Genomic DNA, 57,139 nt, shown 5'->3' on the forward strand with positions numbered 1-57,139 from the left:
GAGCAGCTTCGCGATCGCGGTGCCGATCTTGCCGAGGTAGAAGCGGTCTGCACCGAGCGTTCCCAGCAGCCAGCCCAGCAGCCACGTGACGACGAACGACTTGTCCGATTCGCCCTGTGCCGCACCGTATCCGCCGATCGGCGCGAACTGCTGCTGCTCTCCGCCGTACGGGCTCGCGGCGAACTGCTCGGAGGGCGCTCCGTACTGCTGCGGCTGCGAGCCGTAGTGTCCCTGGTCCCCGTACTGGCCCTGCTGCGGGTCGTACTGGCCGGCACCGTACTGACCGGTTCCGTACTGGCCCTGGTCCCCGTACTGCTGCGCACCGTACTGGCCCTCCCCGTACTGCGGCGCGCCGTACTGGCCGGCGCCGTAGGAGTCCGTGGGCTGGGAGCCGTACTGCCCCTGCGGGGGGCCGTACGGCGGCTGTGCCTGCGGGTCGGGCCCTGATCCGTACTGCTGCGTGCCGGATTCGTAGGCAGACATGGGCAGGCCCGTGTTCGGGTTGTACTGGGGTTCGCCGCTGTCGGCGGACCCGGGAGGGCCGTAGGGCGGTTGTGACATGGGGTCTTCCTCTTCGACTGTGAGGCGGCCCGTTCCATGTGTGGTGTGCGGTCCGCCCGGCGTGGGATCGGCACAAGTCTGTCATGTCCGGCGCACATCGCCAGGTTCATCGTGTTGCAGGATCGCCATGCACCCGCGCCCGAGGCGGTCGATAGACTCCCAGCCATGAGCAACGAACCGATCTTCAAGGATGCACACGACGTGTCGACCGCCCCTGTTGTCGCACTTGGGCTGCTGGGCGGCTACCTCACCGCTCGGGAGACGACGATCCGCCCGCTGGGCGGTGCTGTGCTCGCCGCCGCAGGCGCCTATGCGGGCCGCACATGGTTCACGAAGAAGGGTGCGGCGACGACTGTCGGTCTGTCCGCCGCCTACCTGCTGGGCTTCGGGCTGTCGCACCCGCTGGCGAAGAAGATCGGTCCGTGGCCCGCGGTGCTGTCTGTCACCGCTGCGGCGGCCGCGGCCTCGTACCTGCTGGTGGATCGGGACTGACGCGTGGCGGGACACGGAAACCTCTGGACCGAGGCGCTGGCACGCAACCCGGAGCATTCGAAGAACTACGCGGAGCGGTGGCGTCGCATCGCGGATTCCGGGCAGGACATCTACGGGGAGGCCCGCCTCATCGATGCGATGGCCGAGCGGGGGGCGCGGATCCTCGACGCGGGCTGCGGCACCGGGCGGATCGGCGGCTGGCTCTCGGAGCGCGGCCACACCGTCGTCGGTGTGGATCTGGATCCTTACCTCATCGAGGTGGCACAGGCGGACTACCCCGACGCCACGTGGCACGCGAGGGACCTGGGGGAGATGGACCTGCGCCAGCCCTATGGTGATCGCATCCGCTTCGACCTCGTCGTCATGGCGGGCAACGTCATGGCGTTCGTGGCGGAGGACGAGCGGCGCACCGTGCTGGAGCGCATCGCCGACCACATGTACCCGGACAGCCGGTTCGTCTGCGGGTTCGGCGCCGGTCGCGGCTACTCGTTCGACGAATTCTTCGCCGACGCGGAGGCCGCCGGGCTCACCCTCGACCTGCGTCTGGGCACGTGGGACGTGAAGCCTCCGTCGGAGGACTTCGTCGTCGCCGTCTTCACCCCCCGGTGATCCTCAGCCCTGGACGGCCTTCCGCTCACCGGCCCTGGAAGTCATTCCGCCTTCCGTGAGGCGGAACAGGCCCCTGAGGCGGAACAGGGCGCGGTGCACTTTCACCGCACCGCGCCCCACCGCTCCCGCTTCTCGCGCAGGAAGTCGACGATGGCGTCGGCGCGGGCATTCACCTCGTCGTGGTCGCCGATGCACGCGACGGCGGCGACCGTGCGGCCGCCTGCCTTCACGGCGGTCGCGATGCCCTCGATCTCCACTTCGGACACGTCGGGCGTGACGACGAGCCCGTCGCTCTCGATCGTCGGCAGGTCCTCGAGGAACCGCTCCACCAGCGGCTGATCCTGTTCGCGTGCGGTGCTGAGCCTGCTCCACAGGTCGCGCCGCTCCATCCCCGCCAGCAGCACCCACCCGCTGGAGCACCTCAGCAGCGACCTCTTCACGTAGTTCTCCGCGAGGTACGCGTACGTCGGGCTCGTCGAGGCATGGTCGACGTAGTAGAGGTCCGCACCCACGAGGATCCCCAGCACCGTCGTCATGCCCGTCTGCTCGTGGATCTCCACGAGGTCGTTGTGCGTGACGACGTCTGAGGCCGGTGTGCCCGCCAGGCGTGTGAGGAAGTGCGGGGCCGGGCCCAGCGTGTAGAGCCTGTCGCGCTCCTCGAGGTACCCGGTCGCGACGAGCCCGTTGGCCAGTCCCTGCACGGAGCTGAGCGGCGCGTCGAGGATCCGCGCGATCTCCGTGAGGCTCGCGCCGTGGGGGCGCCGGGCTGCCAGGTCGAGGATCTCTGCGACGCGGTCGATCATCCGGTGCCGCGGTCGCGGCTTCGCACCCGAGGGTGGAACGGGAGCCTGCACGAAGCCTCCAGGGGTCAGGGTCTTTCGCACAGTGTAGAAGCGTGCCAGTCGACACCGCAATTAGGTAGACGAATCCAGAGCTGCGTACTACGGTGTGAGGCGAGTCGCACGGGACACTCCTGTGTGCGACCACGACGACGATTGAGGAGACACCCGGATGAGCGGACATCTCGTCCCGCAGCTCGTCACCGAGGGCGAACAGGCCCGCGCGCTCAGGTTGGAGGTCCGTGCATTCCTCCGGGAGGAGATCGCGGCGGGCTCCTTCACCCCGTGGGTCGACACGTGGCTGACCCGCTGGGACAACGACTTCACGAAGAAGCTCGCGGCGCGCGGCTGGGTCGGCATGACGATCCCCACGGAGTACGGCGGCCACGGCCGCACGTTCCTCGAGCGGTTCGCCGTGACGGAGGAGCTGCTGGCGGTGGGTGCACCGGTCGCGGCCCAGTGGATCGCGGACCGTCAGATCGCGCCTTCACTGCTGCGGTTCGGCACAGAGGAGCAGAAGCAGGCGTTCCTGCCGAAGATCACGAAGGGCGAGCTGTGCTTCGGCATCGGCATGTCCGAACCGGAATCCGGGTCCGACCTGGCAAGCGTCCAGACGAAGGCGCGGAAGGTGGACGGAGGCTGGCGGGTCACCGGCCGCAAGACGTGGACCTCCGGCGGGCACGTCGCTGACGGGTTCTTCGCCCTGGCCCGCACGGAACCGCTGGACACCTCGAACCGCCACGCGGGCCTGTCCCAGTTCATCGTGGACCTGCGCGCCGACGGGGTGAGCATCGACCCGATCATCGCGATGAACGGCAGCCACCACTTCAACGAGGTCACCCTCGACAACGTGTTCATCCCCGATGACCGAGTGCTGGGCACCCCGGGCGACGGCTGGCACCAGGTCACCTCGGAGCTCGCGTTCGAGCGCAGCGGCCCCGAACGCTTCCTGTCGACCTTCGTGCCGTTCGAGGAGGCCCTCGCCCACCTGCGCGCCACCAGTGCCGGCACCACCGGGACCGCACCCACGCAGCGGACGGGCGGTGCCCTGGGCCGTCACATCGCCCGCCTCACGGCGCTCCACCATATGTCGCTGTCCGTCGCCTCCAGCCTGCAGGCCGGTGAGAACGCGGACACCGCCGCGGCGCTCGTCAAGGTGCTGGGTACGACGGAGGAGGGCGACATCGCGGAGACCGTCGACCGGCTCGCCGGCGACTGCGCCGCAGACAACCCGAGGCTGCAGGACCTGGTCGACGGTGCACTCGCCCAGCGTCCCGGCTTCACGCTGCGCGGCGGGACGAACGAGGTGCTCCGCGGCGTGGTCGCCCGGAGCCTGGGCCTGCGGTGAGAGAGGACGACGCCATGACAGACGCACAGACCGCATCACAGACCGAGGCCGCATCGAGGATCGCCGACGCCGCGGAGGTCGCCGCCGAACTCCGCACACTCACCGCGGACATCTTCCGCGACGCGCAGGACGACCAGCCGGACACCGTCGACCGCCCCCTGGACCTCCAGGTGTGGGCGACGCTCGAGGAGACGGGCCTCGCCCGCCTCACCGGTCCCGAATCCGCAGGTGGCAGCGAGGCCGGTTGGCTCGAGACCGCCGCCGTGCTGGGGGAGGCCGCTGCTGCCGGGACGCCGCTGCCGCTGCTCGAGCACGACCTGCTGGCAGGCTGGCTGCGCGACACCGCGGGTCTGCCCGCCGAGGCCCCGGCCGGCACGGACTCAACCGGCACGTGGGCTTCGGGAGGCACCCCCACCTCGGGCGCAGGCGCACCGGCGACCGGCCCTGCCCTTTCCACCGCCGCCGAGGTCGTGGCCCCGGCCCGCGCGGTGACCGTCCCGTGGGTGCCGGCTGCGGCCTCGGTCGTGGTCCTCGACTCCTCGGGGAGCACACCGCAGGTGTACGAGATCGCGGTGGCCGACCTCGCGGTCGAGGAGCGTGAGGCGGTGGGCGGCGAGCCGCAGGCGGTCGTCGTGCTGCCGACCGCCGTCGACGGCGCGGTCGACGTGTCCGCGGAGGTCGCCCAGGAGTTCCACTATCGCGGCGCGCTGGGACGTGCCGTGCAGATCGCGGGTGCGGCGGAGGCGATCTCGCAGCTGTGCGTCGAGCACGTGACGACTCGGGTGCAGTTCGGCAGGCCGATCGGGAAGTTCCAGGCGGTGCAGCAGCTGGTCACGGACGTGGCGAGCGAAGCGGCGCTCACCCGCACCATCGTCGACCGCGCCGTGCTCACCGTGGCCGAACGCGGCATGCAGGACCCGGGCGCGCGCTTCCTCGTCGCCGCCGCGAAGGCGTGTGCGGGAGGTGCGGCGGAAGTCGTCGTCCGCAACGCCCACCAGATCCACGGCGCGATCGGGACCACCCTGGAGCACCCGATCCAGCGGCTCACCCGCCCCATCGTGGGATGGCGCCGCGAATTCGGGTCCACTGCGGAATGGGAAGCGCGACTGGAGGCCTACGTTGTGGAGGAAGGTGCAGACCTGTGGGAACTGATCACGACATGAACCGCCCGCTGGACGAGGCTCAGCCGGAGGGGGCTCAGCCGGAGGGGGCCAGGCCGCTCGACGGGATCACGGTCATCGACCTGTCCCGGGTGCTCGCGGGACCGCTGTGCGGGCAGATGCTCGCGGACCACGGCGCGGACGTCATCAAGGTGGAGCCGCCGAACGGTGATGACACGCGGACGTGGGGCCCACCGTTCCTGCCCGACGGATCCGGCGCGTACTTCTCCGGCCTCAACCGCAGCAAGCACAACGTGTCGCTGGACCTGCGCACGGACGCCGGCATCGAGGTGCTCGAGACGCTGCTGGCCGACGCGGACGTCCTCGTCGAGAACTTCAAGGCCGGCACGCTCGCGAAGTGGGGGCTCACCGACGACGTGATCGCGGAGCGGTACCCCCGTCTGGTGCACTGCCGGATCACCGGCTTCGGCACGGACGGCCCGCTGGGAGGCGCGCCCGGCTACGACGCGGTCCTGCAGGCGTACGGCGCCCTCATGAGCGTCAACGGGGAAGCCGCAGGTCCACCCACGCGTGTGGGTGTGCCGATCGTCGACATGATGACCGGCTACCTGTCGTTCTCCGGGATCCTCCTGGCACTGCGGGAGAGGGACCGCTCGGGGCGGGGGCAGCTCGTCGACGCGACGCTGCTGGACTCCGCCATCGCGATGCTCCACCCGCATTCCGCGAACCTGTTGAACGGCGGGACGGAACCGGTCCGGATGGGGTCGGCGCACAGCAATGTCGCCCCCTACGACGTGTACGACGTGGCGGACGGCCAGTTCTTCCTCGCCGTGGGCAACGACCGGCAGTTCCGCAGCTTCGCGGGACTCATCGGCCTGCCGGAGCTCGCCGACGACCCGCGGTTCCTCACGAATGCGGACCGGGTGCAGAACTACCCGGAACTCAAGGAGATCCTCGCGGACAAGCTCAAGGCCCTCGATCGGGAGACCCTGGGGAAGGACCTTCTGTCGCTCGGTGTGCCGGGCGGCCCCGTGCACCTCGTCTCGCAGGCGCTGGACGACCCGCAGGTCCGTCACCGCGGCATGGTGATCGAGGACGGCGACTACCGGGGGATCGGCAACCCGGTGAAGCTGGGGCGGACGCCTGCCGGGTTCCGGTGGGCGCCTCGGGCGAAGGGAGCGGACACCCGCGCGGTCCTCGAGAGGCACGGCTTCGACGAGGAGCGGATCGAGCGGCTCACGGAGACGGGCGCCGCAATCACCGCCGACACGGCGGACGACTGACCTCGCAAGGACAGAGACCCACATCGAGCAGCGGCGGCGTCTTCGCCGCGGACTAGGAGTCACCATGACAGCACAGACCCCCGAGACCAGTGGCACCGCAGGTACCACCGGCGCGGCCGGCAGCGGCACCACCAACGATGCGCTCCTCGTCGAGCGCGACGGCCACGTGGAGACGTGGACGCTCAACCGTCCCGACTCGCGGAACCCGATCTCCGACGACGACATGGTCGCGGCGATCGTCGACGCCGTCGACGCGGCGAACGCGAATCCCGAGGTGCGGGTCGTCATCCTCACCGGCGCAGGGAAGGCGTTCTCCGCCGGTGGCGACGTGAAGAAGATGCGGGACCGCGCCGGGATGTTCGGTGGCAAGCCCCACCAGATCCGCAACGGCTACCGCTACGGCATCCAGCAGATCCCCCTGGCACTGCAACGGCTCGACGTGCCGCTCATCGCGGCCGTCAACGGCCCGGCGGTGGGTGCCGGGTGCGATCTCACGGCGATGGCGGACATGCGGATCGCGTCGGAGACCGCATGGTTCGCGGAGTCGTTCGTGAAGCTGGGCATCATCCCCGGTGACGGCGGTGCGTGGTTCCTGCCGCGCCTGGTGGGCCCCGCACGCGCGGCGGAGATGACGCTCACCGGAGACCGGGTCGACGCGAAGACGGCACTCGAGTGGGGCCTGGTGTCGCGTGTCGTCGCGCCCGAGGACCTCATGGCGGAAGCGCGCGCGCTCGCCGACCGTGTCGCGGTCAACCCGCCGCACGCCGTGCGCATGGCGAAGAAGCTGCTGCGCGAATCCGACGGGTCGAGCCTGTCGTCGCTGCTGGAGCTGTCCGCCGCGATGCAGCCGCTGGCCCACCACGCCCCGGATCACGAAGAGGCGATCGAGGCGTTCCTCGACAAGCGGGACCCGCACTTCACCGGCGAGTGACCGCGGCGAGGCGTTCCGTCCGGGCAGCCTCCACGTCGCCCGGACGCAATGCGTTCCATGGCAGGGTGCGCCGCCAAGACGGAATGTTCAGCCCGGACGGACTGCGTTCCCACGACGTTCGCAGCGGCGGGCCCGGGGCCGGGGCCTGAGCCGAGGCCCGAGGCCCGAGCCGGGGGCTGGGCCGGGGCCTGGTGAGGCTCCGACCCGGTGGCCTGCCGTTTCCCACTGCCCAGTACTCTCTGAGGTGCACGACGGAGAGGGCGCAACCCCTGCTGTCGGTTCATGACTGCGGAACAGGGGAATCGGAATGACTGATACGACGATCATGACGCTCATCATCGTCGCGTACCTGGTGATCGTCGCCGTGATCGGGCTTGCGGGCACCAAACTCATCACGGGTTCGGACGACTTCATGCTGGCCGGGCGGCGACTGGGCCCGTTCATGGTGATCGCGGGTCTGACCGCCACGCACATCGGCGGCGGCGCCGTCATGGGTGTGAGCGAGGACAGCTACGTGTTCGGTGTGAGCGGTGTCGCCTACAGTGCCGGCACCGCGCTGGGGCTCATCCTCCTCGGAGTTCTGTCGGCGAAGAAGCTGCGGAGCCTGTCGCTGCGCACGATCACCGACTACCTCGCGCTCCGCTACAACTCGAAGCTGGTGCGCGGTCTGGCGTCCGGGCTCTCCATCGTCGCGGTGACCGGCATCGTGGCCGCGCAGGTGAACGCAGCCGGCGGGGCGCTGGCGATCCTGGGGATCGATCCGACTGTCGGAGCCGTGGTCGCGGTGACGCTGTTCATCGCCTACACGGTGTTCGCGGGGATGTGGGGAGTGGCCCTCACGGACGCGGTCCAGGTCCTCATCGTCGTCATCGGTGTGCCGATCGCCGCTATCGCCGGACTGCGGGCCGCCGGTGGGTTCGAGGGGCTGCGGACGTTCGTGGAGTCCAGCAGCGACATCGTGACCGCCGACTACTTCTCCCCGGTGGGCATGGGCGTCATGGCGATGCTCGGGATCATCACCCCCGTCGTCATGTACGACCTCATCGGCCAGGACTTCTACCAGCGGCTCTTCTCCGCGCGGAGCGCTGCGATCGCCCGCGGCTCCGCCATCGTGGCGGGTCTGCTGCTCCTGGTCTTCGCGATCTTCCCGGTGATCGGCGGCATGAGTGCGCGTGCACTCTTCAGCGACCTGGAGAACTCGTCGTCCGCGCTGCCGACCCTCATCACCGAGGTCCTCCCCATCGGCCTCGCCGCCGTCATCGTCGCCGCGATCCTGGCCGCCGTCATGTCGACGGCGGACTCTCTGCTGATCGCGGGCAGCACCCACATCACCAATGACTTCTACCGGGAGATCATGGGCCGCGACCCGGACGGCGACAGCAAGCGGACCCTCGTCGTCGCCCGCGTGTGGACGCTGATCCTGGGCGTGGCCGCACTGGTGTTCGCGCTCAGCGTGCCGGGGATCATCACCGTGCTGGCGCTCGCCTACACGATGTACGCGTCCGGTGTCTTCGTGCCGGTGATCGGCGGTCTGCTGTGGCCGCGCGCCACCCGGGCCGGAGCGCTCGCGGCGATCATCGCGGGATCCGTAGGCGGGCTCGCAGGGGTCTTCGGGCTGGTCGACTACGGCAGTGTCCCCGAGGTCGTGGTGGGCGGTGGCGTGTCGCTCATCGCCTTCGTGGTGGTGTCGCTGCTCACGAAGCCCGCCGACGAGAAGGTCGGCGAGGAGCTGCGTCAGGAGCTGGCCGCCGAGGCCTGAAGCGACCCTTTCTCTCCCGGAGCTGGCTGCCGCCGCCTCAGATCTTGCCCGAGGCGTCACCTCGAGCCGTCGGCACCTTCTCGCCCGGTTCCCGTTCGCCTTCGTTGATCGAGTGAGTTCGAATCGGCCATCGTGAGGCCAACAAAGGGCCGAATTCAACTCACTCGTTTGCCCCTGACCTCGGACGTTTGCCCCTGGCCTCGAGTCACTCGAGAAGGCCGACATGTCCGGCATGTCGGACACTTGCGCACCCTTGACCTCTTCTCCGACGGCGCGCGGCACTGGACGATGGTGAGCAACGCACCCGCTCACGCGATCCGCACCGCGCGATCCACATCGGAGGAGCCGCCATGTCCCAGCCGAATCCCGCCTCGTCGCACACCGCGCAAACCGCAGACACTACCCGCACGCAAACCGCACACGCCGCGCCCACCACTCGCACCACGCACTCCCACACCACTCATGACCCGTCCCGCTCGATCCGCGCCCCGCGCGGCACGGAGATCACGGCGAAGTCGTGGCAGACCGAGGCACCCAAGCGCATGCTCATGAACAACCTCGATCCGGAGGTGGCGGAGCGGCCGGAGGACCTGGTCGTCTATGGCGGCACCGGTCGCGCGGCCCGGTCGTGGGAGGCATACGACGCGATCGTCCGCACGCTCGACGAGCTCGAGGACGACGAGACGCTCCTCGTCCAGTCCGGCAAGCCGGTGGGTGTCCTGCGGACCCATGAGTGGGCGCCGCGCGTCCTCATCGCGAACTCGAACCTCGTGGGCGACTGGGCGAACTGGGAGCACTTCCGGAAGCTCGAGGCGGAGGGCCTCATGATGTACGGCCAGATGACCGCCGGGTCCTGGATCTACATCGCGACGCAGGGGATCCTGCAGGGGACCTACGAGACGTTCGGTGCGATCGCCCGCAAGCGGTTCGGCGGCACACTGGCTGGCACCCTCACCGTCACGGCCGGCTGCGGCGGGATGGGCGGCGCGCAGCCCCTGTCCGTCACGCTCAACGGTGGCGCGTGCCTCATCATCGACGTCGACCGCACGCGGTTGGAGCGCCGCCGGGCGAAGCGCTACCTCGACGAGGTGGAGACGGACCTCGGCACCGCACTCGCGAAGGTGGTCGCCGCGAAGCAGGAGAAGCGCGCCCTGTCCGTGGGGCTGGTGGGCAACGCCGCCGAGGTCCTGCCCACCCTGCTCGACCGCCCCGAGGCCGCAGACGTCGACATCGTCACCGACCAGACGTCTGCACACGACCCCCTGTCCTACCTCCCGCTGGGTGTGGGTCTCGAGGAGTGGCACGAGGAGGCGGAGCAGGATGAGGAGAAGTTCACGCTGCGGGCGCAGGAGTCGATGGCGAAGCACGTCCGCGCGATGGTCGAGTTCCAGGACCGCGGTGCGGAGGTCTTCGACTACGGCAACTCGATCCGCGACGAGGCGCGCAAGGCGGGCTACGACCGCGCGTTCGAGTTCCCGGGGTTCGTCCCCGCCTACATCCGGCCGCTGTTCTGCGAGGGGCTGGGGCCGTTCCGCTGGGTGGCGCTGTCCGGTGATCCGCAGGACATCGCGGTGACGGACGCCGCGCTCAAGGAGCTGTTCCCGGAGAACGAGCACTTGCACACCTGGCTGGACGCGGCGCACGAGTTCGTCGAGTTCGAAGGGCTGCCGGCCCGCATCTGCTGGCTGGGCTACAAGGAGCGTCACCAGGCGGGCCTCCTCTTCAACAGGCTCGTGGCCGAAGGCAAGGTGTCCGCACCCATCGTGATCGGACGCGATCACCTGGATTCCGGATCGGTGGCCTCGCCCTACCGGGAGACGGAGGGGATGGCCGACGGCACGGACGCGGTGGCCGACTGGCCTCTGCTCAACGCCCTGGTGAACACGTCGTCGGGTGCGACGTGGGTGTCGATCCACCACGGCGGCGGAGTGGGCATGGGGCGGTCGATCCATGCGGGGCAGGTGTCGGTGGCAGACGGAACGGACCTCGCCGCGCAGAAGCTCGAGCGGCTGCTCACGAACGACCCGGGCATGGGTGTGCTGCGGCACGTGGACGCGGGCTACGACCGTGCCCACGACGTCGCTGCGGAGCGTGGCATCTGGGTTCCCAGCGACGAGGAGCTCGACCACCGGGCGTGACGCGGGGATGACCAGTTGTGCCGAAGGGCCGCCGCCGCATGTCGCATGCGGGGGCGGCCCTTCAGTTGGACCGGCCCTTCATCTGGAAAGGGACGCGGGCGGCACATGTGAACGAGGCGCCAGTGCGAAGCCGGCGGGCGCCTCGGGCTCAGGAGCTCAGCTTTCGCCGCCCCGGTCGGGGGCGGTCAGTCGAGAGGAACCGCTCCGACGGAGGCGCCCGGCACCTGCTCGTCGCAGTCGAAGGCCGTCTGTACGCTGCCTCGGGTCGCGTTCTGCACGGCGTTGAACTCTTCGTCGCCCCGCAGCTCGATGACGAGTGAGATGCCGAGCAGCGCCACGATCAGGGTGAAGGGCAGCGCGGAGAGCATCGCGGCCTGTTGGAGGGCGGCGAGACCACCGACCAGCAGGAGCACGACGGCGGTCAGCCCGGTGACCAGACCCCAGACGAGGAGCACCGTTCGTCGGGGATTCAGCGAACCCTGTGAGGACAGCATGCTGAGCACGAACGTGTTCGCGTCCGCCCCGGAGACGAAGTAGAGGACGACGAGGATGATCGCGATGATCGACGTGATCGTCACGAGCGGCAGATGCTCCAGGGTGGCGAAGAACGCGGAGTTGATGTCCTCGAGCGCTGCCGCTCCGATCTCACCGCCGCCGTTCATGTCGATGTTGATGGCGGTGCCACCGAAGATCGTGAACCAGAGGAAGAAGACGAGGCTGGGGACTCCGACGATTCCCGCGACGAACTCGCGGACCGTGCGGCCCTTCGAGATCTTCGCGAGGAACACCCCGACGAAGGCTCCCCAGCTCAGCCACCACGCCATCATGAAGTAGGTCCACCACTGCATCCACTGGACGTCTTCCGGTGTGCTCGGAGTGATGAGGCTGACGGTGAAGAACTCGCTGAGGTACTGGCCCACCGACCGGAAGAACAGGTTCGACAGGAAGTTCGTGGGGCCGACGATGAGGACGTAGACGCCCAGTCCTGCGGACAGCAGCATCGTGGTCTGGCTGAGGTATTTGATGCCGCGGTGCACGCCGGACAGGGCGGACAGCGTGAAGAGCACCGTGATGACGGCGATGATGACGATCTGTCCGACGAGTGAGGACGGGATGCCGAAGACGCCGTCCAGCCCCTCCGCGATCTGCGCCGCGCCGAGCCCCAGTGAGGTCGTCGTGCCGAAGAGGGTGGCGATGACGGCGAAGATGTCGATGACCTTCCCCAGCCAGCCGTCGACACGCGCGCCGAAGATCGGGCGGAGCATCGGCGAGACGAGGCCCGGGCGGTTCCGGCGGTGCGTCGAGTAGGCGATCGCGAGGCCGAAGACACCGAACACGCCCCACGCGTGGGGGCCCCAGTCGAAGTAGGAGAACTGCATGGCGGTGACTGCCGCGTCCATCGTTCCTGCTTCCGCACGTCCGTGCGGGGGTGCGGCGAAGTGGGAGATGGGCTCTGCGACCGCGTAGCTGATGAGGCCGATGCCCATCACGGCGGAGAGGACCATCGCGAGCCATGCCCACGTGCTGTACTCCGGGCGTGATGCGTCGGGTCCCAGGCGGATCGTGCCGTAGCGGCTGAGTGCCAGGTAGATGAGCAGCGCGATACAGCCGAGCGGGACGAGGAGGTACAGCCAGCCCACGCTGCGCGCGGTCGCGTCCATCGCGGACGTCATCGCATCGTTGAGAGAGGTGGAGGAGACCGATGCCCAGAGGACGAAGAGCGCGATGATCGAGAGCGCTCCCCAGAACACGGCGTCGACCGGGCGGGGCCGCACGGATGGCGGGAGTGCCGGGGCTGCCGGTGTGGCTGTGGTGCCTGGGGCTGCCTGGGCGGCCTCAGCCGAGGGGGCGGGCTCAGCCAGAGTGGCTGACCCTGCCGGGGCGGCCGGAGGGGGTTCAGGAGGGTCGCTGGTCGTACTGCTGTCAGAAAGGTCCATGGTTCCTTAGATCTGCTGAGGGGGAGGTCCGCGCAGGCAGGGGGCGACCCGGTTCACTGCGTGCTGGCGGACGTTCAGAGCCGTTTCGGTGTGCACGGCGCGGTACACACTAGCCCCGAACGCAGGTGGGGACCCTGCCGTAATCGTCCCTCCGGCCGTTATGGGACGGAGCACACAGAAGAACCGCCCCCGCGTGTGGACGCGGAGGCGGTTCTTCGACAGAGGCTGACAGCCTGTTCGAGTCACATCATCTCGGTGATGTTCCCTGCGGTGATGGCGGCGGAGCAGCCACCGGAGATCATGCCGAGGACGATGAGGACGATCGTGACGATGCGGGTGACCTTCTTGTGCTGCTCGAATCCTTCAAGCGAGCGCCCGTCCTTGTCACGGGTGTTGCCGGTGAGGACCAGGATGAGGTCGATGAGTGCCCAGATCCCGAAGCCGCCGGCGGTGATGAGCTTGAGGATGCCCGTGCCGATCTTGCCCAGGTAGAAGCGGTCGATTCCGAGGGTGCCCAGGAACTGTGCGAGGGCCCAGGTGACGAGGTAGGACTTCTGATTCATGACTCCAGAGTACTGCGGGGCAGCTCATCGACGGAGTTTTCGCATGTGTCAGTTCAGCCACCCCTGCACGGGTGGCCCGACCGCGTCGTGGGTGCGATCGGGCCGCCCGCGGTCACACCTTCCGGCGGCGGGCGGCGACGAGTGCGGCGATGCCGGCGCCCAGCAGTGTCACGCCTGCGCCCAGACCGGCGAGCGTCGCACCGGTGCGGGGGAGCGCGCCGTCACCGGAGCCACCGTCGCCGGAGCCACCGTCGCCCGAACCGCCGCGTCCGTCGTCGCCGTCCCCGTCCCGGCCGTCGTCCCCCGGCGCGTCGGACGGGCTGTCGGTCGGCTGGTCCGTGGGCTCGCCAGTGGGCTCACCCGTCGGCGCGTCGGACGGGCTGTCCGTCGGGTCGCCTGTCGGGTCCTCGGTGGGGGCTGCGGACGGGTCGTCGGTCGGGTCGGGGGAGGGGGCCTCGGCGACGGTGATGGTGCGGGTCGCGGTTCCCTCGTTCCCGGCGGTGTCCGTCGCGCGGTAGGTGAGGTCGTAGGTGCCGGCGGTGTCCGTGTCGACAGTGCCGTCGACCGTGATGCCCTCGTCGGTCAGCTCACCGCAGGTGTCAGAGGCGTCCACCCCGGCCAGCGGGTCGAAGTCCTCTCCGACGGCGACCGTCGCATCACCGGGGGTCTCGATCTCCGGGGCGGTGCGGTCCTTGACCAGTTCGACCTTGTCGATCTCCTCACCGGTGTCCACGCGCACTGTCGTCGTCGTGATCGAGCACTCGCCCACCGCGACGTTCGCGGTCGTGGGGGTGAGGGACTGGTCTCGCACCGCCGCCCACGGAGTCGTGTCCTCCGGCTCCAGGTCGTAGTACTTGCTGCCCGACGACGAGTTCGCCGTGATGTAGAGCAGCTCGTTGCCCTCCGGGTGTACCTGGTCGTGGCCCTCCGGCGCCTGCGTCGTCTCCTCGCTCGCGACGTCGACGCCGTCCATGAGGTGCGTGCGCGCATAAGAGTGGTCGTGGCCGGCCAGCACCATGTCGATGCCGTCGATCTCCGCGAGGATGGGCGCGAACGCCTCCCGGATCTCCTGCCCGTCCGTGTGCGCATGCTTCGCCGCGCTGTAGATCGAGCGGTGGAAGGTGAGGATCGTCCACGTCGTCTCCTCGCCCTGTTCGGCGATCGTCTGCTCGATGAACTCCCGGTGCGACTCGAAGTCGCGGTTCTCCGTCGAGATGTTGAGGTGCAGGACCCCGTTCTGCGTGAACCAGTAGTTGCCGCCGGTCGGGTCGCCCTCCCACTGGTTCGGCAGGTTGAAGTGCTGGCTGAACAGGGCCTGCGGCTCCGACCGGTTGAAGTCGTGGTTGCCCAGCGTCTGCGCGGACGTCTGCGTGCGCATCTGCTCCGGCGCGAGGTAGCCGCGGTACTCGTCCGGGTTGCCGGAGTACGTCTGGATCTGATCGCCCGCGGACAGGAGGAAGTGCGCGTCGGGAAACAGCTCGTCCGTCCGGTCGAGCGTCGTCTGCCACCCGGCGCCGTCGTTCTCGATGCTGTCGGAAGACCCGATCTGCGCGTCGCCGATGAACGTGAACTCGTGCTCGATGTCCTCGTCGTGGTTGCGGAACCGGATGACGTCGGACCAGCCACCCTCGTCGCTGCCCACACGGTACGAGTACGTCGTGTCCGGTTCCAGCCCGGTCACCGTCGCGTGCACGTAGTCGTTCGTGCCGTCGTCGGATGCGCCGTGCGCCGTCTGCTCGAACGCCTGCGCGTCCTCCGGCAGGGTGTCGTGCTCACCGGCCGCGATCTGCACCGATTCGTCGACCCCGGAGTCCGTGAACCACGACAGGTTGCGCTCGCTCGCGTCCGAACCCACGCCCAGCAGGATCGACGACTGGCCTGCAGACTCCGGCGCCTCGTCGCCGATGCCGTTCGCAGGGGCCGTGTCGTCGGCAGGCTCCGTGTCGTCCGCAAGGTCGTGCGGCGCGGTGGTGCCGCTCTCCACGTGGGTGACGGGGGAGACGGTGTCCGAGGGCGAGGTCGTGGCCGCTGCGGCGACGGCCGGGCTCAGCAGGGTGAGAGCGGCAGTGGCGGCGACGAGCCTGGTCAAGCGAGTCATGGGAGTCCTTCGATGGGCGCGGTTCGGGTCGTCCACGACGCTAGGGTCTGAGGATTCACTGACGGTGACCTCCGAGTGAACTGAAAGGTGTTGGTAGATGTCGAGATGGAAGGAGCTGCGCGGGTGTCCGACATGTCGGACACTGGGGTGGGAGACGCCCACCCGCGGGAGCCCTCAGGACCGCATACTGGCGGGAGGACGGGCCCGGCCCACACCCACCCGGCCGCACGCCCACCCGCCGAGCCCCGCCCCACCATCCGGAGGAGTCACCGATGACGACCCGCATCACCGGCATCGCAGAGCTGGTCACCAACGATCCTGCCCACGCACATCACGCGGACCCCGGCGACCGCCTGGGCGTCGTCCGCGACGCAGTCCTCGTCGTGGACGACGGGCACGTCGTCTTCGCGGGAACGGCCGCCGAGGCCCCACTCGCCTCTCCATCCGACGTCACCGTCGACGCTTCCGGCCGATCCGTCGTCCCGGGGTTCGTCGACAGCCACAACCACCTCGTGTTCGCCGGCGACCGCACGGAGGAGTTCGCCGCCCGCATGTCCGGGCAGCCCTATTCCGCCGGTGGGATCCGCACGACGATGACCGCGACGCGCGCGGCGACGGACGCGCAGCTGGAGGAGAACCTCGTCCGCCTGGTCGGACAGGCCCGCAGACAGGGCACGACGACGCTGGAGATCAAGACCGGCTACGGGCTCACGGTCGAGGACGAGCTGCGGGCGCTCGAGATCATCGCCCGCCATACGGACGAGGCGACCCTGCTGGCCGCCCACATCGTCCCGCCGGAATACACGGACGACCCGGACGGCTACGTCGACCTCATCGTCGAGGAGATGATCCCGCAGGCCACCGCCGCCCGGTGGATCGACGTCTTCTGCGACCGGGGTGCGTTCACGCCGGAGCAGACGGAGCGGATCCTCGTCGCGGGGAAGGCTGCGGGGCTGCGGCCTCGGGTGCATGCGAACCAGCTGGAGCAGGGCGAGGGGCTGCAGCTGGCTGCCCGCACAGGCTGCGCGTCCGCGGACCACGCGACGCACGCAACAGACGAGGACCTCGGCGTACTTGCGGAGTCCGGCACCGTCGCAACCCTGCTGCCCGGCGCGGAGTTCTCCACCCGCGCCACCTACCCGGACGCCCGCCGCTTCGTCGCCGCAGGTGTGGAGCTGGCGCTCGCCACCGACTGCAACCCGGGCTCCAGCTTCACGAACTCGATGCCGTTCTGCCTGGCTGTGGCGGTGCGCGACATGTTCTTCACGCCCGCCCAGGCGCTCTACGCGGCGACCGCCGGTGGTGCGCGCGCTCTGCAGCGGACGGATGTCGGCCACCTGAGCGCGGGGGCGCGCGCGGACTTCGCGATCCTCGACGCGCCCTCCTACGTCCAGCTCATGTACCGGCCGGGCGTCCCCCTGGTCGAACGCGTGTTCCTCGCCGGTGAGGAGCTCACGTGAGGCGGCGCCTCTACCGCTCGCGCTCCCACGCCGTCCGTTCCCACACCGTCCGTTTTCCAGTGGTCCGTTCCGTCCCGAACCCTTCCCACCCGGCCAGTTCCTTCCACCGTTTCGCCCGGCCCTTCCCGTTCCGCACTGTCATCCGTCACGATGGGGGTACGGGCGGCATCGTCGGCCACCACCGACTCCCATCGTTCCGCAGCAAGGAGGCTTCATGACCGACACTCCCACCGGCCGCCCGCACGCCGAGCCCACCCCCACGACCGGCCCCGCACACACCGCCGGCCCCGCCGCCACCACCGCAACCGGCACCGGCCCGCACGTCCGAGAGGTCGCCCTCGACCCGGACCGTCTGAGCTTCGCGGACGTCGTCGCCGTCGCCCGTCACGGCGCTCCCGTCACCGTTCCCGAGGCCGTCCGCACCTCCGTCGCCGCCTCCCGCGCCGCAGTGGACGCCCTCGCGCACGCGGATCGCCCGGTCTACGGGGTCTCGACCGGGTTCGGTGCGCTCGCCCAGCGGCACATCCCGCACGACCTGCGGACTCAGCTGCAGAAATCGCTGATCCGGTCCCATGCCGCCGGTGTCGGCACCCCCGTCGAGCCCGAGGTCGTCCGCGCCCTCATGCTCCTGCGCGCCCGCACGCTCGCGACGGGCCGCACGGGTGTCCGCCCGGAGACCTTCGAGACGTACGTCGCCCTGCTGAACGCGGGGATCACACCGGTGGTCCACGAGTACGGGTCGCTGGGCTGTTCCGGCGACCTCGCGCCGCTGTCCGCGTGCGCCCTCGTCCTCATGGGCGAGGGTGAGGTCCACGGACCCGCAGCGGACGACGGTTCCCCGTCTGCTCTGATCCCCGCAGCCCAGGCGCTCGCGGACGCCGGCATCGCCCCCGTGGAGCTGCGGGAGAAGGAGGGGCTGGCGCTCGTCAACGGCACGGACGGGATGCTCGGCATGCTCATCCTCGCCCTCCACGACATCGACGTCGTCCTCACGACGGTCGACGTCACAGCGGGCATGAGCGTCGAAGGGCTGCTGGGGACGGACCGCGTGTTCCAGCCGGACCTCCACCACCCGCTGCGCCCGCACCCGGGGCAGGCGGAGTCGGCGGCGAACATCCTCACCACCCTCGCGGAGTCGGGGATCGTCGCGAGCCACCGCGACTCCACCCACCTCGTCCAGGACGCGTACTCACTGCGGTGCGCCCCGCAGGTCAACGGGGCGGCCCGCGACGCGGTGTCGTTCGCCGCGCAGACCGCCGCCCGTGAACTGCGCGCCGCGATCGACAACCCGGTCGTCCTGCCCGACGGGACAGTGTCCTCGAACGGCAACTTCCACGGCGCTCCCGTCGCGTACGCACTGGACTTCCTCGCGATCGTGCTGGCGGACGTCGCGTCGATGGCCGAACGTCGCACGGACCGCTTCATGGACCGGTCCCGCAATCAGGACCTCAACCCGTTCCTCGCGGACGACCCCGGGGTGGATTCGGGACTCATGATCGCCCACTACACGCAGGCCGGTGCGGTGTCGGAGATGAAGCGGCTCGCCTCGCCCGCGAGCGTCGATTCGATCCCGTCGTCCGCGATGCAGGAGGACCACGTGTCGATGGGGTGGGCGGCCGCCCGCAAGCTGCGGCGGGCCGTCGACGCGTTCGCGAACGTCGTCGGCATCGAGCTGTACGCCGCCGCCCGAGGTGTCGAGCTGCGCGACGCGGCACCCTCACCTGTGAGCGTCGCCGTGCTCGACCGGCTGCGTGTCACGGTGCCCGGACCCGGGCCGGACCGCTTCTTGAGCCCCGAGCTCGAGGAGACGATCGGTCTGGTGCGCAGCGGTGAGATCCTCGCCGCCGCGGACTCCGCGGCCCACCTCGTCCGTGTTCTGCCCGAATTCGACTCTCCCCGCACTGATCCGACCCCCTGATTCGCCCTGTATCGAAGGAGGAGCCCCATGACGGATGTCGTGTCCCTGCTGGGACAGATCGAGGACACCGGCCGCGACCCCCGAGGTCCCGGCTACGTGCGCCCGGGCTACAGCCGGGTGGAACGCGAACTGCGCGACTGGTTCATCGCCGAGGCGGAATCGCGCGGCTTCGACGTGGAGATCGACCACAACGGCATCACCTGGGCCTGGGTGACCGCGCCGGGAGAGAACGCGGTCGTGACCGGTTCGCACCTGGACTCGGTGCCCGGCGGAGGTGAGTTCGACGGCCCCCTGGGGGTGGCCTCGGCGTTGGCGGCGGTCGACCAGCTGCGGGAGTCCGGCCGGCTCGCCCGGGCCCGCAGGCCGCTCGCGATCGCGGTGTTCCCGGAGGAGGAGGGGTCCCGGTTCGGCCTGTCCTGCCTGGGATCGCGGCTGCTGACGGGGGCGGTCGGGCCCAAGCGGGCGCTCGCGCTGACCGACGAGCGGGGCGACACGTTCGCGGACGTCCTCCGCTCCCACGGCCTGGACCCCGAACGGGTGGGGCGTGACGACGAGCGGCTGGGCCGCATCGGCTCGTTCCTCGAGCTCCACGTGGAGCAGGGTGTGGGGCTCGTCCGCACGGATCAGCCGGTGGCGATCGGGTCCTCGATCATCGGCCACGGACGGTGGCACATCCGCTATGAGGGAGAGGGCAATCACGCGGGCACGACACCCATGGCCCAGCGGGCGGACCCCGTCGTCGCGGCGGCGCGGATCATCGGTGACATCCCGACGATCGTCGGCCGCTACGACGGTGCCGTCGCGACGGTGGGACGGACGCGCGTGCATCCGGGCGGGACGAACGTCATCGCCTCGGCGATGGATCTGTGGCTGGACATCCGACACCCCGATGACGAGGTCGTCCAGGACGTGATCGAGGAGATCGCCCGCCGCGCACGGGACCGCGCGTCCGGGGCCGGATACCGCGGCCACGACGTCCAGGTCACCGTCGATCAGGAGTCATACTCGCCGACGACCCACTTCGGTGCGGACCTCACCCAGCGGCTCTCCGCGCTGCTGCCGGACGCACCGCTGCAGGCCTCCGGCGCGGGCCACGACGCGGGGATCCTCGCCGCACACGTGCCGTCCGCGATGCTCTACGTCCGCAACCCCACCGGCGTCTCCCACGCCCCGGAGGAGGCCTGCGAGGACGACGACGCCCGCGCAGGCGTGATTGCGCTGGCGGACGCCCTCGCGATGGAGCTGGGCGTCGAGGGCGACGGAGAGGGTGGCGCTGGGCCCGGTGGCGCTGGGCGTGCTGACGGGCAGGGTGACGAGGAGCACCGCGCGTGACCCGGACGTTCTGGTGTGAGCGGGCCTGGGTGGACGGCGCGGTCCGTGACGGCGCGCTGCTGCGGACGGATGACAGCGGCACCCTCACCGAGGTGCGCACGGGGGTGTCGGTTGGCGAGGCCTCGGCAGACGCAGGCGTCCAGCGCGTGGCCGGGATCGTGTTCCCCGGTGGGGTGAACGCGCACTCCCACGCCTTCCACCGGTTGCTGCGCGGCCGCACGCACGCGGACGGCGGCACCTTCTGGACGTGGCGCAACGTCATGTACGACATGGCGGCACGGCTCACGCCGGAGTCCTACCGTCTGGTTGCCCGGGCAGTGTTCGCAGAGATGCTGGTCGGCGGGTGGACGAGCGTGGGCGAGTTCCACTACGTCCACCACGCACCGGACGGCAGGCCGTACGGAACGCCGGACTGGCAGCTCAACGGAGAGCCGGGCGAGCAGCCCTACGGGGAGCCGGGCGGGCAACCGTACGGAGAGCCGGGCGGGCGGTCTTACGGGGAGCCGGGCGGGCAACCGGACGCCCCCTTGAGGGGGGAGGAGGACGGCCAGGCGGCGGACCAGCCGCATGCGATGGAGCTGGCGCTCGCCGCCGCCGCGGAGGACGTCGGCATCCGCGTGCGGCTCCTCGACACCTGCTACCTCACCGGCGCGATCGGTGAGGAGCTGTCGGAGGAGCAGGCGAGGTTCGGAGACGGCGACATCGACGGCTACCTCGCCCGCCACGCCTCGCTGGCGGAGGCGCTCGACAGGCGCGCCGCGCGCGGGACCAGTTACCGGTCCGGAGGACCACCGACTTCGGGTGTCCTCCGCGCCGGTAACCGGTCCCTGGGTGGCGGGCCGCCCCGCGACCCGTTCGAGGCTGACGGGCAGGGCCTCGTGAGCCTTGGTGCTGCGATCCATTCCGTGCGCGCTGTCCCCGCTGACGCGATCGCACGGTTCACGGATCTGGAACGCCCGGTGCACATCCACCTGTCGGAGCAGCCGGCTGAGAACGAGGCGTGCCGCGCGGCGTATGGGCGTACTCCCACGGGAGTCCTCCAAGACGCTGGCGTCCTGGGGCCGCACCTGTCGCCGATCCACGCCACGCACCTCACGGACGACGACATCGCCGCTCTGGGTGCGGCGGGCACGACCATCGTCATGTGCCCCACGACGGAAGCGGACCTGGCCGACGGGATCGGCCCGGGGCTCGAACTCGCGGACGCCGGCGCGACGATCGCCCTGGGTTCCGACCAGCACGTCGTCCTCGACGCACTGCGGGAACTGCAGGCTCTCGAAGCGGGGGAGCGCCTGCGATCGGGTGTGCGCGGCCGGTTCACTCCCGCGCAGCTCATCGAAGCGGCGACGACAGGCGGAGCCCGCAGCCTCGACCTTCCCGTCGGGGCGCTCGAGGTGGGGCGCGCGTGCGACTTCATCGCCGTCGACCCTCTGAGCCCCCGGACCTACGGTTCGGTGGGGGAGCAGGTGGTGCTGGCCGGGACCTCGGCGGATGTGCACACGGTCGTGACGGCCGGGCGCGTGCGGGTGCGCGACGGGATCCACGAGCAGCTGGGTGATCTCAGCGCGCTGTACCGCGAGGCGTACGCGGCGGTCGGGCACACGATTGGTGACGCCGGTAGCGGCGTGGATACGGCCAGTGGTCCGGATTCGGGCGGTGGCACGGATACTGAGGCTGCGGATTCGGGCGGTGGCGCCGAGGCTGAGGGCGGCGTTGAGGCAGAGGCGTCGGCGTGAGTGCAGAGGTCCCCGCGCTGCGGCGGGCGGTCGCGATCCTGCGGCAGCTTTCGGCGTCGAACAGGGCCGTGAGCGCGGGGGCGCTGGTGCGGATGCTCGGGCTGCCGCGGTCCAGCGTGTACGACCTGTTGGGAGTGCTCGAGGAGCTGGGCATGGTGCACCGGGCGGAGTCCGGTTACGTGCTGGGCCCGGGCGTGCACGAGCTGGGCGCGTCGTATCTGCGGACGAACCCCCTGCAGAACCTTGCGGCGCCGCTGATCCGGGACCTCGCGGAGGCGACGCGGGGCACGGCGCAGCTGGCGGTGCTGCGCGGGTGGGAGACGGTGTACCTGCTCAAGGAGCGGTCGGTGGAATCGGTCGCGGTCATCACGGCGGCGGGAGTGCGGATGCCCGGCTACCTCACGGCGACGGGGCGGGCGATCATGGCGCACCTGCCCAAGGCGGAGCTGTTGGCGGCGCTCCAGGGTGAGACGGAGTTCGTGAACAGGACCGGCCGGGGCCCGCGCACGTACTCGCAGCTGAGCGCGGAGCTGTCGCTGACCAGGCGGCGCGGGCACGCGGTGGAGGACGGCGAGGTCACCCCTGGCGTGCGCACGGTCGCGGCGCCGGTGTTCGACGTGCTGGACCGGCCGATCGCGGCGATCGGGGTGAGCATCGCCGGTGGGGCCAGTGATGTGAGTGCCGCGGGTGTCCCTGATGTCGGCTCGGGCGGGGGCACGAGGGATGTGGGAATGAGCGACGCCGGTACGGTCGGGGCCGGCGTGGGCGGTGCAGATGTTCCTGACGCGGGACGGGTCGTGGAGCAGGTGCGGGAAACCGCAGTGGCGCTCACCTCACGCCTGCGCTGAGGTCGGAACGCTGCCCGCGACCCGGCATGGCATCGTCTGCGCCCCACCGGGTCTCCTACGACTTCACCGCAGTACGAATCCGGGCACCAGCGGATCATCGGAATCGACCGTGAACGAGGATGTGCCTGTCGCGTAGGCCATGCCGGTGATCTCCGGGATGATCGCGTCGTGGCCGTCCGCGCGCACGTGGCCCACGCTGCGAGCGGTGAATTCCGACCCCACGATCGATCCGTGCCGCAGCTCCTGCCCCTCCTGCAACTGGCCTGCCGCCATGAGGGTAGCCAGACGCGTCGCGCCTCCGGACCCGCATGGAGATCGGTTCACCTGGCCGTCCGCGAACACGGTGATGTTGCGCTGGTGCACGGCCTCGCCGCCCACCGGGGAGAGATCCTTGTAGAGGCGCGGGGAGTGCTGTGAGCAACTAATTGTGTCGGCAGGGAGTGTGCCGATCTCGGGGCGCGATTCTGCTTCTGAGTGCTCACTGTACTGACCCGTACGGTGCTGAAAACGATTCAGTCAATGAGGGAATCGCGCAGTCAACCTCGCAGGGCATGAGAGGGCCGCATCAGCTGCGCCTCTCCACCAGGTCAGACTTCTTTGGGGCCTAGCCATTGCCTGGTCAGGCCTCTTCGCCGGGAATCACGTCGTCGTCGGAGCCGCCGCGGTTCCGGCCTCCGCGGCCAGAGCCACCGAACTCGCCGGAGCCAGGCGCACCGGTTCCACCGAAGCCGCTCCCCGGACCGCCAGGACCACTGGACGTCTGGATCGCCAGCTTCCCGAGCCGCCAGCCGAGCATCATGACCGCCGCCCCGATGACGATGAGCAGGACACCCAGCGCCCACAGGAGCCCCGTGAGTGCGGCGGTCGGATTGAAGAGCGCGAGGAACCCGTAGGCCACCGCGAGCACGCCCGCGATGAGGGTCAGCCACCAGCCCCTGATCCCCATGCGCCGAACGCTCAGCGACAGTGCGACCGCGAGTCCGCCCACCAGCAGTGAGGCGAAGGCGACGAGGAAGACGATCGCCGCGCCCGCCGCCTCCGGGATGAACAGCAGCAGGATGCCCAACGCGGCAGGCACCAGCGTCCCCAGGATGCTCCCCTGCTTCCGGATGACGGACAGCACTGCGGACAGGACTGCGGACACCAGGAGCCAGACGGCGAACACGAACACGAACGCGGTCGCGGACTGGAACGGCCACACGAGGAACAGCACGCCCGCGAGCGTCGCGAAACCGCCCTGGATCATGAAGGACACCTGCAGCCGCTTGAGCATGCGCGTGAGGGTGTCCGGATCTCCGGCGGCGAAGAAGCCGCCTAGGGGCATCTGTGTCATGGTGTCTCCCTTTCCAGGAGTCGACGTCCGGCCGGGTACTCGCTCAACACCGACGGCAGGCGTCCTGATTCCCCCGACAGGTAAGTCGCAAGGATCCGTCCCGGGACAGCAGCGACGGGGCGGCCAGCCCGGTGGGGAGAGCCCCCGACGGCGGGAATTCCCGTGGGCGTGTCAGCGGCGCGGCTTCTCACGGTGGCGGCGACGGGGTCGGCCTCTGCGACCGGTTGGACGATCGGCGAGGTGGAAGAGCCCGCAGCGAGGTCGACCGCCCTCACCCGTCGCAGCGTCTGCGCGGCCACCGCATCGGGGGAGTCGAAGAGCGTCACCTCGTCGATCCCGCGACGCGCCAGTGCGTGTCGGATCCGATCCGCGACGAGCCCGTAGTGGGTGCACCCGAGCACCACGGAGGCGACGTCCGCAGGGGTGCGGGAGGCGGCCTCGGCGATGGCGGCCTCGATGCGGGCGGGTGAGCCGACCTCGACGGCCTCCGCCAGGCCCGAGGCCGCGACTCGGGTGACCGGCAGGTCCGCGGCGAAGGCGTCGATGAGGCGGCGCTGGTAGTCGCTCGCGGTCGTCGCGTCCGTGGCCCACACCGCGAACGGGCGGCCCGTCGCCGCGGCCGGCTTGATCGCGGGCACCGTCCCGATGATGGGGATGCGGGGTTCGAACTCGGCGCGCAGGGCGCTCAGCGTGTGGACGCTCGCGGTGTTGCAGGCGACGACGATCGCGTCGGGCTCCCACTGCGCCAGAGCGCGGCCGGAGCGCAGCACCGCGTCGGTGAGCTGCTGTGCGGAGAGCGCACCGTACGGCATGTTCCGCGGATCCATCGCGAGCACCAGGTCCGCGGACGGCTCGCGGGCCAGCAGCGCATCGGCGAAACCGACGAGCCCCAGACCGGAGTCGAGGAACCCGATGCGCAGGGGTGCGGCGGCAGCGGGCGGGGTCACGGCGTGTCCTGGGCGGTCGTGCCGGGCGACGACGTGGAGTCATCGTCCGAGGTGGGCCTGCCGGACGGGGTGGTGCCGTCGGTGGAGGGCCTTGCTGAGGCGGAGGGCTTTGCTGAGGCAGAGGCTTCGACGGGGGAGGCGGGAGCGTCGGTGGAGGACTTTGCGGACGTGGAGGCCTCGGCGGTGGGGGTGGGGGTGAGCAGGTGGGCGCGGCGGGCGGCTCGGCGCTGGCGGCGGGTCCGGCGGTCCAGGAAGGCGCGGATGTCTCGCAGCTGCGGTGTGGTGAGTCCGTCGCTGAAGCGGGGCGCGACCATGAGGAGGCGGTCGGGGTACGCGTCCGCGAAGTGCTCGTGCGTGACGGGGGCGGCGAGGTCGTCGTCGATCCAGATGGCTCGGCGGTCGGTGTCCTCGTCGAGCCACTCGCGCATGTGGAGCGCCTTCCACCAGACCTGCGGGTCGCCGGCGAACCTGTTGAACGAATCGTCCGGCATGGGCACGACGTCGAACGTGTGCCGGAACCCGAGTGCCGGCTCCAGCTCCTCCGTGCAGCGGTGCGACCACGTCGACAGCCAGACGATGTCGACATTGTGGGTCTCCACCAGGCGGTCGAGCGCGCGGACGATCCGGGGCCGGAAGTGGAGTTCGAACGCCCACGCCCGCGCCTTCTTCCGCCGCTCCCTCAGGAACCGCAGACCGGTGACCGGATAGGAGTTGAGGACACCGTCGACGTCGAGGAACAGGGTCGCGTGGCCCTGGGTCCTCGCGATCGCGCCCGTCTCACTCACACCCCGAAGCCTACCGGCCCGTTCTGGAACAGGTCTGTGACGCGTGCGGCGCTGGGGGTGTGACGTGCGGCGCGGTCCAGTGGCATCAAAGTGGTGAGTGGGGACAGGCGTCAGGCCAGGGCAGGCCAGGGCAGGGCAGGGCAGGGCAGGCCAGGGCAGGCGCGGCCCAGTGGCTTCAGCGCGACAAGTCCGCCTCAGAAGAGGATCGCCGGCGGGAAGACCCAAAGCGCGACCAGTGCGACACCGGCGATGATCATCGCCCACGGGGGCCGCACCGGCTGCATGCCGTGGGCGGCGATGACGCTGCGTCGCTCCTGTTCGAGGCGCGCGTTCGGCCACAGGAGCGTGACCCGGACGACGATGTACGCCGTGAGGATTCCGGCGACGACCCACGCGAGCTGGGCCCAGCCCGGCAGCTCGAAGAGGATCCGGATCGCGAGGAAGCCCACGACCGCTGTGACGAGCGCCCCGAGCAGCCCGTTGCGTGTGATGCCTCGGGCGGCACGCGCGGACGCGAGCGAATGGCTGGCGGTTGCAGGCTGTGCACGATCCGTGGCGGCCGGGCGCAGCGCCCACGCGCAGGAGATCACCCAGCCCACGAGGACGAGCGCTCCGATGAGCGGCATGACGAGTTCCTGGTACATGGTCACTCCTTCGTCTCTGCGGGGAAGGCTGGGTTCGGGGCTGCGGCGAGGTAGTCGAACGCGTCGTCGACCCACGTCTCCGTGTCGCTGAGGACGATGACGGCGCGGCCGTCGGGCGTGTATCCCGCGAAGGAGCGGTAGCCCCCGGTGCCGCCGTTGTGCCAGGTGACGGCCGTTTTGTCGGCCGTGGAGGTGTGCCATGCGTAGCCGATCGTGTCCCCGTCGCCCAGGTCAGTGCGGGGTTCGACGGCGTCGGCTCCCGGCGCGCTGCCGTCCATGACGGCGCCCATCCAGATCGCCAGGTCGTGCGTGGTCGATCGGATGGAGCCTGCCGGTGCCTCCGCGCCCAGTGTCCACGGCCCCGTCCGCATGCCCTTGTTCGAGAACCCGGTCGGCGCGCCCGAGGGGAGATCCGCGTTCGTCTGCGGCACGATCGTCTCCTCCATGCCCAGGGGTTCCAGCAGGCGCTCGTGCACCAGCTGCGGGTACGGGACGCCCGCGGCCTCGGCGACGGCATGGCCCAGCAGGGCGAAACCGGTGTTCGAGTACGTGTACGTGCCCGGGTCCGTGTCGAGGCCCGCGGCCCGGTCCAGCAGGCCGGGCAGGTCCTCGACGTATCCGTCGATGCGCAGGTAGACCCGCCAGAGCTGGGTGAGGGGGATCCGGTCTGCGGTCTGCGGCAGGCCGGTGTGCTGGGTCGCCAGCTGCTCCATCGTGAGTTCCCCCGCCGAGGTCCCCTCCAGTTCCCCGAACACCTCACCCAGGGTGGTCGTGGGGGTGAGTTCCCCGCGTTCCACGGCGTCGGCGAAGAGGGCCGCGGTGAAGGTCTTCGTGATGGATCCGATCTCGAACTGGTCGTGGGCGTCGGCGTCCCAGCCGGTGAAGCGGACGGTGCCGTCCGGGTCGATCGCGGCGGCGGACACGCTCTTGCGGTAGCCGGAGTCCAGGAGCGGGCCGAGGCCGGCGGCGAGCTGCTCGTCTCCTGTGGGCTCGACCGTGAGGCCGCGCTGCCACGGAGCGAAAGCGGTGACGGCGGCGAGTGTCGCAGCGGCGAGAGCGGCGGCGAGCACGCGACGCCGGTTCGATGAGCGGGGTGCCGTGGCGTCATGTCCGGTCGACGGCATCGTGTGGTCGGGGCGGTGCGCGGTCTGTGCGGTGTCGTCCCCGTCAGCGGGGGTGCCGTCCGCCGGGGACGTGAGTGGGCGTGCCATGGTTCTCCTCTGGTGAGGTGGGAGAGGACGTTGGACGAGGGGACGGAGACGTGTCGTGGGGGGGGTGGTCGTGCGGTGGGTCGCGGTCACGCGGTGAGTACGTGGTCGTGTGGTCGCGGCGTGGTCGTGCGGTGAGGTGATCCCCCTGCGGGTCAGGTGGTCGCGGCCATGATGAGGGCGAGAAGCGGGATGGTGCGGTCGCCGGGGACCTCCCAGCGGCCTCGGCGGGGGGAGCGGAGCCAGCCGGCGGAGGCGAGCTGATTGAGGTGGTGGTAGACCTGCCCACTGGTGCCCAGGCCGGGCAGGGCGGACAGGTCCGCCGTGGCGTGTGTGCCAGTGAGCACCGCCTGGAGGAGGGCGAGCCGCACGGGGTGGGCCAGCGCCGTGAGTGCTGGAGCCGCATCCGCGAAGTCCGCGTCGAGCACCGTGTCCGTCGGCAGCGCGTACTGCCAGCGGTAGCCGCCTTCACCAGCCGACATCGTGCCGCCGTAGAGGACGACGTCATCGTCCGGGTAGCGCTCCTGCAGGCCGGTGAGGACCCAATACGGGTCATCGGTCGACGAAGTGGGCCCGTCGCCGTCTGCCGCGTGCGCTGCTGCGGCCTCGGAGGTCGCGACGGCCTCCGAGGCCTCTGCCGTCCCGGCGCCTGCTTCAGCACCAGTAGCGGCACCAGTGCCCGAGCGCGGTTCGAGCTTGTCCACGCGCGCCTCCAATGCGGCGATGCGCGCCTGGAGTTCTGCGGTGCTATCGGTCGTTGCCATGACCCTAAACTACGGAAGTACGTAGTTACGTGTCAAGTGGGTTGAGGGGCGGCGCCACCACCTACGACAAACTTTCAGAACTACGCAGCTATAACTGCGCAGCTGGCGAGCGGACGTGCAGCTGGCGAGCGAGCGTGTAGTTGGCGAGCGGACGTGCGGCTGGCGAGCGGACATGCAGCTGGCGAGCGAGGGTGTAGCTGGCGAAGAAACATGCAGGTGGCGCTCGAACACGCCGCTCGCCCGCGCACTACGCTGGCGGCATGAGCCCCAGGCCTGCGCGCCACACGCCCGAACCGCACTCTCCCGCACCCCACACGTCCTCCGACGTCGACGCGGTGATCGTCGGCTCCGGCCCCAATGGCCTCGCCGCAGCCGTCACCCTGGCCCGCGCCGGTCTGTCCGTCATCGTCCTCGAAGCGGAATCGACTCCGGGCGGCGGTGCCCGCACCATCGACCTGGGCCTGGCCCCCGGCCTCACCCACGACCTCTGCGCGGCGGTGCACCCCCTGGCCGTCGCGAGTCCCTTCTTCCGCGCCTTCGACCTTCCCGCCCGGGGCGTCGACCTCATCACCCCGGGCATCTCCTACGGCCAGCCGCTGGAGGGCGGGCGGGCGGCGCTCGCCCACCGGGACCTCGGGCGCACCGCCGCGGAGCTGGGTGCGGACGGCCCCGCGTGGACGCGCTTCTTCGGCCCCCTGCTCGACGCGCCGGACGCGGTCGTCGCGCTGGCGCTGGGTGACAAGCGGTCCCTCCCGGACCTCGGCGGTGTGGCCGGTCTCCGCGCGGCGGCCGCCTTCGGGGCGCGCGTCGCGACCGAGGGCACTCCGCTGTGGAACCTGCCGTGGCGCACGGAGGAGGCGAAGGCCCTGCTCACAGGGGTCGCCACGCACGCGATCGGCCGCCAGCCCTCGCCCACGACCGCCGGCACCGGCCTGCTGCTGGCCGCGCTCGCCCACGCGGGCGGCTGGCCGCTGCCCGTGGGTGGCTCCCAGGCCCTCACGAACGCGCTCATCGCGGACCTCGAGGCGCACGGCGGCGAGGTGCACACGCGCACCCGGGTCCGCACACTCGCGGACATCCCACCGGCCCGTGCCGTCCTCTTCGACACCACCGCCGAGGCCGCAGCCGCCCTTCTCGGCGACTCCCTCCCCAGCCCGGTCGCCCGAGGACTGCGGCGACTGGGGCACGGACCGGGAGCGGCGAAGGTGGACCTCGTCCTCGACGGGCCGATCCCGTGGGCGGAGGGGCGCCTCGGCGATGCCGGCACCGTGCACGTGGGCGGGACGCGGGAGGAGATGGCCGCTGCGGAGGCCCAGGTCGTGAAGGGGCGGATGCCCGCCCGGCCGGTCGTGCTCGTGAGCGATCCGGGACGGTTCGACGCGTCGCGGGTGGTGAACGGGCTGCGGCCGGTGTGGGCGTATGCGCACGTGCCGGCGGATTGCCCGATCGACCCGACACGGTTCGTGCTCGCGCAGCTGGAGAGGTTCGCGCCGGGCGTCGGGGACCGGGTCGTCACGGTGCGGGGGACGCCGGCGAATGAGATGGCCGAGCACAACGCGAACCTTGTGGGCGGAGACATCAGCGGGGGACGGTTGAACGTCCTGCGGCTCGCCGCGCGACCGCGGTTCGCGTGGAACACGAAGAGGCTGGCGGGTGCAGCGGGTGCTGCGGGGTCTGCGGGTACGACGGGGTCCGCGGCCTCGGCACAGCCTGCCGCGTACTTGTGCTCGGCGGCGACGACCCCGGGTCCCGGCGTTCACGGGATGGCCGGCTACTTCGCGGCGAGGGAAGCGCTCGCCCAGGTGTTCGGGATCCGGGAGGACGTGCCGTTGGGGCCAGAATCGACATCCGAGAGGAGATCATGAGGACTGCAGCAGCGTTGGTGACAAGTGTGGTTCTGCTCCTCATCGGAGTCGCTCTGCTGGTGACGGTCCAAGGGGGACCGCTCATCGACGGGCTGCGATACGCCCTGGATCAGAGCCCGGTTCTGCTGCCTCCGGCCCTCGCCACGGGTGTGGTGACCGCAGTGCTCTCCAGGTGGCTCGGCATGGTGGGGCAGACGATCGTGGCCGTGCCCCTCTACCTCGTCCTCATGAATGTCGCGGGAGACATCTACGGGCGGCTCACGTGGATCGAGCCGATGGGGCTGTTCTACGTCTATTACGCGGGGCCGCCCTCGGTCGTCCTCTTCGTCCTGCTGGCGATCGTGCTCGGGAGGCTGCGGAAACGGGCGCGACCGGAAGGTTCAGCGCGACCGGAAGGTTCAGGGCTACCGGAAGGATCAGCGCCGCCGGCGGAGGGCCGGGCGCAGGCAGACGGCACGGTGCCGCCAGGGTGACCCGGAGACGACAGAGCTCTCAGTTCAGGCCGATCCCGCATCGGCCCGCGGATCCCTCTGCCTCCCGGCTCTCCACGGTTCCCAGCTCTCACGCTTCCTTCAGCCGGCGGCCGCGGCGAGCGGTTCCGCGCTCAGGTCCGTGACGTGCGCGGGATCGAACGTGCCGAACTGCGACAGGAACTCGCGGTCGGTGTCCGGGATCCGTGTGGGGCGCTGGGTCTCGGGGTCGAGGACCACCATGACGTTGAGACCGTCGAAGGTGACCGCGCCGTCCTGGATGCCGCGGCACGTGATGGTGAACGAGGACCCGCCCACGCGTCCGATGCCCAGCTGCACCTGTAGTTCGGGCCCGTAGAGCACGGGGGTGCGGTAGTTGAGCTCCACGCGGGCCACGAGCTTGGGCGCGGCGATCGCCTCCCGGTCGCGCATCGTGTTGAGCCAGTCGATGCGCGCCTGCTCGACGAGCGTGACGATCCGGGCGTTGTTCACGTGCCCCAGCAGGTCGAGGTCCGACCAGCGGATCTGCGGGGTGGCGACGAAAGCGGGGAAAGCGGTCACGGTGTCTCCTGTGGAAGCTGCGGCGCGGTGGGGGACCGCGGGGGTGGTGCCTGCGCAGGCGGACGGACCCGCCTGCGGTGTCGTGCCCGATCACTGCAGCAGGACGGCGGAAGACCGTCTTGCCCGCGGGTGAGCGGAAGTCTAGGGTCCAACTTAGCAATCGTTCGCACAGCGCGGCACGCGGAGGCCCCGCGACAGCCACAGACGACGAAGGAGTCGCCATGACCGTACCTGCACCGGGCACCTCGGCGGAATCCGCCGGCCACGCCGGTACCGGAGCCGCAGGACCCACCGGCACCGCTCACCCCGCCCCACCGCCGAGGCCGCTCGCAGGTATCCGTGTCGTCGACCTCGGCGGCATCGGACCGGGTCCTTTCGCGAGCATGGTGCTGGCCGACCTCGGCGCGGAGGTCATCCGCATCCACCGACCGCAGGAGGCCGCCGGCAACCGGACGGGTGTGGGCATGGATCCGGTGAACCCGGTGCTGGACCGGGGCAAGCTCTCGCTCGTGCTGGACCTCAAGCAGGCAGAGGGGGTCGCCGCGCTGCGCAGGCTCACGGCCTCGGCGGATGCGGTGCTGGAAGGGTTCCGTCCCGGCGTCGCCGAACGGATGGGCCTGGGACCGGCGGATCTCATGCGCGACAACCCGCAGCTGGTGTACGGCCGCATCACCGGCTGGGGGCAGACGGGGCCGGATGCCGCGCGGGCGGGCCACGACATGAACTACATCGCGGGGTCCGGCATCCTCTCCCAGCTGGGGCGCGCGGATGAGGCCCCGCAGTTCCCCGCCAACCTTGCGGGTGATTTCGGGGGTGGCGGCATGCAACTGGCGCTCGGCATCGTCGCCGCACTCCTGCGCGTGAAGACCGGTGGGGCCGGAGCGGTCGTCGACGCGACGATGGGCGACGGCGCGAACCTGCTGTGGGCGATGCAGTTCGGGATGGAGGCGCAGGGCATCTGGCGTGAGGGCCGCGGCCGGAACATGCTGGACTCCGGCGCGCCCTTCTACGACGTGTACCGGACGGCCGACGACGAGTTCGTGAGCGTCGGCTGCATCGAGCCGCAGTTCTACGCGGAGTTCGTCGAGAAGCTCGACCTGGCCGACCGCCTGCCTGCGATGAAGCCCGGCGAGCACCGGCTGCCCAAGCACTGGGCGGCGCAGCGCGCCGTGTTCACGGAGGCGATCGGCGCGAGGACGCGTGCGGAGCTCGACGAGGTCTTCGCCGGATCGGACGCGTGCACGATGGGCATCCGCACGTGGGCGGAGGCGGAGTCCGACCCCCACAACGCTGCCCGCGACCTCTTCTACCGGGACGCCGCCGATGTGCGGCAGCCGGCGCCCGCGCCCCGGTTCGCAGACCTGGGCAGCGCGGCGTGGGCCGGGGGAGACGGGAACGGCAGCGCGACCACCGCCGAGGCCGCAGTCACCGGACCGTCGGAAACCTCCTCGGCTGCGCAGGAGGACGCGGGTGCTGAAGCCACGGGGGGCTCAGGTTCTGGTGCAACCGTGCGCGGGGGAGGGGAACCGTACGTGCAGCCGTCCCCGGCACCCCGCGTGGGTGCCAACACGGACGAGGTGCTGGCCTCGGCCGGGCTCACGGAGGCGGAGGTCGCTGCGCTGCGCGAGGCGGGCGCCCTCGGCTGAGGACACGTGGATGCGTCGCGGTGCGCTCAGCTCACGCTGATCCGGTAGACGTGCGTGCGCGATTCGCCGGACTCAAGGTGCTGGAGGTCGGTGCGCTGCGTGTCCGGAGTCGTCGACCCGACCTCCTGTGGCCGGCCGGCCCATGGTTCGATGCAGACGAAGTCTCCGCCGGACGCGGACCACAGGGTGAGGGTGTCGAATCCCTCCCAGCTCAGACGGATCCGCGGCCCCTCGTCGTCGAGGCGGCGATAGACGATCGCGGTGTCGACGACGTCGGGGAAGAGGACGGCGCCTGCGTCGAAGATCTCGCGTCGGAGCGGCACGAGTGACCCTGCCGAACCCAGGTGCGCGGCTGTGTCGTGGGATTCCGGCAGGAGGAGGTCCGCGTCGAGGCGATGGAACGCGGCCGGGGTAGGCGCCTCGAATTCGATGACGTGGAGAGCGTCGCTCGCGTCTGGTGGGCTGCTCGGAGCTCCCGTCTGAGGCGCGGAGTCGTCGCGCTCCGCGGTTCCCACAGCTGTTTCCTCAACCGCGGACGGCAGCGGCCACGCGAACGCCGGATGAGAGCCCACAGCGTATGGCATCGCCATGCCCGCTCCGTGATCGGTGCTCGTCCGATTCGTCACGGTGTAGCGCGTGGTGACGGTCGTGTCCTCCACGGAGTATTCGACGCGCAGCGTGAAGTCCCAGGGGAATGCGCGCAGCGTCTCGTCCGTGGACACGAGTTCGAAGACGGCGTGCGTGTCGTCCGATTCCACCACCGCGAAGTCGAGGTCACGGGCGAGCCCGTGCTTGGGCATCGGCCACGTGCGCGCGGAGCCTCCGCCGTCAGCCGTGGCGGTGTTGCCCTCCGCGGAATTGCTGCTCGCCGCATCCGCGCTGCCTTCCACAGCTGCGCTGCCCTCCGCGTCCGTTCTGTTCTCTGCGGCTCTGATCACGTCCCCTTCGTGGCGGCAGATCGCGGGGAAGAGGATGCACGCCGTGCGGTTCCACGGGTCGGCCGCCTGCCAGAGCAGCTCACGCCCGGACCCATCACGCAGGGAACGCGGCTCCGCCCCGTGAGGGGAGACCTCGAAGCGGAGATGGTCGGTGTGCAACGTGATCAAGGGGACTCCTGGGGAATTCGGCGACACTCGCCCCATTGTCGCTCGGACCGCTCTAATGGGCTGTGAGACTCAGCGAGGTTCCGCAGACCGGCTGAACACGTTCACTGCGCACTTTGCGGATTGAGTGTGCACGCTACTGCAGTGAACTGGTCAGTACCGTGCCCACTCAGATCAGCAATCGCGCAGTGAATCGACCAGCGCCCCGCGGCGTCGCCGGCGCGAGCCGAAGATGGGCGCCTGGCTGCGCTGGGCGCCTGGCTGCGCTGGGCGCCCACCTCTAACTCAGTCCAGGCCCCCGCGCGCCGCCCCGAGTTTCACTCCCCGCGCTTGGCCTTCACCGCAGTGATGAGCTGATCCTCGGCCTGCTCGCCGGGCCTGATGCCACCGGGAAGTCGGACGAGGAAGTAGATGCCCAGCAGCATCCACCCACCGAACATGACCCATGACGGCCATTCGAGCTGGGCCGACCACGGGGTGACGGGGATGTAGATGAACAGCAGGAGCGCGGTGAGCACGACGGACATGCAGCCGATGATCACACCGCCCACGTTCCCGCGTCCGCCCACGCGCATCGGGCGGTCCATCCGCGGTTCGGTCCTCCGCAGCACGAGGAAGACGATCGACACCATGAAGTACGCGATGATGATCGCGGGCGACCCGGCATCGACGATCCAGCCCAGCATGCCCGACCCCATGAACGGCGCGATGAACGCGAGGGCGCTGATGAAGAGGACCGCGTTCGACGGCGTGCGGTATTTGGGGTGCAGCTTGCCGAACCACAGGGGGATCATCCGCGCGCGGGCCATCGAGAACATGAGGCGGGAAGCGCCGATGAGGAACGCGTTCCACGACGTGATGATGCCCGCCAGGCCGCCGGCGATGACGACGGCTCCCCAGAAGTCATGGCCCAGCAGTGCGATGAGGGCGTCAGCGGTGACGAGCTCGTAGTTCCCCAGTTCTGCGGACGGGATCGCCATCGACGAGGTGAAGATGATGAGCAGGTACCAGGCGATCGCCATGAGGACGGAGACGACGACGAGTGCGCCCACCCTGCGCGGCGGAATATTCACTTCCTCGGCGGACTGCGGGATGACGTCGAAGCCCACGAAGAGGAACGGTACGGCGACGAGCACCGCGATCATGCCGGGAACCCCACCGGTGAAGAGCGGCTGGGCGTTGGAAGGCTCTGCACCGACTGCGGTACCGACGATCAGCAGGACCCCCACCAGGAGCAGGAAGCTCACGACGAATGTCTGGACCAGTGACGCTTCGCGGATGCCGCGGATGTTGACCCAGCCGATGAGGAGGGCGGCGGCAGACCCGACCAGGGCCCACGTGAGGTAGACGTCTGAGCCCGCGAAGTTCCACAGGTAGATCTGCGACAGGTTCGGCACGAGGTATTCGATGGTCTGCGGGATCGCGACCGCCTCGAACATGACGACGGAGATGTACCCGCCGGTGATCGCCCACGACCCGAACACGGCGGCCCGCGGCCCCATGCCGCGCAGCAGGTAGTTGTGCTCACCGCCGGCGAAGGGCATCGCGGCGACCAGTTCCGAGTACACGAGGCCGACGAAGATCATGATGATGCCGCCGGCTGCGAACGCGAGCATCGCACCCAGCGTGCCGGCGTCCTGCAGCCAGCCGGAGGTGAGGACGATCCAGCCGAAGCCGATCATCGCTCCGAAGCCCACGAACAGAGCGTCTCGGCTGCCGAGGACCTTCACCAGTCCTGACTCGCTGTGCTCCGCGTGTGCGTACTTGCTGTCGGTCGGCCTGCTCATGATGGTTCCTCCGGTCATGACGTCATCGTCTGCGCAGGTCGTGCGCCCGAAGGAAGACTAACCCTGACTGGCCGGTAACCGTAAGTAGTCAGTCAGGATTGCTGGAGCGGAGGTCGCCGTCGTCGGGAGAGCCCAGATCGGCCCCGCGAAAGCCGTCGTCGGGAGAGCCCAGGTCGGCTTCGCGGAGGACCCGCAAGTCGACCGCGGCCCCGCCCGCCTCCGTGTGCGCGGCAGCGGCCCGCCGCACCCTCTCGATGCAGAAGGCGGAGATCGTCGGGAAGGCGGGTGCGGCCTCGGCGGCAGAGCCCGCGCCCGAGGCCCCTGCCGCACTCATGCTCCGGCCTCCCGTCGACGAGTACGCGGTCCGCAGGGGCTCGGGCAGCTGGACGAGGAGGAAGCGTCGGCGACCTCCGTCGCGCAGGTTGGCGTGCATGACGGCTTGGGCGGTGGTGCCGGATCCTGCGAAGAAATCCATGACGAGCGCGTCCGGGTCGGCCCACGTCTGGGAGTCGATGAGGATGCGCAGCAGCTCGACCGGTTTGGGGTAGGCGAAGATGCCGCCCAGCCCCAGGTGTTCGAGGTCGGTGCTGCCGTCGGCGTTCATGACGCGGATGATGGAGTACAGCTTGGATGTCGCCTCCTCCGCCGGGGTGAGGCGGACGACGGCGTGCTTGTGGAGCCCGGTGGCGGGGTCCGGTTCACCCCACGGGCGCAGCTGGTAGTCGCCTGCGGCGAGCCGGGCGTCGACCTCGGCTCGCTTCGCCGCCCCGCGCACGGTCTCGATGTCCTCGTACATGAGGCGGCGCTCCTGGCCCCGGCGGTAACGGCCGAAGCTCACGCGCAGAAAATCGTCTTCGACGAGCATGCGGCGGCCGTCGATCGTCTCGTACCGGGCGGGCGGCTTCTTCTCCGTGACGAACGGGCCCACCCGGTCCGCGTCCTTGCCCCAGACGTGGATGTAGTCGTGGCCGCGCACGAACATCCGTGCGTTGCCGCCGCCCTTCGACCGCTGGTGGACGAGGGTGCCGAGGCTGTTGTGCTCCCCGAACACCTCGTGCCCCATGATCTGCGCGTACGCGGACTCCCGGTCGTCGATGTGGAGGAACAGCACTCCGTCGTCGCGCAGGAACTCCCACGCCAGCTCCAGGCGGGGCCGCATGAACGCCAGCCAGTCCGCGTGGCTCGCAGCCCCCGCCGGTCGCCCCGAGGCGCCGAACCGATCCCGGTACGCGTGCGCATTGCCCGTGTTGTACGGCGGGTCGATGTAGACGACCTTCACAGATCCCCGATACGCGGGCAGCAGCGCCCGCAGGACGGGCAGGTTGTCGCCCTCGACGACGAGGCTGTGAGGCGACGCGGAGGATAGGGGCGAAGGGGTCGGCACGCCCCCAGTATCCCGGACGCCATCGGCCCACCACCGCCGAGGTGCCGGTCACCGTCGTGGGCGACCGGCACCTCGGGCGCGGGGGGGCTGTACGAATCAGCGGCAGCGAGCTTCAGCCTCGGGCCGGATGCGTCAGCGGACGTCCGGTCCGCCGACCGGCGGGATCACCGACCCGCTCGCGTCACCGGTCGTCGGGTTCGCCGTCCACGCGGGGGAGCCCGTCGACGTCGTCGACGCGTTCGGCTCCGTCGTCCGCGAGGGCGTCGACGTTCTGCTCGTCGCCGGACAGATCCTCGACCTCGGACGGGTCGTCGCCGTGAGCGACCATCTCGTCGCCCATCCGGTGGCCCTGCTCCGCGGCGGGCTGCAGGTCGTTCGCCAGGTCGCTCGCGCTGCCGGAGGCGTCGCGGATCTCCCCGGCGTCGTCGGTCGATTCCACGAGCACGTCGTCCGCGCCCTCCACGCCGGAACCCGGAGGCCCTTCCGCGCCGGGCTCCACGGTGCGCAGCTGACGGGCGGCGTCTCGGTCCGCGAGCTCCTCACCGATCGGAGGCAGGTCTCCGGTCTCCTCGGCGGCGTCGCGGATGTCCTCCTCCGTCGGGTCGAGCGTCGTCGGGTCGTCGATGAAGCGCTCCTCGTCCGGCGTGGTCGGAGTGGGTTCGGTGGGTTCGCTCATGGCTCCTCCTCGAATCGTCCATCAGTGCTCCCCATCGTTGCACGCACACGCGATCCAGCACAGGGGGCCTTGCCTCAGCGTTCACTGAGCGGAGGGATCCTGCGCCGGTTGTCTGCGACACTGGTCACATGAGAGTGAAGCCCCAGCGCATCGCGGTCGTGGGCGGCGGGATCATCGGCACAGCCGTCGCGCGAGAACTCGCCCACCGGTTCGACGACGCCACCGTGACCCTGTTCGAGAAGGAATCGACGCTCGCCTCGCACCAGACCGGGCACAACTCCGGTGTCGTGCACGCGGGCCTGTACTACGAGCCCGGCTCGCTGAAGGCGAAGCTGTGCCGGTCCGGGGTGGAGAAGCTCATCCGTTACGCCGTGGAGAACGGCGTCCCGTACGACGAGTGCGGCAAGCTCGTCGTCGCGCAGAACACGGACGAGGTGGACCGGCTCGAAGCGATCTACGCACGCGCGCAGGCGAACGGCGTGCCGAACGTCAAGCTGCTGGACCGCAACGAGATGCGGGAGGTGGAACCACACGTGCGCGGGGTGCTCGCCCTGCACTCGCCGCACACCGCGATCATCGACTATGCGACGCTCACGGAGTCGCTGGGCCGCGACCTCGAGGCCGCGGGCGGTGAGATCCGCTACGACGCGGAGGTCGCCCGGCTGGACGCGCTGTCCTCAGAGGTCCGGGTCATGCTCGCGCTGCCGGGGGCGCAGGGCTCGAAGGTGACCGAGCCGGCCGGCACCTACGACCTCGCGATCACGTGTGCGGGCCTGCAGTCGGACCGTCTGGCCGTGGCGAGCGGGCTCGAGGAGGAGCCGCGGATCGTCCCGTTCTACGGCGACTACTTCGTGGCACGAGGCCCCGCCGCCGAGGTCGTCAGGGGGCTCATCTACCCCGTCCCGGATCCCGCCTACCCGTTCCTGGGAGTGCACCTCACGCGCAGCATCGACGGCTCGCTCATGCTCGGCCCCAACGCGTTCCTGTCCCTGGGGCGGGAGAAGTACCAGCGGAAGGTGGGGCCGATCGGGGGCGTGGACTTCGGAGACCTGGGGCGGACGCTGGGCTACAAGGGCTTCTGGAGGTTCGCGTCGCAGAACCTCAAGGCGGCTGCGCGTGAGGCGAAGACGGCGCTCAGCCCGCAGGCGTTCATCGCGGAGGCGCAGAAGTTCGTACCGACTCTCGACGCGACCGCGGTGCACCCGGGTCCGCGGGGCGTGCGGGCGCAGGCGATGAACCCGGACGGGTCACTGGTCGACGACTTCGTCATCACGAACAGGGGGCGCCTCACTCAGGTGCGGAACGCCCCGTCCCCGGGGGCCACGAGCTCGCTGGCGATCGCGGAGTACGTCGTCGACAAGGCGGTGGAGTCACTGCGGTGACGTGACGCGGTGAGCTGTACGCCCCTCAGAGGTCGAGCGCGTCCTCGTCGAGTCCCGGGAAGTAGAGCTCGTACTTCACCATGTCGCCTTCGAACCCGCGGATGCCGATCGTGCCGAAGTACGTCCGCTTCTCCGTGTGGATGTCGCAGTTCTGCGATCCGTGCTCGGCCATGACCTTCATGTCGTCGCGGCATTCGACCTCTGTCACGTCGATCCCGTACTTGTTGACGAAGAGGTCCTCGATGTCGGCTTCGAGCGCGGCTGCGGGGACGACCCCGTTCCCGTCCTCGTCGACCTCGATCGAGTCGTCGCCTGCGAGTGACTCCGTCCGGATCTCACCGTCCTTGGGGCCGACCGTCGTCTGGCCCTCCCCGGACCCGCCGTCCGAGTCCGTCCCGGGCCCGTCACCGCTAGCGTCGCCCCCGGGCTCTTCGCCCTCTGACCCGTCGGCACCGGTGCCGGAGCCCATGGTGCCTTCCATGCCGGGGCCGTCGGTCGTCTCATCGGTGGGGGTGATCTGCACGCAGCCGGCGGCGGGGGAGCCGCACGGCTCATCCGTGGTGAGGCCCTCCAACTGCCCGCAGGCGCTCAGGGTGAGAGCGCCCGCCACGCCGACGAGTGCAGCGATCGTCCGCGGCGCGCGAGAGGCAACGGCCCGCGGAGCACGCGCGGTGAACCGGGGAGCACCCGTGGCGGTCCGCTCAGCGGTGCTGTCGTGATGATCGAGTCGCATGGTGTGGCCTTCCTGGTGCGAGAGCGGAGGGGGTCCGAGACCGACGAGGGTGCGTGCGGGCAGCATCGGCCCCATCAGCTCGGTCGTGGTGAGCAGTATCAGAAGTCGATGCCGGCGAACTCGAGCTTGTAGTGCACGTTCTGGCCGACGACGTCGGTGACCTTCACGACGCCGTAGTACGTCCTGTCGCCGGTCACGGCGACGTCGCACGTCTGCGAGCCGCTCTTCGCGTACACGCTCAGATCGGAGAAGCAATCGACGGAATCGATCCGGGTGCCCTGGTCCTCGAAGGCCTGCTTGATGTCCTCTTCGAGCACCGCGACGGGGATCGTGCCGTTGCCGTCTTCGTCGAGGGTGAAGTCCGCGTTCTGCTGGGAGGTGTCCTCACCCGAGGTGTCGGACCCGGTCCCGCTGCCGGAGTCGTCGCCTCCCGTCCCGGTGTCGTCTCCGGAGCCGCTGTCGGTGCCGTCTCCCGCACGGGAGGTGTCGTCCCCGTCGGTCGCGCCTTCGTCGGTGCCGTCCGTGTCGGTCGTGTCCGAATCATCCGTGTCGGCCGAGGGCTCCGTCGTTGCGGGTGGCTCGTCTTCGTTGCCGAAGTTGATGGTCACGCCATCGCAGGCGGACAGGGACAGTGCGGCTGCGACGCCGCCTACCGCGAGGGCTGTCCGCATGAGAGTCGTGGTGCGCATCGAGTGCTCCTTCTGGTGCGTGGTCCTGAGTACGACTACAGCATTCCATCAGAGGGAGCAGTGAGGCGGCGGTTCGTGTGCGCATCCGGTTGCCTGTGTTGCCGTATCGCAACATCCGCCCCGTCCGTCACTCGCCTTCGCGCGACCCCGGCTTCCAATAGCCCATGAAGGAGCACGACTTCCGGTCGTAGCCGCGCTCGCGCAGCAGCCCCCGGCGCAGTTCGCGGACAGTGAGGGCGTCGGCGGCGACCCACACCCGCAGGCCTCCGCCTTCGGCACCCTCCTCCCAGAGGATGCCGGTCTCCGTCGTCGTCACCATGTCGTCCTCGCCCGCTGATGCCGCCGCCGAGGCCGCCGCCGGGGTTCTCACGCCCGTGGCCCCCGCTGTCGCTGGGGCTGCCGCCTCTGAACTCCCGGCCTCGCCCTCACTCGCGCGGGCGTCTGTCCACGCGAAGACCGCGTCGGTGAGGAGGGAGCCCCGCTCATCGGCAGCCGAGCGGGGCAGGTAGGTGACGGCGACCTCGGCGGCGGTGTCCATGACCATCGCGTCCCCGGGTGAGGGGACCTCGATGAAGGCGGCGCCAGTGACGTGCGCGGGGAGGCTGCGGAGGATGTTCGCGATGGCCGGCTGCGCGGTCTCGTCGCCCACGAGCAGGACCGACGAGGCGCCGTCGCGTCGCCACGCGAGCCCCTGCGTGTCCGCCTCGGGATGATCCGCGTACGCGCCGACGATGACGAGTCGGTCGCCCGGCTGCGCCTCGAGCGCGAAGCGGCTGGCGGGACCATCGGTGCCGTGGGTGACGAAGTCGACGTCCAACTCCGCCGCCTCGCGACGGACGAAGCGGGCGGTGTAGGTGCGCATGACGGGACGCGTCTCGTTCGGCTGGTCCCGCCACCAGTCCAGCCACGACTCCGCGGCGGCCGCCTCGTCGAGCTGCGCATCCGTGCCGAACACCAGCTTGATCCGCTGATCCACGCACGTGTCCGCGAACTCCGTGAGGTCCGGACCGCTGAACGTGAGGCGGAAGAAGTTGTCGCTCAGCTGCTCCCGCCGGGTGAGTGTGACGGCGAAGGGGCGGTAAGCGGAACGCGGTGCCATAGGACGAGTGCCTCCTGCAAGGGGCGATCGGGGGGTGATCCGCGGTGGGCGGAACACGTGCTCACGCCAGACTAAGGCGTGCCTCACCTGACACGCCAGCGGGAGAGGTCGGGGGACGCGACGGGAGTGACGGCGAGGGATGCGATGGGAGTGATGGCGAGGGACACGACGGGCGGGTCGGCGGACTCGGCGGAGGGGACGATGGCGGAAAGGACGGGGACGGCCGCGGAAGAGACGGCGGCGGAAACGACGGGACGCGGCAGAAGCGGCAGCAGCAGGACGGTGTGCGACGAAGTGTGACAACGAATGACACGTCGTGACGCGCAGCGCAGGGGATAGTGCGCTCATCCGGCAGGCTTCTGTGCTGATCACCACATCACTGGAGGACACACTCATGACCACTTCCGCGCAGACCGCGGTCACGCCGGCCCCGGCACCGGGGGACCTCGACCGCATCGCGAGGCGACGTCAGCGGAAGTCGTTCTTCGCGAGCATCGTCGGTCAGCTGCTCGAGTGGTACGAGTGGAGCGCCTACGCCGTCTTCGCCCCGTTCATCGCGCTCGCCCTGTTCAACCCCGATGATGCGGTGTCGGGGCTGCTCGCGACGTTCGGCGTGTTCGCGATCGGGTTCCTCTTCCGTCCGCTGGGCGGCATCGTGTTCGGCCGCATCGCAGACCGCCGCGGCCGCCGCTTCGTGCTCGTCACCACGATGCTCATGATGGCCACCGCGTCCGTTGCGATCGGGTTGCTGCCCACGTTCGGGTCGATCGGCATCGCCGCGTCACTGCTCCTGCTGCTGGCGCGCATCGTCCAGGGGTTCGCACACGGCGGCGAGTCCGCGACCGCGAACTCGTACATCGCGGAGATCGCTCCCGCGAACAAGCGGGGGCTCTGGGGCTCCGCGGTGTTCATGACGATCTTCGGCGGGGCTTTCCTCGCCTTCGTGCTGGGCGGTGTCATCACTGGCGCGCTGACCGAGGTCCAGGTCCAGGACTGGGGCTGGCGCATCCCGTTCCTGCTGGGCGCGGTGCTCGCCGTCGTCGCCCTGTGGCTGCGCGTCGGGATGGTCGAATCCCAGGTCTTCCAGGAGGGCGATGCGGATGACACCGCCGCTGTTCCGGAGGCTGTCGACGGGCCGGCGGCGTCCGCTGGTTCTACTGCTGGGACCCCCGCCGCCGATGTCGTATCCCCGGTGGGCGTACGCCTCCCCGGCCGTGACGGGCTGGGAGCGGAGGCTTACCCCCCGGAGACGCTCAAGCCGCTCAGCCCGACGCTGTCGATCGTGCTGATCTTCTTCCTGGTGTCCGGTGTTGCCGCGAGCAACTACACGTGGACCTCCTACGTGTCGACCTACGCGCAGACACAGGAGGGGATGAACCCGAACGGCGCGTACTGGGCGCTCGTCGCCGCGCTGGTCGTGGGACTTGCATCGCTGCCCTTCTGGGGATGGGTGTCCGACAAGGTGGGCCGCAAGCCCGTGCTCTACGTCTTCACCCTGGGCATCATCGCGACCGTGTTCCCCCTCATGGGCTTCATCGACGACCGGCCGTGGACGCTCTTCGTGTCGACGTCGATCGCGCTGTTCCTCCTGTCGGCCGGCGCCGGTCTGCTGGCGGCCGTCATGGCGGAGACGTTCCCCACGTCCAGCCGCACCGCGAAGATCGGGTTCGCCTACTCCCTGGCGACAGCAGTGTTCGGCGGTACGACGCCCTACGTGAATGAGCTCGCCGTGAGCCAGGGCGTCCCGTGGGCGTCGAACCTCTTCATCGCGTTCGCCGCGGCTCTGGCCCTGTGGGCCGTGTGGCGCCTGCCCGAGCGCAAGGGCATCGACCTCACGATCGTGCGCTGACAGCGGGCGGGGGCGGTGGCGGCGAGTTGGCCGTGGCGAGGGGGCTCGCCGCGCGCCGTCGTCCGCGACGACCCGGGACGACCCGCCAAGTCCGCGGTGCCCGTCACCACCTGCGGCGCCCGTCAGGTCCGCGGACCCGTCACCACGCGCCACCCGCCAGGTCCGCGGACCCGTCACCATCCTCCGCCACACACCGCTGCCTGGTTCGAGACACCGTGCAATTCCATGGTGTCTCGAACCAGACAGCGGTGCTTCGTCAGTTGCGGGTGGCGAGTGGTACTGAAACGGTCAGTCTGTGGGCGGGAAGGCGAACGTCGTCTCCACGAGCTGATGGTCGGATGGGAACCTGTTGCCGCGGTGATCGGGGATGAGGGAACAGGGCCCCTCTACATCGACGAATCCGGGCTCTGTCAATGCCTCCGCCGTGCACCCGCGCATGACGCTGTCTCTCACGTCGAGTCCGCGGGAGAAGATGAAATCAATCCGGTCGCGGGGTTCCGCGTCGTCGGTCCGGCCGGGTTCCGGCTTCTCCGCGTGCCCCACATGGGTGAGAGGCTCGATCGGCGACCACGTGTCGGCTGGGCTGACGTTCGGGTCAGGGTGGATCGCCCGGAATGTGTCGACGAAGCCGGCGTCGAGGAGGGCATCAGTCGCCCGCCATCGGATGTCAGGTCGGTCGGAACGGGCCTCCCAGTCCGCAGATGACGGGGTGTTGAAGTCGCCGCACACCACGACAGGGAGATCGTCGTGCTTGTGTTCGACGCGTATGCGGTCGGTTTCGGCAAGGATCTCTTCGATCTGCTGGAGCCGCGGAGCCTCTTCCTCGTCCGCGACGTCCTGCCCTTCACCGTTCAGAGCGCGGTAAGGACCATATGGGTACGGCGCCAGGTGGACCGACCAAATGAGGACAGGACCGCAACCCGGCACGGGTTCCGCGAGCGCTGCCTGGGCGTAGGGCAACGTACTCGTCCGCAGCGGCGTGAGCGGTGACGCGCTGATCACCGCAGTGTCCCACCCATGCTGCGCGTTCGACTGGCCGAGCTTCGCGGAGAGGTTCTCCGCCGCGGTGCCCCAGCATTCCTGGAGTGCCAGCACATCGGCCGGATATTGTGCGGCGATCGCGTACTGCTTCTCCTGCCCGTAGTCCACCTCTCTGCCGCCATACCAGACGTTCCACGTCTGCAGGTTGAATGTCTTCTGCTGTCGGTCCACGGTGACTCCCCGTTCTCTAGTCAGTCGTCGTCATGCTTGTCAGGCTCTCAGGGCCTAGGAGTCCCACGGTCCGCATACCCTCAGCTGCGCGCTGTCGTCTCCCGACTCCTTGCTCTCGAGGGAATACTCCAGATCGGCCAGCGTCCGCAGATTCTTATGTGAGGGAAGTGCCGCCCCGGCGTGCGCGTTCACGCCGATCACGGTGCAACCTGCGGCCCTTCCGGCGGACGCACCAGGTGTTGAATCCTCGAACACGACGACGTCGTGTGGGTCGAGGCCCAGCCGCGACGCGGCAAGGAGATACGCGTCCGGTGCAGGCTTCCCGTGGTCGACGTCGTCGATCGTCACGATCGTGTCGAAGAGGTTCAGCAGCCCGACCCGTTTCAGCAGTCCTCGTACATCATGGCGACGCCCGTTGCTCGCCACCCCGATCGGGATCCCCCCGGACAGCGCGCGAACGACGTCGACGGAGCCTGGCATGGGCGCGGCGAGACCCTCGAGCGCTTCGCTGTAGGCGGCATCCACTTCAGCAACTGTGGGCGGCCCCGAGCGCGAACCGGTTGAGTCGAGCGCGAGTTCGATCTGCGCCCTAGCGAGTGCCGTGACGGCTTCAGCCGCTGTCATCCCTCGCAGCGACTCCGCAGTGATCCCTTCAGCGTCGTGCATCCCCATGGCAGTCAGGTAGTGCTCCATGAGCGCGATCCATGGCTGCTCCGAGTCGACGAGCACACCATCGCAGTCGAATATGACCCCGGCGAAGGATCTCACGTCCATCGTCCACCTGCTTCGGTGCGCGACAGCCGCATGGAGGGTTCGTCGGTCACGAGGGCTCGCACGCGGGACCCCGCTGGAATACTCGCGGCGTCCGCGGATGACAGTGACGCCGCCCATTCGGTCTCGTCATCGCCCGGCCGTCCCAGCCACACCATCGTTCGTTCACCGGTGTACGTCTGTCGTTTCACTTCCAGACGGCCTTCGTCGGACGGTTCGACAGAGAGATTCTCAGGCCGAATGAAGACGATGTCCTCTCCGTGGTCATCGACGGGCAGTGGATGCTGGAAGCTCCAGTCACTGGGAACAGCGAATTCGTTGATGGTGCCGACGAAACGCGCGACGAAGGGTGTTGCCGGGCGCGTGTAGATCTCATCCGGGCGCGCGTATTGCTCGATTCCGCCCGCATTCATGACGGCGACCCGGTCCGCTATCGCCAGGGCTTCTCCCTGGTCGTGAGTGATGAAGACGGTGGTCGTGCCCAGCGCCTGCTGGACGCGGCGGATCTCATCGCGGAGTGTCGAGCGAACTGCGGCGTCGAGTGCTGATAGGGGCTCGTCCAGGAGGAGGACCTTGGGACGTGTCGCGAGAGCACGGGCCAAGGCGACCCGTTGCTGTTGGCCACCTGACAGCTGATGTGGGTAGCGGCTTCCCATCCCGGCGAGCCCACACACCTCCAGCAGCTCTTCGGTGCGCGACTGTCGTGCGGATCTGTCGACGCGTCGGATGCGGAGTCCATATTCGATGTTGTCGCTTACATCGAGGTTGGGGAAGAGGCTGTAGCTCTGGAACACCATCCCCATGTCGCGCTTGTTGGGCGGCAGGCCCATCACTGAGCGGCCGCCGACGAGGACGTCACCGCTGTCGATCGGTTCGAAGCCTGCGAGGATTCGAAGAGTCGTTGTCTTCCCGCAGCCCGATGGACCCAGAAGGCTCACCATCGACCCGGCTTCGATGTCCATGGAAAGGTCGGTGAGCACTTTGGTGGGCCCGTACGACTTATGGATATGTGAGAAGTGGACGGACATCGGCTCATGGCCGGTCGCCGATTGCGGTGCTGAAGTCGATTGTGGAGTATGCGTGCTCATCGGATTGATCCTTCCTTCCGAGAGGCGGCCGACGTCTTCCTGCCGAAGCGCGATGCACTGACAGTGGCAGAGGCCAGAAGCAGCCATGTGGTGAGGTTGAGAAGCACGGACAGCGTGATCGATCCGCGGAAGTTCGTGCTGGAGAGCGTGTTCAGATACACGGGCAGCATGTTGATCGACAGTGTTGCGGCGACCGTGTACTCCGCGATGGACAGCGCGAATGTGTAGAACGCTGAGAACATGACCGATCCGGCGATGTTGGGTACGACTACGCGTCGCAGCGTCGTGAAGGTGCTCGCTCCCAAGACCGCGGAGGACTCGTAGAGCGTGCGAAGAGGCAGGGTCGAGAGTCCCGCGTCGATCGAGCGGTAGGTGAACGGCAGGCAGAGAACCGCGTATGTGCCCACGAGGACAAGGGGGAGGTCCTGCGATTGGAGAGTCATGCTGATCTGCATGCCCAGACTGCCCCGTCCCTGTGAAGCGAGCTCACGGAGTACGGCAGACAGGCCCGCCACGATCGCGATCGCAGGAATCACCAGTGGAAGGGTGCACAAGATGCTGAGGACCGGCCGAAGCCGTGGTGCCCACAGATGGACTGCCACGACGGCTGGCACGAGTGAACCGACGAGGACGACGACCGTGAGCGCAGCGACGATGAGGCTGCGTGTCAGAGGAGCGACGATGGCGCCCGAGTCGGCGAGCCCCGTGAGCCCGGATGTCGTGAAACTGCCGTCGGAGCGGAAGAACGAATACGCGAGCGAACTGAGCTGTGGGGTGACGATGAAGATCGCGAGCGCGACGATCGGCAACCACGCGAGGACGCGCGTGACGGTGTCTGTGCGGGATGTGAACGTCATGATTCCAACCACCGAGCCGTACGGCGCGTGAGTGCGTTGAAGGCGATGAGGACGATCACCGCGACCACACCGGTCGTCACGCCCAGAGCCATTGCTACTCCTTCGCCTCCGGTCGCGGCGGAGCCGGCCAGCTGACCGGCGATCTCGAGAGGGATGAGCGGAAGCGCGCCGGTTCCGATGAGTACCGCTGCGGACGCGTGTGTGCCGAAGGCAGAACCGAACATGAGGATCCAGGCTCCCAGAAGGGCAGGCATGATGACCGGAAAACCGACGCGGCGCCAGAACGTGAAGGTCGTTCCTCCCAGTGAGGTGTTCGCTTCGCGCCACTGCTGGCGGAGCGCGGTGAAGCTGGGCAGGGTCAACAGAATCATCGTCGGGATGAGGAAGTACTGGTACATCAAGATGAGGCCCTTCGTGCTGTACAGCGTGAAGGACGGGTCGACCGCGGTGATGAGTGCGATGAAGTACCCGGTGTTGCCCACTGCGACGACGAATGCGAAGGCGAGAGGGACTCCTCCGTCGTTCGCGAGAACACTGGAGATGACCGCCGTGACAGCATCCACGGTCTTCGACTTGATGGTCGATATCGCCCAGGCGCAGATTCCGCCGAAGACAGCGGCGACAGTGGCAGAAGCGGACGACAGGAAGAGGCTGTTCTGCAGTGCAAGAGAGCGGGAGCCCGATCCGAGTGCCGCGAAGTTGTCCCACCCGAACGCAGTGGACCCTCTTGCCTCACCTGGCACCGCGAGCGACGTGATCGTCATGCCGACTACCGGGATTGCGAAGAAGAGGGTGAGAACAATGGCGAGTGGGGTGAGCGCCGCCCAGGCCGGCGAGGGCGTGCGCCCTCGCCGGCTGCGATCAGCGGGACCTGTTGGCAGCGCAGGTGTACCGGGAGTCGGGGCCACCGGGTGGCCGACCGCGGTCATCCGACCGCCTTGGCCCAGTTCTCGGCGAGGACTGCCTGCTGGGACTCGCGCTGTTCCTGAGTGGGCTGCGGAACGTCGTCTGTCGCTTCCTCAGGGAGGGCGGAGAGGGCTTCTTCGTCGACTGTGCCTGCCTCGATCATGGCATCGAGACGACCCGGCTGGACGTAACCGGCAAGAAGGATGTTCTGTCCTTCGTCGCTGAAGACGAACTCCTGCCAGAGGCGCGCGACGGCCGGATGCGGGGCGTCGTCATTCACGGAGGCGGCGTAGAAGGACGAGACGGTGCCATCGGAGGGAACGTTCGTCTCGAGTTCGACCCCGCCGTCGGCGAGGTCGTCCGCCCACTGAAGGAGCAGGTAGTCCCAGTTCACGACGATGGGCGTTTCACCGGTCTCCACAGTGCCTGCATCGGCCTCTGCAGGGACCAGGTTTCCACTGTCAGACAGCTCTGCGAAGTAGTCGACGCCGGGCGAGATGTCGTCGAGCGAGCCTCCGTTCGCCAGCGACGCCGCGAAGACTGCCATGAAGGGCGTTTCACCGGTCGTGGGGTTGCCTGTGAGCGCGACCTTCCCGTGGTACTCCTCCTCGAGGAGGTCCTCGAAGGATTCCGGGCATGTGTCGATCGTGGTTGTGTCGCAACCGATGGCCATGGTGCCGCCCAGGTGGTTGTACCAGGTGCCGGTCTCCGCCTTCATCTCTGCGGGCAGGTCGTCAGCTGTCTCCGGGTAGTACTCGGCGAGGAGACCCTCTGCATCCGCGTCGACGGCGAACGACTCGCCGGTGTCGAGGTAGTCGAGTGAGGTCTCCTGCCCTTGCCGGTTCTTCACTGCGTTGATGAGGTCCTGGCTCGCGCCGGTCGACGTGTCGTTCTCCACCGCGATGCCGTACTTGTCGGAGAAGGTCTCGAGCAGGACTCCGTAGTTCGCCCAATCCTCGTAGAGGCCCATCACATTGAGCGTGCCTTCGGCCTGTGCCGCTTCGATGAGCGCATCCATGCCACCGCCCTCTTCCGCGGACGTGGCGGCCCGCCAATGGGCGGACTCGTCGGATTCTGCGCTTCCGCCTCCGCAGGCGGATACCGCCGCGAATGCTCCGATGGTGAGGGCCGCGGTCAGCGCCCGTGTGTGCTTCAACATGATTCTGTACGCCTTTCAGTGTGCGCCCCGCACAGCAGTTTGCGCGGCAGCGTGTGGAAGTCGAACCATCTTCACCATAGGGCCGAAAAAGCTCTCTGCCAAGAAAAGTAACTAGTGAGGTTATGGATATTCACTACAGTTCACTAGTGAACATGTCTAGCAGAGGGGCGTGAGGGAACGCTACGGTGAACTTCAGATGAGAGCGCGGTGAGTAGGGATAGCGTTAGATCATCGAAGGGGGCGTCGTCGGTGCTGTGAGCACGTGAAGTGCCTGGTCTGCACCGCAGGAAGGACGAGGGTGATGGGGAACGGAACGGACGGGCGGGGGGCGTCTGCGTCAGTGGCGCGCTACGAGAGAATTGCGGATCAGGTCCGGAACGAGATCAGGAATGGCGAGCTGAAGGTCGGAGACTTCCTGGCTTCAGAGGCTTCGCTTGCGAAATCGTTCGAAGTGTCGCCGGGCACGGTTCGTGAAGCGCTCCGCCTGCTTGTCTCGGACGGAACGCTGAGCGGTAGGCGCGGTGCACGGAAGACAGTTCTTCGCATCCCGCGTCCCGCGTCCACGCAGGAGGAATTCCGCAGCTTCGCGCAGTGGGCGACTGCCCACGGCCGTCAGCCCGGTGGTCGTGTCGTCGAACAGCAGTGGCAGATCGCGGGGGAAGAGACGGGCAGCGCGATCAAGGTCGATCCGCGTAGTCGTGTTCTGCGTGTTCTGCGTGTTCGCAGCTTGGACGGAGAGCGAGTGATGGTGGAGCGGACCAGCTATCCGGAACGACTGGGGATTCTCGTCGAGTCCATGCCCCCGGACCTGGAGTCGGTCACGCGGGAACTCGCCGATGTCCATGACATCGTGTTCGCAGGTGCTGATCATGTCTTTTCCGCAACGGTCTGCGGGCAGCAGGATGCTGCTCTTCTGGGTGTGGCTCGCGGGCGGCCTCTGCTGCGGCATCTCCGGGTGAGCCGCAGCGCCGCTGGTGAACCCCTTGAAGTGTCGGAAGACCGGTATCTGGCGAACATCTTGTCCGTCGCGGTCTCGAACGGCCGAAACGTGAATGCCATCGGCTGGTTGTCCGCAGGCGAATCTGGCTGGCTCTGACTCACTCCTCGTCGGAGGAGTGCCTCTCGAGGAACGTGTAGACCTCGGTCGTGTCGACGCCGGGGAAGACTCCGGGCGGCACGGCTGCCAGCAGGGACGCGTGCGTGCGTGCCGAGGGCCAGCTGGCGCCCTCCCACTTCTGTGCGAGGTCGTCCGGTGCCTGCCGGCAGCACGCGGGGTCCGGGCAGTGGGAGGCCGACCGCTTCGTCGTCTCGCGCCCTTCGAACCACCCCACGTGTGCGAAGGGAACGCCCACGCTCACGGAGAAGTCGCCGCCCGGCAGCACGCGGGCGGTGCACCAGTAGGTCCCGTTGGGGGTGTCCGTGTACTGGAAGTACGGGCTGAACCTGTCTGCGACGCGGTGCACGGTGCGCGAGGTGAATCTCTTGCAGGCGTATTGCCCCTCGATCGCACCCAGCGGATCCGTGGGGAACGGGAGCCCGTCGTTCGAGTAGGCCTTGTGCACCGTTCCAGAAGAATGCACTTTCATGAAGTGCACGGGCAGCCCCAGGTGGGCCGTCGCAAGGTTCGTGAATCGGTGCGCCGCCGTCTCATACGAGACTCCGAACACGTCCCGCAGCCCCTCAACGGAAATCTCGCGATTCTTCTTCGCGCGCTGGAGCAACGGGGCCGCCTCTGATTCGGGCAGCATGAGCGCCGCCGCGAGGTAGTTCGCCTCGACCCGCTGGGTGAGGAACTCCTCGTAGTCCGCAGGCGCGGAATGACCCAGGATGTGGGAGGCCAGGGCGGTGAGGAGGTGGGACCGCGGGTCGTGTCCCGTCACGTCGTCGTGCGACAGGTACAGGCGCTTGTTCTTCGTGTCCGCGACCGCACGGGTGGTTGACGGCAGGTCGGATACGTAGTGGAGCGAGTACCCCAGATGGTCAGCGATCCCGGCGGTCTGGCGCTGCGACAGGGGGCCGCCGTCGTAGCCGATCCGTGTGAGCACGTCACGCGCGACCTTCTCCAGCTCCGGGAAGTGGTTGCCCTGCGTGCGCATCTGCTCGCGCAGGGTCCGGTTGACGCGCCTGGCTTCCTCGGGGGTCGCGGCGCGGCGCCGCACCATCGTCGTGAGCTGGCGCTGCAGGCCTGCGATCGCTTCGAGCGCGTCCTGCGGCAGCGACTTCACCTTGACGTGGGGCAGGTGCAGCGAGGTGTAGAGGGGCGACATCTGGTTCCGCTCGACCTCGAGTTCGAGGGCCTGGCGAGCGTCCACCGGCGACGGATCCAGCAGGTCATCCGTTGTGACGCCCAGCGCGGTCGCGAGGTCGCGCAGCTGTCCCAGTGCGGGCTCCCGCTTCCCGTTCTCCAGGACGGAGATCTGCGAGGGTGCGCGACCGATGCGCTCACCCAGTTCGCCCAGCGTGAGGCCGGCCTCCGTCCGGAAGTGGCGGATGCGCCGTCCGATGCTCAGGGCGTCCGCGGTGGGCTGTCCGCGGGCCTCGTCGGAATCCTCTGTCGCCCGTCGCACGCGAGTCGTGATCACCATGTCACCACTCTGACAGATCGGAGCCATTTTGTGAAAGAAGCGCAAATCTTCACTCCTGCAGAAAAGTGGCGAAACTTCATCGCAAAAAGTCTCCCCTCGGCCGTTGCGCTCCGGAAGACTGGATGTCACAACGCAGCACGGACCGCCACACGAAGATGCAGCGGTGAACCCCTGAAGGAGAGACACACGATGACGCAGAAGGACATCCACGACGCACAGGCCATCCAGCGCGACTGGGCGACCAACCCCCGCTGGGCAGGCGTCGCTCGCGACTACACCGCCGAGGACGTCGTCAAGCTCCGTGGTTCCCTCATCGAGGAGCACACGCTGGCCCGCCACGGCGCGGACCGCCTGTGGGACCTCCTCCACTCCGAGGACTTCGTCAACTCGCTGGGCGCCCTCACCGGCAACCAGGCCGTGCAGCAGGTGAAGGCCGGCCTCAAGGCGATCTACCTCTCCGGCTGGCAGGTCGCGGCGGATGCGAACCTCGCGGGTCAGACGTACCCGGACCAGTCGATCTACCCGGCGAACTCCGTGCCGGCCGTCGTCCGTCGCATCAACAACGCCCTCATGCGTGCCGACCAGATCGAGCGCTCCGAAGGCGATCTCAAGGTCGAGGACTGGCTGGCACCGATCGTCGCGGATGCGGAGGCGGGCTTCGGCGGCACCGCCAACGTCTACGAGCTGATGCGCGGCATGATCAACGCCGGTGCGGCGGGCGTGCACTTCGAGGACCAGCTGGGTTCGGAGAAGAAGTGCGGCCACCTGGGCGGCAAGGTGCTCGTCCCCACGTCGCAGCACATCCGCACGCTCAACGCGGCACGCCTCGCGGCAGACGTCGAGAACGTCAACACGCTCGTCATCGCTCGGACGGACGCCGAGGCCGCGACCCTCATGACCTCGGACATCGACCCGCGCGACCAGAAGTACGTCACCGGTGAGCGCACCGCAGAGGGCTTCTACAAGATCACGAACGGCATCGAGCCCTGCATCGACCGTGCGCTGGCGTTCGCGCCGTACTCGGATCTGCTGTGGATGGAGACGTCCACGCCGGACCTCGAGGTCGCGAAGCAGTTCGCGGAGGCCGTCCACGCGGAGTACCCGGACCAGATGCTCGCCTACAACTGCTCGCCGTCGTTCAACTGGAAGAAGCACCTGGACGATGCGACGATCGCGAAGTTCCAGCGCGAGCTGGGTGCGATGGGCTTCAAGTTCCAGTTCATCACGCTGGCCGGCTTCCACTCCCTCAACTACTCGATGTTCGATCTGGCCCACGGCTACGCCCGCGAGCAGATGAAGGCGTACGTCGAGCTGCAGGAGAAGGAGTTCGCCGCCGAGGACCGCGGCTACACCGCGACTCGCCACCAGCGCGAGGTCGGCACCGGATACTTCGACCTCGTCTCGACCGCCGTCAACCCCGAATCCTCGACCACTGCGCTCAAGGATTCCACCGAAGCCGCTCAGTTCAGCAACTGAGCCCGCAGCCGAGGTCCCGGCCACCACGCCGCTGGATCTCACCTACCTGATCACGTCGGCTGAGCCGGCCGACGGTATCGGGGAACGCGGATCGGCCGTTCCGGTGCAGGGTTTCTGGGGTTTCCCTGCACCGGGGCGGCCGATTTCATCTCCCGCTCCACCTTCGCCGACGCACCCCGCCGACGCACCCCGCCGACGCACCCCGCCGACGCACCCCGCCGACGCACCCCGCCGACGCACCCCGCCGACGCACCCCGCCGACGCACCCCGCCGACGCACCTCTCATCGGCCCGCCGGTCCCACCGGACCAGCCCGTTCGGCCCACCCTCCCGTTCGGCCCACCCGCCGCCCCGGGCCCACCCGCCCCCGCCGGTCCCACCGGGCCCGCAGACACCCCCGCACCGCTCACCACTTTCCCGTCCTACGACACGCACACGACACGCTCAGGAGCTTCCATGTCCTCCCACTCGGCCTCCTCCCTGCAGGAGTTGCACCCGTCCCCGTCCGCTCGGACCGCCGGCGGCCGCATGGTCGTCACCGGTCCCATGGAGCCCACGTTCGACACCGTCCTCACCCATGACGCGCTCGACTTCCTCGCCGCGCTGCACACGGAGTTCCTCACGGAGCGCCGCACGCTGCTCACGCAGCGCGGCCCGCGCAATGACGCGATCGCCCGGGGCGACCTGCCCGCTCACCGTGAGGACACCCGCCACATCCGTGAGGACTCGTCCTGGCGGGCGATCGGCCACGACGGCGCGCCGGGCCTGTCCCGCCGCCGCGTCGAGATCACGGGCGCACCCGACGGTCGCACCGCGGTGAACGCGCTCAACTCCGACGCCGATTCGTGGCTGGCGGACTTCGAGGACGCCATGTCGCCCACGTGGTCCAACGTGGTGCTCGGCCAGGTGAACCTGCGTGCGGCGGTGCGGAACCGCCTCAAGCACGTGACGCGGGTGGGCAAGTACTACGAGCAGCGGTCCAGCCGCCGCAGCACGGCCGCCCAGCCCACGATCGTGGTCCGCCCGCGCGGGATCCACATGCCGGAGGCGCACCTGCGGTACGTGGACCGGAACGGTGCGGAGACCCAGGCGTCGGCGTCGCTCGTGGACTTCGGTCTGTACTTCTTCCACAACGTCGAGGAGCTGGTGGCTCGCGGCAGCGGCATCTACTTCTGCGTCCCGAAGGTGGAGAGCGCCGCGGAGGCGCGCTGGTGGAACCGCCTGTTCGTCCGCGCGCAGGAGCTCATGGGGATCGACCCGGGCACGCTGCGGGCGACGGTACTCATCGAGTCGTTGGGCGCGGCGATCGAGATGGAGGAGATCGTCTGGGAGCTGCGCGACCACTGCGCCGGCCTGCACGCGGGCCGCTGGGACTTCATCTTCTCGATGACGAAGGCGTTCCGGCACGATTCGTCGTTCCTCCTGCCCGACCGCAAGGAGATCACGATGGAGCTGCCGTTCCTCACGCACTACGCGCAGCGCATCATCGATGTGAGCCACCGCCGTGGCATCCATGCGCTGGGAGGCATGGCGACGGCGTTCCCGGACCGCGAGGACCCGGAGCTCACCGCCGCGGCCCAGCAGGGTGTGCGCGATGACAAGGAGCGCGAGGCCGCACAGGGCTTCGACGGCACCTGGGTGGCCCACCCGACGCTCATCCCGGTCGCCCGCGAGGCGTTCGAGGAGGTGCTGGGCGAGGCCGACCACCAGATCGACCGCATCCCGCAGACGGGCGGTTCGGGGGAGAACGGGCGCATCACGTCCGCGGATCTCCTGTCGCGCGAGGGGCTTCCCACCCCGGAGGACCTGCGCGAGCACGTGAGCGAGGAGGGCGTGCGGACGAACATCCGCGCCTGCATCGCCTACCTCAACGCCTGGCTGTCCGGGAAGGGCGCGCTCAAGGTGGACCACCTCGTCGAGGACGTGTCCAGCGTGGAGATCTCCCGCGCCCAGATCTGGCAGTGGATCCGCCGCGGCGTGAAGATGGACAACGGCCGCGTGCTCACCACCGCCCTGGTGGACCGCTACGTCGCGGAGGAGCTCGCGATCACCTCCCGCAACCCGCTCGACCACTTCTGCGATTCCGCGGAGCTGCTGCGGTGGGGTGCGCTGGGCGACGAGCTGCCCGACTCCTTCACCGTCGAGGCCTACCAGCGGTTCATGATCGACCGGGCGACGAAGAAGGCTCCCTTCCCCTTCGCCGCGTGAGGGGCTGAGCGGCACCCCCGCCGCCGAGGTGCCGGTCCGGTCGAGCCAGCACCCCGTCACCCAGGTGCCGTTCCCGTCGAGCAGCACACCACCGCCGAGGTGCCGGTCCCGTCCCCCGGGGGCCGGCACCTCGGTAGTATGTGGGCCACACCATGTGGGGGACGGCACCCCAGTTCGCAGAAGGAGGCCGATGAGTCAGGGCACGCAGTCGATCGACCGGGCGGCGACGCTCCTGTCGTTCGTCATCAACGCCCCGCAGCCGGTGTCCTTCACGGAGGTCGTCGACCACTCCGGGATGGCGCGCTCGACGGTCTCCCGTCTGCTCGCCTCCCTCCACGACAACGCGCTGCTCGAACGGATGGCGGACGGCCGCTACCGTGGCGGGTCCCTCTTCGCGGCCTATGCCGCACGGTTCGACAGGACCGAGGCCCTGTCTGCGGCTGCCGCTCCGACGCTCGAGCGGATCGGGGAGAAGACGGGGGAGACCGTGAACCTGGGCCTGCCGAGCGGGGACCGCGTCGTCCACGCCGCCCAGGTCGATTCGCGGTACGTGCTGGGGGCAGCGAACTGGGTCGACATCGATGTGCCCACCCACTGCTCGGCGCTCGGCAAGGTGCTGTGTGCCTTCGGGCCCCTCGCACTGCCCGCAGGATCACTCACGCGATGCTCGGACGGCGTCATTCTCTCGGAGCAGACGCTCGCGGAGGAGGCGGACCTCATCCGCAACCGCGGCTACGCGATCACCCACGGCGACTTCGAGCTGGGGCTGGACGCGGTCGCAGCGCCCGTGCGAGGGGAGGGCGGCGCGGTGCTCGCCGCGATCGGCATCTCCGGTCCCGCCGTGCGGCTCACCCCGCACATCGAGGAGTTCGGCAGGATGCTGGTGAGTGAGGCGACCCTGCTGTCCCGCGGGCTGGCGCGGCTCCCCGCCCAGGCCGGCTGACTTCTCGCCTGTCTGCTCGGGTGGGCTGTGGCTCACC

General features: G+C 69.3%; 51 protein-coding genes (2 of these 51 only partly in view). 23 read left to right on the forward strand and 28 right to left on the reverse strand.

Annotation, left to right across the window (positions count from 1 at the left end; all coding sequences use genetic code 11):
- On the reverse strand, window positions 1-561 hold the start of the coding sequence (locus JFC09_RS03165) for a TM2 domain-containing protein (protein ID WP_232483029.1). It extends 915 nt beyond the left edge of the window; only the first 561 of its 1,476 coding nucleotides appear in the window; its start codon is at window positions 559-561; its stop codon lies off the left edge, out of view.
- Between the two features lie 165 nt (window positions 562-726).
- On the opposite strand from JFC09_RS03165, the gene JFC09_RS03170 reads away from it, so the two are divergent.
- Window positions 727-1,053 (forward strand): hypothetical protein, encoded by a 327-nt coding sequence (locus tag JFC09_RS03170; protein WP_198392499.1) that lies wholly within the window; start codon window positions 727-729, stop codon window positions 1,051-1,053.
- A gap of 3 nt (window positions 1,054-1,056) precedes the next feature.
- On the forward strand, window positions 1,057-1,662 hold the full coding sequence (locus JFC09_RS03175) for a class I SAM-dependent methyltransferase (RefSeq protein WP_198392500.1): 606 nt from the start codon (window positions 1,057-1,059) through the stop codon (window positions 1,660-1,662).
- A gap of 101 nt (window positions 1,663-1,763) precedes the next feature.
- Here JFC09_RS03175 and JFC09_RS03180 read toward each other — a convergent pair whose 3' ends face one another.
- Window positions 1,764-2,546: an IclR family transcriptional regulator gene (locus tag JFC09_RS03180; protein ID WP_332839623.1), complete on the reverse strand. Its 783-nt coding sequence runs from the start codon at window positions 2,544-2,546 to the stop codon at window positions 1,764-1,766.
- Window positions 2,547-2,673: 127 nt separating this feature from the next.
- Here JFC09_RS03180 and JFC09_RS03185 point away from each other — a divergent pair, with 127 nt between their 5' ends.
- The 6 genes from JFC09_RS03185 to hutU all read left to right on the forward strand — a co-directional run bounded on the left by JFC09_RS03185 (window position 2,674) and on the right by hutU (window position 11,081).
- Entirely contained in the window at window positions 2,674-3,849 is a 1,176-nt protein-coding gene (locus JFC09_RS03185) for an acyl-CoA dehydrogenase family protein (RefSeq protein ID WP_198392501.1), read from the forward strand.
- Window positions 3,850-3,863: 14 nt separating this feature from the next.
- Window positions 3,864-5,012: an acyl-CoA dehydrogenase family protein gene (locus JFC09_RS03190; protein WP_198392502.1), complete on the forward strand. Its 1,149-nt coding sequence runs from the start codon at window positions 3,864-3,866 to the stop codon at window positions 5,010-5,012.
- Window positions 4,991-6,253: a CaiB/BaiF CoA transferase family protein gene (locus JFC09_RS03195; protein WP_332839624.1), complete on the forward strand. Its 1,263-nt coding sequence runs from the start codon at window positions 4,991-4,993 to the stop codon at window positions 6,251-6,253. The genes JFC09_RS03190 and JFC09_RS03195 overlap by 22 nt, the downstream gene beginning before the upstream one ends.
- A 64-nt stretch (window positions 6,254-6,317) precedes the next feature.
- Complete coding sequence (locus JFC09_RS03200) at window positions 6,318-7,184, forward strand: crotonase/enoyl-CoA hydratase family protein (RefSeq protein WP_198392503.1); 867 nt, start codon at window positions 6,318-6,320, stop codon at window positions 7,182-7,184.
- A gap of 307 nt (window positions 7,185-7,491) precedes the next feature.
- Window positions 7,492-8,943: a sodium:solute symporter family protein gene (locus JFC09_RS03205; RefSeq protein WP_198392504.1), complete on the forward strand. Its 1,452-nt coding sequence runs from the start codon at window positions 7,492-7,494 to the stop codon at window positions 8,941-8,943.
- 350 nt (window positions 8,944-9,293) lie between these two features.
- Window positions 9,294-11,081 carry a urocanate hydratase gene (gene hutU / locus JFC09_RS03210; RefSeq protein ID WP_232483030.1) on the forward strand — a complete coding sequence of 596 codons (1,788 nt, stop codon included), beginning with the start codon at window positions 9,294-9,296 and terminating at the stop codon, window positions 11,079-11,081.
- Window positions 11,082-11,266: 185 nt separating this feature from the next.
- Here hutU and JFC09_RS03215 read toward each other — a convergent pair whose 3' ends face one another.
- The 3 genes from JFC09_RS03215 to JFC09_RS03225 form a co-directional block, all read right to left on the reverse strand.
- A complete protein-coding gene (locus JFC09_RS03215; protein ID WP_332839625.1) occupies window positions 11,267-12,856 on the reverse strand; it encodes a BCCT family transporter in 1,590 nt (529 codons plus the stop codon).
- 404 nt (window positions 12,857-13,260) lie between these two features.
- Window positions 13,261-13,581, reverse strand: coding sequence for a TM2 domain-containing protein (locus tag JFC09_RS03220; RefSeq protein WP_198392506.1), 321 nt, complete (start codon window positions 13,579-13,581; stop codon window positions 13,261-13,263).
- Between the two features lie 112 nt (window positions 13,582-13,693).
- Window positions 13,694-15,679 carry an immunoglobulin-like domain-containing protein gene (locus JFC09_RS03225; RefSeq protein WP_198392507.1) on the reverse strand — a complete coding sequence of 662 codons (1,986 nt, stop codon included), beginning with the start codon at window positions 15,677-15,679 and terminating at the stop codon, window positions 13,694-13,696.
- 272 nt (window positions 15,680-15,951) lie between these two features.
- Here JFC09_RS03225 and hutI point away from each other — a divergent pair, with 272 nt between their 5' ends.
- The 5 genes from hutI (at window position 15,952) to JFC09_RS03250 (ending at window position 22,973) form a co-directional block, all read left to right on the forward strand.
- Window positions 15,952-17,139 (forward strand): imidazolonepropionase, encoded by a 1,188-nt coding sequence (hutI, locus tag JFC09_RS03230; protein WP_198392508.1) that lies wholly within the window; start codon window positions 15,952-15,954, stop codon window positions 17,137-17,139.
- A gap of 214 nt (window positions 17,140-17,353) precedes the next feature.
- A complete protein-coding gene (hutH, locus tag JFC09_RS03235; protein WP_198392509.1) occupies window positions 17,354-19,057 on the forward strand; it encodes a histidine ammonia-lyase in 1,704 nt (567 codons plus the stop codon).
- Between the two features lie 27 nt (window positions 19,058-19,084).
- On the forward strand, window positions 19,085-20,389 hold the full coding sequence (locus JFC09_RS03240; protein WP_198392510.1) for an allantoate amidohydrolase: 1,305 nt from the start codon (window positions 19,085-19,087) through the stop codon (window positions 20,387-20,389).
- A complete protein-coding gene (locus JFC09_RS03245) occupies window positions 20,386-22,125 on the forward strand; it encodes an amidohydrolase family protein (RefSeq protein ID WP_332839626.1) in 1,740 nt (579 codons plus the stop codon). The genes JFC09_RS03240 and JFC09_RS03245 overlap by 4 nt, the downstream gene beginning before the upstream one ends.
- Window positions 22,122-22,973 (forward strand): IclR family transcriptional regulator, encoded by an 852-nt coding sequence (locus JFC09_RS03250; protein WP_332839627.1) that lies wholly within the window; start codon window positions 22,122-22,124, stop codon window positions 22,971-22,973. The genes JFC09_RS03245 and JFC09_RS03250 overlap by 4 nt, the downstream gene beginning before the upstream one ends.
- A 63-nt stretch (window positions 22,974-23,036) precedes the next feature.
- Here the strand turns inward: JFC09_RS03250 and JFC09_RS03255 are convergent, their stop codons facing one another.
- From JFC09_RS03255 to JFC09_RS03285, 7 genes are all read right to left on the reverse strand, one after another.
- Window positions 23,037-23,351 (reverse strand): proline racemase family protein, encoded by a 315-nt coding sequence (locus JFC09_RS03255; RefSeq protein ID WP_332839628.1) that lies wholly within the window; start codon window positions 23,349-23,351, stop codon window positions 23,037-23,039.
- Window positions 23,352-23,592: 241 nt separating this feature from the next.
- Entirely contained in the window at window positions 23,593-24,306 is a 714-nt protein-coding gene (locus JFC09_RS03260; protein ID WP_198392511.1) for an HdeD family acid-resistance protein, read from the reverse strand.
- Window positions 24,303-25,253 (reverse strand): aspartate/glutamate racemase family protein, encoded by a 951-nt coding sequence (locus JFC09_RS03265; protein ID WP_198392512.1) that lies wholly within the window; start codon window positions 25,251-25,253, stop codon window positions 24,303-24,305. The genes JFC09_RS03260 and JFC09_RS03265 overlap by 4 nt, the downstream gene beginning before the upstream one ends.
- The gene (locus JFC09_RS03270; RefSeq protein WP_198392513.1) at window positions 25,250-26,038 is read right to left on the reverse strand and encodes an HAD domain-containing protein; all 789 of its coding nucleotides are present in this window, start codon (window positions 26,036-26,038) and stop codon (window positions 25,250-25,252) included. The genes JFC09_RS03265 and JFC09_RS03270 overlap by 4 nt, the downstream gene beginning before the upstream one ends.
- A 194-nt stretch (window positions 26,039-26,232) precedes the next feature.
- Window positions 26,233-26,682: a hypothetical protein gene (locus JFC09_RS03275; RefSeq protein ID WP_198392514.1), complete on the reverse strand. Its 450-nt coding sequence runs from the start codon at window positions 26,680-26,682 to the stop codon at window positions 26,233-26,235.
- Between the two features lie 2 nt (window positions 26,683-26,684).
- Window positions 26,685-27,893 carry a serine hydrolase domain-containing protein gene (locus JFC09_RS03280; protein ID WP_198392515.1) on the reverse strand — a complete coding sequence of 403 codons (1,209 nt, stop codon included), beginning with the start codon at window positions 27,891-27,893 and terminating at the stop codon, window positions 26,685-26,687.
- 152 nt (window positions 27,894-28,045) lie between these two features.
- A complete protein-coding gene (locus JFC09_RS03285; RefSeq protein WP_198392516.1) occupies window positions 28,046-28,654 on the reverse strand; it encodes an ArsR/SmtB family transcription factor in 609 nt (202 codons plus the stop codon).
- 260 nt (window positions 28,655-28,914) lie between these two features.
- On the opposite strand from JFC09_RS03285, the gene JFC09_RS03290 reads away from it, so the two are divergent.
- Together JFC09_RS03290 and JFC09_RS03295 are read left to right on the forward strand one after the other, a co-directional pair.
- On the forward strand, window positions 28,915-30,519 hold the full coding sequence (locus JFC09_RS03290; RefSeq protein WP_198392517.1) for a phytoene desaturase family protein: 1,605 nt from the start codon (window positions 28,915-28,917) through the stop codon (window positions 30,517-30,519).
- Window positions 30,516-30,992: a hypothetical protein gene (locus tag JFC09_RS03295; protein WP_198392518.1), complete on the forward strand. Its 477-nt coding sequence runs from the start codon at window positions 30,516-30,518 to the stop codon at window positions 30,990-30,992. Before JFC09_RS03290 ends, JFC09_RS03295 begins: the two co-directional genes overlap by 4 nt.
- Before the next feature lie 99 nt (window positions 30,993-31,091).
- Here JFC09_RS03295 and JFC09_RS03300 read toward each other — a convergent pair whose 3' ends face one another.
- Entirely contained in the window at window positions 31,092-31,550 is a 459-nt protein-coding gene (locus JFC09_RS03300; protein ID WP_198392519.1) for an acyl-CoA thioesterase, read from the reverse strand.
- A 221-nt stretch (window positions 31,551-31,771) separates the two neighbouring features.
- Between JFC09_RS03300 and JFC09_RS03305 the strand changes: the two genes are divergently transcribed.
- Window positions 31,772-33,196, forward strand: coding sequence for a CaiB/BaiF CoA transferase family protein (locus JFC09_RS03305; RefSeq protein WP_198392520.1), 1,425 nt, complete (start codon window positions 31,772-31,774; stop codon window positions 33,194-33,196).
- A 26-nt stretch (window positions 33,197-33,222) separates the two neighbouring features.
- Here the strand turns inward: JFC09_RS03305 and JFC09_RS03310 are convergent, their stop codons facing one another.
- From JFC09_RS03310 to JFC09_RS03325, 4 genes are all read right to left on the reverse strand, one after another.
- Window positions 33,223-34,302 (reverse strand): aldose epimerase family protein, encoded by a 1,080-nt coding sequence (locus tag JFC09_RS03310; protein ID WP_198392521.1) that lies wholly within the window; start codon window positions 34,300-34,302, stop codon window positions 33,223-33,225.
- Between the two features lie 314 nt (window positions 34,303-34,616).
- Window positions 34,617-36,086 carry an APC family permease gene (locus JFC09_RS03315; protein ID WP_198392522.1) on the reverse strand — a complete coding sequence of 490 codons (1,470 nt, stop codon included), beginning with the start codon at window positions 36,084-36,086 and terminating at the stop codon, window positions 34,617-34,619.
- Window positions 36,087-36,174: 88 nt separating this feature from the next.
- On the reverse strand, window positions 36,175-37,470 hold the full coding sequence (locus tag JFC09_RS03320; RefSeq protein ID WP_198392523.1) for a site-specific DNA-methyltransferase: 1,296 nt from the start codon (window positions 37,468-37,470) through the stop codon (window positions 36,175-36,177).
- 181 nt (window positions 37,471-37,651) lie between these two features.
- Window positions 37,652-38,146 carry a hypothetical protein gene (locus JFC09_RS03325; protein WP_198392524.1) on the reverse strand — a complete coding sequence of 165 codons (495 nt, stop codon included), beginning with the start codon at window positions 38,144-38,146 and terminating at the stop codon, window positions 37,652-37,654.
- Window positions 38,147-38,274: 128 nt separating this feature from the next.
- Between JFC09_RS03325 and lhgO the strand changes: the two genes are divergently transcribed.
- Window positions 38,275-39,528, forward strand: a complete 1,254-nt coding sequence (lhgO, locus tag JFC09_RS03330) for an L-2-hydroxyglutarate oxidase (protein WP_198392525.1) — start codon at window positions 38,275-38,277, stop codon at window positions 39,526-39,528.
- Window positions 39,529-39,553: 25 nt separating this feature from the next.
- Here lhgO and JFC09_RS03335 read toward each other — a convergent pair whose 3' ends face one another.
- The 3 genes from JFC09_RS03335 to JFC09_RS03345 form a co-directional block, all read right to left on the reverse strand.
- Complete coding sequence (locus tag JFC09_RS03335; RefSeq protein ID WP_198392526.1) at window positions 39,554-40,261, reverse strand: hypothetical protein; 708 nt, start codon at window positions 40,259-40,261, stop codon at window positions 39,554-39,556.
- Between the two features lie 98 nt (window positions 40,262-40,359).
- Window positions 40,360-40,950, reverse strand: coding sequence for a hypothetical protein (locus JFC09_RS03340; RefSeq protein ID WP_198392527.1), 591 nt, complete (start codon window positions 40,948-40,950; stop codon window positions 40,360-40,362).
- A 127-nt stretch (window positions 40,951-41,077) separates the two neighbouring features.
- Window positions 41,078-42,049: a siderophore-interacting protein gene (locus JFC09_RS03345; protein ID WP_198392528.1), complete on the reverse strand. Its 972-nt coding sequence runs from the start codon at window positions 42,047-42,049 to the stop codon at window positions 41,078-41,080.
- A gap of 78 nt (window positions 42,050-42,127) precedes the next feature.
- Here JFC09_RS03345 and JFC09_RS03350 point away from each other — a divergent pair, with 78 nt between their 5' ends.
- A complete protein-coding gene (locus tag JFC09_RS03350) occupies window positions 42,128-42,349 on the forward strand; it encodes a hypothetical protein (protein ID WP_198392529.1) in 222 nt (73 codons plus the stop codon).
- Between the two features lie 94 nt (window positions 42,350-42,443).
- Window positions 42,444-43,898 carry an MFS transporter gene (locus tag JFC09_RS03355; RefSeq protein WP_198392530.1) on the forward strand — a complete coding sequence of 485 codons (1,455 nt, stop codon included), beginning with the start codon at window positions 42,444-42,446 and terminating at the stop codon, window positions 43,896-43,898.
- Window positions 43,899-44,186: 288 nt separating this feature from the next.
- Here the strand turns inward: JFC09_RS03355 and JFC09_RS03360 are convergent, their stop codons facing one another.
- The 6 genes from JFC09_RS03360 to JFC09_RS03385 form a co-directional block, all read right to left on the reverse strand.
- Window positions 44,187-45,110, reverse strand: coding sequence for an endonuclease/exonuclease/phosphatase family protein (locus JFC09_RS03360; RefSeq protein WP_198392531.1), 924 nt, complete (start codon window positions 45,108-45,110; stop codon window positions 44,187-44,189).
- Between the two features lie 54 nt (window positions 45,111-45,164).
- On the reverse strand, window positions 45,165-45,884 hold the full coding sequence (locus JFC09_RS03365) for an HAD family hydrolase (protein WP_198392532.1): 720 nt from the start codon (window positions 45,882-45,884) through the stop codon (window positions 45,165-45,167).
- Entirely contained in the window at window positions 45,875-46,969 is a 1,095-nt protein-coding gene (locus JFC09_RS03370; protein WP_198392533.1) for an ABC transporter ATP-binding protein, read from the reverse strand. Before JFC09_RS03370 ends, JFC09_RS03365 begins: the two co-directional genes overlap by 10 nt.
- Window positions 46,966-47,826, reverse strand: coding sequence for an ABC transporter permease (locus JFC09_RS03375; RefSeq protein WP_198392534.1), 861 nt, complete (start codon window positions 47,824-47,826; stop codon window positions 46,966-46,968). Before JFC09_RS03375 ends, JFC09_RS03370 begins: the two co-directional genes overlap by 4 nt.
- Window positions 47,823-48,590 carry an ABC transporter permease gene (locus JFC09_RS03380; protein ID WP_198392535.1) on the reverse strand — a complete coding sequence of 256 codons (768 nt, stop codon included), beginning with the start codon at window positions 48,588-48,590 and terminating at the stop codon, window positions 47,823-47,825. Before JFC09_RS03380 ends, JFC09_RS03375 begins: the two co-directional genes overlap by 4 nt.
- Before the next feature lie 161 nt (window positions 48,591-48,751).
- Complete coding sequence (locus JFC09_RS03385) at window positions 48,752-49,891, reverse strand: ABC transporter substrate-binding protein (protein ID WP_198392536.1); 1,140 nt, start codon at window positions 49,889-49,891, stop codon at window positions 48,752-48,754.
- Between the two features lie 340 nt (window positions 49,892-50,231).
- On the opposite strand from JFC09_RS03385, the gene JFC09_RS03390 reads away from it, so the two are divergent.
- Window positions 50,232-50,987 (forward strand): GntR family transcriptional regulator, encoded by a 756-nt coding sequence (locus JFC09_RS03390; protein WP_198392537.1) that lies wholly within the window; start codon window positions 50,232-50,234, stop codon window positions 50,985-50,987.
- Window position 50,988: 1 nt separating this feature from the next.
- Here the strand turns inward: JFC09_RS03390 and JFC09_RS03395 are convergent, their stop codons facing one another.
- Window positions 50,989-52,476 (reverse strand): helix-turn-helix transcriptional regulator, encoded by a 1,488-nt coding sequence (locus tag JFC09_RS03395; protein WP_198392538.1) that lies wholly within the window; start codon window positions 52,474-52,476, stop codon window positions 50,989-50,991.
- A gap of 189 nt (window positions 52,477-52,665) precedes the next feature.
- Here JFC09_RS03395 and aceA point away from each other — a divergent pair, with 189 nt between their 5' ends.
- The 3 genes from aceA (at window position 52,666) to JFC09_RS03410 (ending at window position 57,102) form a co-directional block, all read left to right on the forward strand.
- Window positions 52,666-53,952, forward strand: a complete 1,287-nt coding sequence (gene aceA / locus JFC09_RS03400; RefSeq protein WP_198392539.1) for an isocitrate lyase — start codon at window positions 52,666-52,668, stop codon at window positions 53,950-53,952.
- Between the two features lie 455 nt (window positions 53,953-54,407).
- Complete coding sequence (locus tag JFC09_RS03405; RefSeq protein WP_198392540.1) at window positions 54,408-56,159, forward strand: malate synthase; 1,752 nt, start codon at window positions 54,408-54,410, stop codon at window positions 56,157-56,159.
- A gap of 190 nt (window positions 56,160-56,349) precedes the next feature.
- Window positions 56,350-57,102: an IclR family transcriptional regulator gene (locus JFC09_RS03410; protein WP_198392541.1), complete on the forward strand. Its 753-nt coding sequence runs from the start codon at window positions 56,350-56,352 to the stop codon at window positions 57,100-57,102.
- A gap of 32 nt (window positions 57,103-57,134) precedes the next feature.
- On the opposite strand, the gene JFC09_RS03415 is transcribed toward JFC09_RS03410, so the two are convergent.
- Window positions 57,135-57,139: the final stretch of a methylenetetrahydrofolate reductase gene (locus JFC09_RS03415; RefSeq protein ID WP_198392542.1), read on the reverse strand. The gene runs 853 nt beyond the window's last position; 5 of the gene's 858 nt are visible here — the last part of the coding sequence; the start codon falls outside the window, past its right edge; it ends in the stop codon at window positions 57,135-57,137.

Source organism: Brevibacterium yomogidense, from assembly GCF_016107685.1.
GTDB classification, from domain to species: domain Bacteria; phylum Actinomycetota; class Actinomycetes; order Actinomycetales; family Brevibacteriaceae; genus Brevibacterium; species Brevibacterium yomogidense.

What these genes read in the sequence shown, in the direction of transcription:
- aceA (WP_198392539.1), top strand. Translation starts at nt 52,666, where the DNA reads ATGACGCAGAAGGACATCCACGACGCACAGGCCATCCAGCGCGACTGG.
- hutU (WP_232483030.1), top strand. Translation starts at nt 9,294, where the DNA reads ATGTCCCAGCCGAATCCCGCCTCGTCGCACACCGCGCAAACCGCAGAC.
- JFC09_RS03190 (WP_198392502.1), top strand. Translation starts at nt 3,864, where the DNA reads ATGACAGACGCACAGACCGCATCACAGACCGAGGCCGCATCGAGGATC.
- JFC09_RS03200 (WP_198392503.1), top strand. Translation starts at nt 6,318, where the DNA reads ATGACAGCACAGACCCCCGAGACCAGTGGCACCGCAGGTACCACCGGC.
- JFC09_RS03220 (WP_198392506.1), bottom strand. Translation starts at nt 13,581, where the DNA reads ATGAATCAGAAGTCCTACCTCGTCACCTGGGCCCTCGCACAGTTCCTG.
- JFC09_RS03305 (WP_198392520.1), top strand. Translation starts at nt 31,772, where the DNA reads ATGACCGTACCTGCACCGGGCACCTCGGCGGAATCCGCCGGCCACGCC.
- JFC09_RS03185 (WP_198392501.1), top strand. Translation starts at nt 2,674, where the DNA reads ATGAGCGGACATCTCGTCCCGCAGCTCGTCACCGAGGGCGAACAGGCC.
- JFC09_RS03240 (WP_198392510.1), top strand. Translation starts at nt 19,085, where the DNA reads ATGACGGATGTCGTGTCCCTGCTGGGACAGATCGAGGACACCGGCCGC.
- JFC09_RS03355 (WP_198392530.1), top strand. Translation starts at nt 42,444, where the DNA reads ATGACCACTTCCGCGCAGACCGCGGTCACGCCGGCCCCGGCACCGGGG.
- JFC09_RS03345 (WP_198392528.1), bottom strand. Translation starts at nt 42,049, where the DNA reads ATGGCACCGCGTTCCGCTTACCGCCCCTTCGCCGTCACACTCACCCGG.
- JFC09_RS03170 (WP_198392499.1), top strand. Translation starts at nt 727, where the DNA reads ATGAGCAACGAACCGATCTTCAAGGATGCACACGACGTGTCGACCGCC.
- JFC09_RS03385 (WP_198392536.1), bottom strand. Translation starts at nt 49,891, where the DNA reads ATGTTGAAGCACACACGGGCGCTGACCGCGGCCCTCACCATCGGAGCA.
- hutH (WP_198392509.1), top strand. Translation starts at nt 17,354, where the DNA reads ATGACCGACACTCCCACCGGCCGCCCGCACGCCGAGCCCACCCCCACG.
- JFC09_RS03285 (WP_198392516.1), bottom strand. Translation starts at nt 28,654, where the DNA reads ATGGCAACGACCGATAGCACCGCAGAACTCCAGGCGCGCATCGCCGCA.
- JFC09_RS03205 (WP_198392504.1), top strand. Translation starts at nt 7,492, where the DNA reads ATGACTGATACGACGATCATGACGCTCATCATCGTCGCGTACCTGGTG.
- JFC09_RS03225 (WP_198392507.1), bottom strand. Translation starts at nt 15,679, where the DNA reads ATGACTCGCTTGACCAGGCTCGTCGCCGCCACTGCCGCTCTCACCCTG.
- JFC09_RS03315 (WP_198392522.1), bottom strand. Translation starts at nt 36,086, where the DNA reads ATGAGCAGGCCGACCGACAGCAAGTACGCACACGCGGAGCACAGCGAG.
- JFC09_RS03375 (WP_198392534.1), bottom strand. Translation starts at nt 47,826, where the DNA reads ATGACGTTCACATCCCGCACAGACACCGTCACGCGCGTCCTCGCGTGG.
- JFC09_RS03325 (WP_198392524.1), bottom strand. Translation starts at nt 38,146, where the DNA reads ATGAGCGAACCCACCGAACCCACTCCGACCACGCCGGACGAGGAGCGC.
- JFC09_RS03380 (WP_198392535.1), bottom strand. Translation starts at nt 48,590, where the DNA reads ATGACGATCACGTCGCTCGCGGTGCCAGGTGAGGCAAGAGGGTCCACT.
- JFC09_RS03405 (WP_198392540.1), top strand. Translation starts at nt 54,408, where the DNA reads ATGTCCTCCCACTCGGCCTCCTCCCTGCAGGAGTTGCACCCGTCCCCG.
- JFC09_RS03290 (WP_198392517.1), top strand. Translation starts at nt 28,915, where the DNA reads ATGAGCCCCAGGCCTGCGCGCCACACGCCCGAACCGCACTCTCCCGCA.
- JFC09_RS03410 (WP_198392541.1), top strand. Translation starts at nt 56,350, where the DNA reads ATGAGTCAGGGCACGCAGTCGATCGACCGGGCGGCGACGCTCCTGTCG.
- JFC09_RS03335 (WP_198392526.1), bottom strand. Translation starts at nt 40,261, where the DNA reads ATGCGACTCGATCATCACGACAGCACCGCTGAGCGGACCGCCACGGGT.
- JFC09_RS03275 (WP_198392514.1), bottom strand. Translation starts at nt 26,682, where the DNA reads ATGTACCAGGAACTCGTCATGCCGCTCATCGGAGCGCTCGTCCTCGTG.
- JFC09_RS03370 (WP_198392533.1), bottom strand. Translation starts at nt 46,969, where the DNA reads ATGAGCACGCATACTCCACAATCGACTTCAGCACCGCAATCGGCGACC.
- JFC09_RS03295 (WP_198392518.1), top strand. Translation starts at nt 30,516, where the DNA reads ATGAGGACTGCAGCAGCGTTGGTGACAAGTGTGGTTCTGCTCCTCATC.
- hutI (WP_198392508.1), top strand. Translation starts at nt 15,952, where the DNA reads ATGACGACCCGCATCACCGGCATCGCAGAGCTGGTCACCAACGATCCT.
- JFC09_RS03365 (WP_198392532.1), bottom strand. Translation starts at nt 45,884, where the DNA reads ATGGACGTGAGATCCTTCGCCGGGGTCATATTCGACTGCGATGGTGTG.
- lhgO (WP_198392525.1), top strand. Translation starts at nt 38,275, where the DNA reads ATGAGAGTGAAGCCCCAGCGCATCGCGGTCGTGGGCGGCGGGATCATC.
- JFC09_RS03395 (WP_198392538.1), bottom strand. Translation starts at nt 52,476, where the DNA reads ATGGTGATCACGACTCGCGTGCGACGGGCGACAGAGGATTCCGACGAG.
- JFC09_RS03260 (WP_198392511.1), bottom strand. Translation starts at nt 24,306, where the DNA reads ATGACACAGATGCCCCTAGGCGGCTTCTTCGCCGCCGGAGATCCGGAC.
- JFC09_RS03340 (WP_198392527.1), bottom strand. Translation starts at nt 40,950, where the DNA reads ATGCGCACCACGACTCTCATGCGGACAGCCCTCGCGGTAGGCGGCGTC.
- JFC09_RS03280 (WP_198392515.1), bottom strand. Translation starts at nt 27,893, where the DNA reads ATGGCACGCCCACTCACGTCCCCGGCGGACGGCACCCCCGCTGACGGG.